Source organism: Rhodococcus sp. P1Y, assembly GCF_003641205.1.
Lineage (GTDB): Bacteria > Actinomycetota > Actinomycetes > Mycobacteriales > Mycobacteriaceae > Rhodococcoides.
The window spans coordinates 56,241-113,911 of the sequence record NZ_CP032762.1 but is presented as its reverse complement, the minus strand read 5'-3'; the positions used below and the strand labels follow the sequence as shown (position 1 = coordinate 113,911).

Sequence of the window (57,671 nt, the reverse complement as noted above, 5' to 3'; positions counted from 1 at the left end):
TGTCCATCACTGCTGGGGCCTGATTTCAGTTTCGAGCGGATGCTCCGTTAGACTCACCAACGCCGAAAGGCACGCCGCCTTAGCTCAGTCGGTAGAGCATTTCACTCGTAATGAAAAGGTCAAGAGTTCGATTCTCTTAGGCGGCTCCACCAGCAGGCCCTCTGTCTACAGAGGGCCTGCTGTGTATTGGTAGTAGTCTGACCGCGACGTCCATCGGTCGACTCCGGGAGTGCACATGACCTCACGCTTGCCCGACGTGTTCAGCCCGTCCGCCACCGAGTACGGCGAGCCCGTGAGGGTGGACGACCGCACGACAATCCTTCCGGTTTCGCGTCGTTCGGCTCGTGGCCGAGAAACCGCTGTGGGACTGTTCACCGTCACGGACGGCACGGCCACATGGACTCCAGCGGTCGATATGGGCCGCGTCAATCTGATCGGCGTGCTCACGGGATTCGTTGCAGCGACGTTGGGATGCGCAGCGGTGCTGAGGCGGCCGCCGTGGCCGAATGTCACCATCGAACGCTGAGGTTCACTCCACATCAATCTTGGAGATGTTCGGCGAATGCCCGTGCCGAGGCGAGGTCCTCGGCGTTCGGACGGCCTTTGCGGATGCCACCGACGAGCTTGAACGGACCGTAGGTGTCGAAGCCGCGCGACGAGAAGCCGGCGACGACCTCGAAACCCTTGCTCTCGAGTGCGTCGACGATCCGGGAGGAGTATCGGAAGAGCCGAGACTCGGGCAACCCGCTGGTCGCGAAGACGAATGCTCTGCGCCCGTTCTGCTGGGGCAAGGAGTCGATGAAGTCGAGCAGATCGGCGTGGAACTTGCCGAGGTAGATCCCGGATCCGAACCCGACGAGTTCGGCACCCTCCAGGTCTGCGTCGGCCGGCGACACGATGTCGGCGTCGAGGACTCCGGCCAAGGCGTCGGCGATCTTTCTGGTGTTTCCGTGCGCTACCGAAGTGCAGACAATGACTGATTTCCCCATGCATACGAGCTTAGCGACGCGTCATGCACATCCGAAACGCAAAACTACTCACAGGCATGTAATTCATCCAAACAGCCACCGAGCTGGGAAAACTGAGCTACGGCCGGCGGCTATCCACAGCCCATCCACAGGCACGGATCATTGGTCCTCGAGTTATCCCCAGATCTATCCACAGCCTGTTAGTGCATATGTTCGAATCAGGCGAACGCAGCCTCGAATGCATCGAGCGCGGTCTCGGGATCACCCGACGCCCAACCCTCCAGCCCGACGACACCGTCGTAACCGATCCGGCGCAGCGCCCGCGCAATCGCCGGATAGTTGATCTCCCCGGTCCCCGGCTCGCATCGGCCTGGCACGTCGGCTACCTGGATCTCGCCGACGTACGGGAGCGCCTCTTCCAGGAGGGCAATGAGATTCCCTTCGCCGATCTGTGCGTGATAGAGGTCGAGGTTCATCTTCAGATTCGGACTGTCGACGGCACGAACGAGTGCAAGTGTGTCCGACGCCGCAGCGAACGGCGTCCGAGGGTGGTCGACGGCGAGGTTCAGGTTCTCGAGTGTGAAGACGCGACCGGCCTTTTCGCCTAGTGCGGCGATCGAACGGAGGGTTTCGACCGCGGTCAGCCACATCGTCGGCGTCACCACGTCGACCGGACGCACCGGTAAGCCGTCGCCGTCGAGACCGGTGCCGTGGAGGTTCAGCCGAGGGCAGTCCAGCTTGTCGGCGACTACAAGCGACTCTGCGGCGGTCGAGAGCAACTGCTCGATGCCGTCGGGCTCGGTGAGATTGCCTTCCAGGTAGCCCGTCATGGACGAGAACGTTGCTCCGCTGGAGGCGAGGGCGTCGATATCTTTGGTGGCCCAGTTCCAGATCTCGACCTGGAATCCACGTTCCGAAATTCGCTTGACCCGATCGACGAAAGGGAGTTCCAGATAGAGCATTTCAGCGCTGGCGGCGAGAATCATGTCATGCCTCCAGTGCCACTGCGGCGCCGGTCTCGACGCTGCGGATGCAGGCGAGTGCGATCTCCAGTGCGGCGCGAGCGTCCTGACCGGTCACGACGGACCCAGTCCCGAACCTGATGGCGTCGACGAAGGCTGTGAATTCGCCGATGTAGGCCGAGCGCAGAAGTTCTGTGTCACTCCGCGCGGTATCGACGTGGAGCCCTGCCGCCCCGTACAGCGTCATGTTCGTGCTGCGTCCGTCGCCTGCAGTGACCATTCCTTCTGATCCGAAAACCTCGCCTCGGACGTCGTAGCCGTACAACGCACTGAAATTCGCCTCGGCCGTCGCGATGGCACCGTTGTCGAATTGCACTGTGACAACGGCGGTATCGAGGTGGCCACTGCCCTTCGCGTCCGGACGGACGAGCGCGTCGGCGACAGCAGTGACGCGCACGGCCTTGGCGCCTGGGTTGAGGAAGAGCAACGTATCGAAGTCGTGGATGAGGGTCTCGAAGAAGATCGTCCACGGCGGGATGCGCGACGGGTCGCCGCCGAACGGACCCGGATCGCGTGTCAACGACCGCAGAAGCTGTGGGGTGCCGATCTTTCCGTCGTCGATTGCCTTGCGCGCTGCAGCAAAGGCGGGAGCGAAGCGGCGATTGAACCCGACCTGCAGCACGACGCCTGCGGTCTCGGCGGCGGTGATTGCACGGTCCGCATCCTCGAGCGTCACGGCCATCGGCTTCTCGACGAAGACGTGCTTGCCTGCACCGGCGGATGCTACGACGAGGTCTGCGTGACTGCGAGCGGGTGCGGAGATGACGACGGCGTCGATGTCGGCGTCGCCCAGGGCGTCGTCGACGCTCGTGTAGGCCTTGGTGACGTCCAAGCTGTCGGCGAGTGCGCGAGCGGCACCGTCGACGGGATCGACGACGGCCTCGAGGACGGCACCGGGTACGCGTCGAGCAACGATTTCGGCGTGGTTCTTTCCGATTCGGCCTGCACCGATCAGGGCCACGCGAACCGCGGCGGCAGAGGATGTCATGTGATTCTCCAGTAGTGAATGTCCTGCTCAGAGCGGACTAGTACGTTCTAGTACGGAGAACGCTAGAGGGCTTCGAAGGATTGGTCAACTACCGTTTCCGTGAGAGGAAGGGAGCCACGTGGCCGACAGCACGCGCCCGACGATGGCCGACGTGGCCAGGATCGCCGGGGTTTCGCCTGCGCTCGTCTCGATCGTCATGCGCGGCGTCGAGGGTGCAAGCGTGGATACCCGCGCGCGCATCAAGGCGATCGCCGACGACATCGGGTACGTCCCGGACCGCCGCGCGCAGAAGTTGCGGCAGGCGAGTTCGCGGTTGATCGGCGTGACGTTCGACCTCGAACAACCGTTCCACAGCGACCTCGTCGAGCACATCTATTCGGCATCGGAGCGTCATGGATACGACGTCACGCTCAGTGCTGTGGCGCCGACGCGTGACGAAAGCCGCGCCGTTCAGGCGTTGTTGCGCGAGCGATGCGAAGCAGTGGTTCTGCTCGGATCGCACTTGAGCGCAACGGATCTGAAAGATATCGACGGACGAGCGCCTGTGGTGGAGTTGTTGAAGTCCACCGACGGCATCTCCTCGGTCCGCAGTGACGACGTCGCCGGTACCGAATTGGCCGTCGAACATCTGATCAAATTGGGACACAAGCAGATTGCGCACATCGACGGACGCCGCGCACCAGGAGCGGACGACAGGCGGCACGGTTTCTCCGCCGCTATGTGGCGGCACGGATTGGAGCCGGTGATCGTCGACGGAGGAATCACGGAAACCGAAGGTGCGGAGGGTATGCGGACACTTCTGGGATCCGAGGTGGTACCGACGGCGGTGGTCGCTTTCAACGATAATTCGGCGACGGGTGTGCTCGACCTTCTGCTGCGCCGAGGTATCGATGTTCCCGGTGAGATCTCGGTGGTGGGCTACGACGACTCGCGGCTGGCGCGCATCGCCCACATCAACTTGACATCGGTGTCGCAGGATGTCGAGGGTCTCGCGGACGCGGCGGTGGACAGTGTGCTCGGGCGCATCGGCGGCGGCGAACCTGTCGGCGTGGTGCTGGCCCCGAAGCTCGTCCGGCGGGGGACGGTGGCTCCGCCACCCGTGCGTGCGTAGTTACGTTCGGCGGTAATTACGCACGCACGGGTGAGGTCGCCGGTCGTGAGCGCGTAGTTACGTTCGGCGGTAATTACCCGCGCACGGGCGGCGGAGCCGCAAAGCATCTCATCCCCTTTTCTCACCCTCAACGCCCATCGCCGACGCCCCGGCCCTCTTAGGCTCGGAGGAAACGAGTTCCTTTACGGCCCGAGGGGAGCCTCGATGTTCTCTGCCCACAGATGCGCCGTGCTTGCAGCCGTGGTGCTGCTGGTCGCGTCGTGCGCGCAAGATGCGGACACGACTGCGGGGGCGAATTACGCAGACGACGGTGCGCCGGCCCCATACACCGAGCCGGTGAAGCTATCCAGCGAGAACGGCGTACTCGAAGTCCGACTGTCCGCACATCAGGGCACGGTCGCGCTCGACACTGCATCCGCGCTGGTGGATAACTTTCTTCTCTACGGCTACGAGATCATCCAGGGAACCGCGTCGGATGGCTCGACCAGCGGGCGCGACATCTATCCGGCGCCGACGCTAAGGGTCGACCCGGGGGAGCAGCTCGTCGTCCATTACGACAACGATCTGCAGGGCCTGACCATCGAGGACTTCTACGATCCGGCGTTCACACCGGCCGGTGCTGAGGTTCCGATCGTCCCGCCCGCGCTGGAACAAGCCCCACTCAACCTGCATACCCACGGGCTGCATGTGAGCCCGGACGGCAATGCCGACAACGTTCTCCTCGACATCCCAGCCGGCATGGGCAACCGATACGACTACGCGATTCCCGACGACATGCCGAACGGAATGTACTGGTATCACAGTCATTTGCACACACTCACTGCTCAACAGACCTACTTCGGTCTCGCCGGTCTGCTCGAAATCGGCCGCCCCGACGGTGACCTGCCCATCGTCACCGAGAACGACATCCCGATCAGGGACATGGCGTTGCAATACAACTTCGTGTTCGACAGGAAGGGTCAGGGAGCCCAGCTGAACGATCCCAACTGGCCGCAATACGTCAGCACGCTCGAGTCGCCTACCGGGGAACAACTCGCCGACGGTACCTACCGCCCCATCCTCGCGCCCGTCAATTTTGCCGAGACGACCGAGGGCGCGCAATACATGACCAATTGGTACACGGGCCCGCTGTCGCCGGACAACCATCGCGGCCAGAACCAGTTCATACCGGGCAATCTCCAGAGCTTCACGAGCGATACCGAGAATGTCCCCGCGGACCCGTCGCTGCCGGACAACCAACGCGACGTCCAGTTCACCGTCAACGGCGGATTTCAGCCCGAGCTGAAGGTGAAGCCGGGGCAGACCGAGATCTGGGTGCTGGCCAACGTCAGCGATTTCGCCTACATGCCTTTGCAACTCACCGAAACGGCCACGGGCAATCACCCGGTATTCTCCCTTGTCGGCCAGGACGGCAACCCGTTCGGAGAAGTGCAGCGTCCCGTCGACGGCGACGGCACCCGCCTGGTCATACCGCCGGGTTCACGCTATTCGATCGCGGTCACGATGCCGGAGCAAGGCGAGCTCATTCTCGAGATGCCACCACTCGAGGGTGCGAAACCTGTGGTCAACGATGGAATCCTCTATACGAACAACGGAACCGACAATCCGCCTGCGACGCTCGGGAAGGTGACGGTCGACCCGTCGATCATCAGTTACGCCGACGGCTTCTTCACGTTCCCCACCCAAAAGCTCTTGCAGGTGACGCCCGAGGAGGGCGATGGGGTCACCGTGCCGTTCGAACCCGGGCAGAAGCTCGACGCGTACACCTCGTTCGTCGATACGGCGTCGATGCCGGTGGACGTGACGCGCGAACTCGTCGTATCCGGAGGCTTCTCCAACGACAAGGCAAGCACCAGCGATCCGAAGGCGTTCACGTACGAGTTCGCGGCCAACACCTTTCCTAACATCCCACTGATCCAACCAAGACTGAACTCCGTCGAGGAATGGAAGATCACCAATCTCAACAACGACGAACACCCGATGCACATACACGTCAACGACTTTCAGGTCACCGAGATCGTCGATCCGGTTGCGGGCACGGTCACCGGAGTGCAGCCGTGGGGTCAGGACAACGTCAACGTTCCGGCGCCCGTCACCGACGATCAGGAGAACGCGCTGGAACCGGCGTCGGTCACCCTGCGGACGAAGTTCACCGAGTACACCGGCACGTTCGTCATTCACTGCCATCGACTCAACCACGAGGACAACGGATTGATGGCGTTGGTGAGCGTGATTCCCGAAGTGTCGAGCTACGCGGTGGGAATCCCCGGATCGCCAGGAGTGGACGCGCGAGTCCAGGTGTACGACGCCGCAGGCGATCGCCCGCTTGCGTCCGTGACTCCGTTCCCGGGGTTCGAGGGCACACCGTCGGTCGCCATGGGCGATGTCAACGGCGACATGGTGCTCGACCTGATCGCCGGGACCGGTCCCGGTACAGCGCCAGAAGTGGTCGCCTACAGTGCTGTCGGCACTACTCCGTTCGCTGCCGAACTCGCACGTTTCGCCCCACTGCCCGACGCCTTCGACGGTGGTGTCGTCGTCGCAGCGGCCAATATCGATGGTAATGCGTTGCGTGACAACATCATCGTCGGATCCGGCCCCGGTATGGAGTCGCAGGTGACGGTGTACTCGTCGACCCTGCCGACCGAAAATTCCGCCGCCCCGGAGATCTTCGACGCCTTCACCCCGTACCCCGGGTCCGACAGCGGCGTCACGCTCGCCACCGGAATGGTCGACGCCTCCTCCGGGCGAAAGACCATCGTCACCGCGCCAGGGCCTGGGGATGCGCCGTTGGTGAAGACGTTCCGATACGACCTGTTCGAACCGACTGCTGCGTCCGAGGGGCACACCCACGACGAAGGACCCCAGATCACCTCGGAGTTCTTGGCGTTCGACGAGACGTACACCGGGGGAGTCTCCCTGGCGACAGGATGGGTCGCCGGTGTGGAGGGTGGAGCGCAGTCGATCGTGGCCGGGATGACGGGGGGAGACGGAACCGTCAGGACCTTCTCGTCGGGCTCGCGTCTCGACGGCGGGCCGGAGATGTATCTGAACTCTCCGAACCATCACGGTGGGGCAGTGGAGTTCGCCCAGACCTCGTCGTTCGTCCCATTCGCGGGCAGCGGCGTCGCGGTGGCGACCACGGCGACGACGTCCGGTGCAGATCTGTTGGTCTCCGGCGCGGGAGGCGAGGTACGAAAGTTCAACATGATCCGTCCCGACCCGTCGGCGAGCACGCTGGTTCCGCTGCAGGTCGGCGGGCTGAACCCGTCAGGCAGAAACCCGTCGGGAAATGGTCAGGCTCTTCCACTCGGTGGCCGCTGACAGCGCTAGGAAGGACAAGCGATGAACCTGGGAACCATAGGTGAGGTGAAGCGGCCGACGTCGCTCGACCAGATCGAAGATTGGCGGGACGGGTACGCCTGGTTGGCGGGCGGCACGTGGCTGTTCTCCGAACCGCAGGTCGACCGCGATACGTTGATCGATCTGGACGGGTTGGCGTGGCCCGCGCTGACCGTGACGGACGAGGGTCTCGAGATTGCCGCAACATGCCGGATAGCCGAGTTGTTCGCGTTCGACGGGCCCACGGACTGGACCGCGACTGCGCTGTTCGGCGATTGCTGTCGCTCGTTGCTGGCATCGTTCAAGATCTGGAACGCAGCGACGGTCGGCGGCAACATCTGCATGTCTCTTCCTGCGGGCGCGATGATTTCGTTGACCGCTGCCCTCGACGGCGTGTACACGCTGATTCCCCGGGTCGGCCCCGCGCGAGCTGTCGCCGCGAGGGACTTCGTGACCGGTGATCATGCGAACGTCCTCGGGCCCGGTGAACTGCTCAGGTCCGTTCACCTGCCTGCCGAATCGCTGCGTAAGCGCTACGCGTGGCGACAGCAGTCGCTGGTCCATGCGGGCCGATCCGCAGCCTTGATCATCGGTACCTGCGCAACCGATGGTTCGGACTTCACGCTGACGGTTACCGCGGCGACGCCTCGGCCGGTGCAGTTCCAGTACGAGAAGATTCCCAGTGGCGAGCAGCTCCGAACGGATATCGCGCAGGAGACCGAAGCAGACGGCTTCTTCCAGGACGTCAACGGTTCTGCGCCGTACAAGAAACACCTGACTTACTACTTCGCCGAGCAGATCCGTATGGAGTTGGCATGAGTGAATTCGACGTCGACGGGAAACTCTTCTCGGCCGAACCGGAACCGGGACAATGCCTTCGGACCTTCCTGCGCGATCGAGAGATCTACGGGGTGAAGAAGGGGTGCGATTCCGGGGACTGCGGCGCATGCACAGTGTGGCTGGACGGGAAGCCGTTTCACTCGTGCCTCGTTCCGGCGTTCCGCGCCGAAGGCAAGAAGGTGACCACCGTGCAGGGACTCGCGGACGGGGACACGCTACACACGATGCAGCAGTCGTTCCATGACGCGCAGTCGTTTCAATGTGGTTTCTGCGCAGCGGGAATGATCATGACGGCTGCAGCGCTGACGGACGAGCAGAAGCAAGATCTGCCGCGTGCGCTGAAAGGAAATCTGTGTCGCTGCACGGGCTACAGATCCATCGCCGACGCCGTTCACGGTCTCACCGAGGTCGAGCAGGATGTTGCTGGAAAAGCCTGTGGGGCAAGCCTTGCCAACCCGTTCACCGAAGACATCGTCACCGGCCACGCGAAGTACACGATGGACGTCACCGTCCCGAACCTTCTTCACCTGAAGGTGCTCCGCTCACCGCACGCGCATGCGCGAATCACGAACATCGACAGAACTTCCGCGCTTGCCGTCCCCGGGGTGGTGGCGGTGTTCACCCACGAGGATGTCCCGCACCGGCTCTACAGCACCGCGCTGCACGAGGACCACCTGGTGGATCCCGACGACACCCTGATCCTTGACGACGTCATCCGGTTCGTCGGACAGCGTATCGCTGCCGTGGTCGCCGAGACAGAGGCTGCGGCCGAGGCGGGCTGCCGTGCGCTGAACGTGACTTATGACGAACTCCCTGCAGTCTTCGACCCGTTCTCGGCGATGGAACCCGGCGCACCCGTGCTGCACGACAAGGGATTCGAGGAGAACGGCAACATCTTTGTCGACATTCACGGGGAGGTCGGCAGTGTCGCCGACGGTTTCGCACGGGCCGATGCGGTGCACGAACGCACCTACTCGACCTCCCGCGTGCAGCATGCCCACCTCGAGACGCACGGCTCGATCGCCTGGCGCGGCGACGACGGCCGTTGGCATGTCCGCACGAGTACCCAGGCACCGTTCGTCGTGCAGGCCAAGCTCTGTTATCTGCTCGGCCTCAGAGCACGTGACGTGCATGTCTTCACCGAACGCGTCGGCGGCGGCTTCGGCGGCAAGCAGGAGATGATCTCCGAGGATCTCGTGCTGTGGGCGACCATGAAGCTCGGACGGCCGGTCAAATGGGAGTGGACGCGCGAGGAAGAGTTCATCGGCTCGACGACGCGGCATCAGATGACGACCAGGGTCAAGCTCGGCGCCACCCGCGACGGAACCCTGACCGCGCTCGAGGTGTACGTGGTGTCCAACACCGGCGCCTACGCCAACCATGCGAGCGAAACCCTTGCCGCTGCGCTCGGTAGTCCTCTCGCTGCATACCGGTGCTCCAACAAGAAGGCACTCGGTTTTGCGGTGTACACCAATGTGATTCCAGGAGGTGGCTTCCGGGGATACGGTGCCTCGCAGACCACGTTCGCCATCGAATGTGCGATGGACGAACTTGCGCACCTGCTCGGCATGAGCCCACTTGCGCTGCGTCGAAGGAACATGGTCGGACCGACGGATCTTGTCGAGTCGGTCTGGGACGGCCCGAGCGATGCGAGCTTCGGCAGTTACGGACTCGATCAGTGTCTCGATCACGTCGAGGCCTCGCTTGCCCAGGGCAATGGCGTCGAACCCCCGGAGGGCGACGACTGGCTCGTCGGGACCGGAATTGCCCTCGCCTTGCTCGAGTGTGGGCCCCCGACCGAGCATCGGTCGGGCGCAGAGATGACCCTTCTCGAAACCGGCACGTACCACCTCGCGGTGGGATCCTCGGAGATGGGCAACGGAATCACCAACGCGCACCGACAGATTGCCGCAGGCGTTCTCGGAACCAAGGCCTCCGGCGTCGACATCGTAAACGCGGACACCGACAGGACACTCTACGACACGGGGACGTTCGCGAGCACGGGCACCGTGGTCGCAGGGAAAGCAGTACACCTGACGGCGCTGGCCTTGAAAGACGACATCCTCTGCTTCGCAAGCGAATACAGCGGAAGTCCGCGCGAGGACTGCGAGCTGGAGGGCGACGCCGTCGTGTGCGGCGGCCGGCGGATTCCGCTGTCCGATCTGTACACCGCGCGAAAGGAATCCGGTCGGAAGCTGCACGCTACTCGCAAGGCGTATCTGACGCCTCGGACCATAGCGTCGAACGTGCATGGAGTCCGTCTGGCACTGCACAAGGTGACCGGTGAGATCAGGATTCTGCAGAGCGTGCACGGCGCCGACATCGGCCGACCCATCAATCCCCTGCAATGTCGCGGTCAAATCGACGGTGCGGTCGGGATGGCGTTCGGATGGGCGTTGACCGAGAACATGGTGCACGGCCCGACGGGCGCAGTGATCAATCCGAACTTTCGCAACTATCGGATCCCGGCGTTCGCGGATCTGCCTCCGACGGAGGTGTTCTTCGCCGACACCTACGACACGATCGGGCCGATGGGCGCGAAATCGCAGGGTGAGTGCGCGATCAACCCGGTGGCCCCTGCTGTGTCGAATGCACTCCTCGACGCGACCGGTATTCGGTTCGATTCGTTGCCGTTCACTCCGGACCGCATCTTCGACAAGCTGACGGCCCTGTAGTTCAGCCGGACCGCCGAGTCAGAATCGGCGTCGGAAGCGCATTCCGATTGGACGACCGTCTGGATCGACGAACAGTCGGTACGCCACGGCCGCGAGCCGCTGCTGCCACTGTGGAGGTACGTCGATCTCGTGGCGACGCAGTCTTCCAGTCGGCCTCGGCGAGGTAGACGGTGCGCGGTGCCACTCGTCCAGGCGCGTCGCGCTGCTGCTGACGGCGTCGAAGAACGAACCGGGATCCACGAGGTCCTCGTCGTCGCCCGGCGCGCGGCCCAGGTGTTCACGAGCAAGTTCGAGTCGAAGATCGCGGGCGAACACCCGCGCACCGTCACCGAGGCCCCCGGGGTCGGTGGGCGCCCGCAGGTCGCGCTCCTCGTCGACGATGGCTGCCGTCAGTTCCGAGTCGTGAGTCCACGACCGCCGATTGAAGTTGTCGGAGCCGACAGCTGCCCATACGTCGTCGACGATGCACACCTTCGAGTGCACATACACCGGAATTCCTCGGTCGTTCTCCAGATCGAGGACGAGGACTCGGTCGCTCCCCGCGTCCCGGATGACGTCCAGGGCCGCGGAGTGGCCGAGCAGCGCGGACGGAATGGTCAGCGAACTGTCGTCGTCGAGGTGCTTGGGGACGACGATGACCAGCCGTAGATCGGGAGAGCGACGCAACGCGGCCGCGAACACCCGGGCGACGTCCACCGACCACAGATATTGGTCCTCGACGTAGATCAGGCGACGCGCACGACGCAGCACCTTGGCGTACGCACGAGCTGCGCTGCGCTCGCCGCGGGTCGCGAATGGGTACGCGGGGCGACGGCGTGGGTACGTGCGGACGAGCTGTACAGCGCACGTGCCCGCAACGTCCGGCTCGTCGTGCTGGGCGGGGAGTACGGACGGCTCGCGCGTGACTCCGCGAAGGATGTCGGGGATCGCGTGCCACGGCAGCCGAGACAGTGCAGCCGGATCCTCCCAGCGCTCGCGGAAGACATTCTCGATGTCGCGGACGGTTGGACCCTCGAGCTGTACCTGCATGTCGTGCCAGGCGGGTATCTCGCCGTATTCGGGCGGGAACGGTCTGCTGACGGGGTCACCGAAATGGTCGGCGTCGTCGCGTCTGGCGCGGGCGAGGTCGATACCGCCGACGAACGCCACGTCGGACTTCGCGGGGTCCCGGTATCGGATGACGACGAACTTCTGATGGTGGCTGCCAAGCACGAGAACCCGCTGATCGAGGATGACCTCGCCGCCCGCTTCCTCCAGTCGAAGTGCCAGCTTCCGATTCTTCGGGCCGGTGAACCCCAATGTCTCGATGTGCGACCGCCAGACCATGCCCTTGACGATTCCGCCGCGGCCTGCAACGCCGGCAAGGGCGTCCTCGACCGTCACGTCGTCGGTCAGGAGCTGCTCGGGATCGCCGCGCCAATCGGTGAACATGACCAGATCGCCCTCGCCGGCCTCGTCGAGAGCGGCGGCAAGGGCCGCGAAGTACGGCTTGCCGTGCACGAGCGGGGTGACCCTGTTGCCTTCCGTCCACGCTTCGATCCGGGTATCCGGGTTTCCCCGTTCCTCCGAGCTCAGAAACCACGGATGCTCGGAATCGAACTTCTGGACCTGCTCGTTCAAGGCAGCGCTGCTGCGTCCGAGGCGCTCCGCCAGAGCGTCGATCGATCGCCGTAGCGGCTGGGGTATCACGATGAGGAATTGTGTCAGAACCGGCGCCGCGTCCCGCGCCCACCTGCCGAGATCGAAGTTGTGACGAGTATGTGGGCGAGAATTGTGCACAACCTCGATCTCGACGACGCCAACAAATTGCGACGGAGTCGCCTAGTTCAGCGTCGTGATGTGATCCCGGGAAAATGCGACGCGCTCGTCGAGTCGATCGGACTGCACCTTGTTCACCCACTCCGGATCGGCGAGCAGTGCACGACCTACTGCGACGATGTCGAATTCGTCGCGAGCGAATTGTTCGAGAAGCGGATTCAGATCGGTGGTGCCCGACGCGGCGTCGGGGCCCCATGCGCCGTCGAACACCTTGTCCAGACCGACCGATCCGACGGTGATCGTCGGGAGTCCAGTGATCTCCTTCGTCCAACCGGCAAGTCCGCGAACGGCGTCCGATCCGGCGAGGTCCGGAAACTCCGGTACCCAGTGGCGGCGGGTCGACGGGTGGAACACGTCGACTCCTGCATTCACCAACGGCGTCAGAACCTGCTCGAGTTCCTGCGGGGTCTGCGCGATCTTGGCGTCGTAGAAGCCGGCCTTCCACTGCGAGTAGCGGTAGACGATGGCGAAATCGTCACCCACTTCGGCGCGGATGGCCGCCACGACCTCGGCGGGAAAGCGGGTACGCGCTTCGAGTGAACCGCCGAAGCGATCTTCACGAACATTGGTTGTCTGCCAGAAGAATTCGTCGAGCAAGTAGCCGTGCGCACCGTGCAGTTCGACGCCGTCGAATCCGACGCTTTTCGCGTTGGCTGCCGCGTCGACCCAATACTGGATCAACTGATCGAGATCGGCGCTGGTGAATGCGCGACCGAGCGGCGTGCCGTCGAGACCGAGTCCCGACGGGCTGACGGTGGTGACGTCGGGGTTGAGGCGAGGCTCCTCGCCGCGCTGAACACCCAGATGCCAGAGCTGGGGAATGATCGACGAGCCCTCGGCATGCACAGCGTCGACGACTGCGCGCCAGCCGTCCAGGCTCTCGTCGCCGTAGATGAGGGGGACGCGGGTATCGGGACCGGCCGCGGGGTCGGGGATCAGCGTGCCCTCGGTGATGATCAGGCTCGTGCCGCCTGCCGCACGTTTGCGGTAGTACTCGGCAACGTTCTCTCGCGGCACGCCGCCAGGTGAGAATGCGCGGGTCATCGGAGCCATGGCAAAGCGATTGCGCAGTTTCAAGGACTTCACCTCGATCGGTGTGAAGAGCCCTGCGGTTTCCTGTGTCTTTGTCGCGGTGTCGGTCACCTCGTGCACCAACCGGCGGCCGAGGGACGTTATTCCTGCCTGCGCCTGCGGAATGCCTGCGTAAATTGCCGAATGATATACCTGGGTGATGAAGGTTACAGGCAAGGTTGCCGTTGTTACCGGTGGAGGCGGCGGGATCGGGGGCGCACTTGCGGAGCGTCTGGTGTCGGAGGGCGCGAGGGTCGTCGTGTCGGACTTGGACCCGGTGTCGGCGTCGAAGGTGGTGGACCGACTCGAACAGGGTTCGGCGGTGTCCCTCGGCGGTGACGCCTCCAAGACCGAGGACATCGCTGCACTGATCGCGCTCGCCGAGGACACGTTCGGACCGGTCGATCTGTACTTCGCGAATGCGGGGATCGGCGGAGCCCCAGGGCTCGAGGCCTCCGAGGCGGACTGGGATCTGTCGATCGACGTCAACCTGCGAGCGCACATCAGGGCGGCGCAGTTGCTCGTCCCGAAGTGGCTCGAACGCGGCGAAGGGTACTTCGTCAGTACCGCGTCTGCAGCCGGTCTTCTGACGCAAATCGGTTCTGCGACATACTCGGTCACCAAACATGCTGCCGTCGGGTTCGCTGAATGGTTGAACGTGACCTACGGGGACCGCGGCATCAGGGTCAGTTGCCTGTGCCCCATGGGCGTCAATACGAAATTGTTGTACGAGGGGCAGGAGTCCGGTAGTGCGCTCGGCGCCGCCGCGACGAAGGCGGTGTTGTCGGCCGGTGACGTGCTCGAGCCCGCGGACGTCGCCGAGATCGTTCTCGGCGCGATGGACGCCGAACAATTCTTGATCCTCCCGCATCCGAATGTGCTCGACATGTACCGCAACAAGGGTGCAGATTACGACAGGTGGCTGCGCGGCATGCGTCGCTACCAGAAAGCCCTTCTGGGCGAAAACAATTGAGGAGAAACGTGTCGTTCTTCGAAACCACCGACCGCGGCCTGCAGTATCAGACCGACCTGCTCGAGTTCATGGACTCGCATGTGTATCCCGCGGAGTCGGTGTACGACGAACAGATGCGCGAACTCGGCGATCCGCACGGGCAACCCCAGATCATCGAGGACCTGAAGAAGGAGGCCAGGTCTCGCGGTCTGTGGAACCTCTTCCACCCACATCCGGAGTGGGGCCCCGGTCTGACCAACCTCGAGTACGCGCCGCTCGCGGAGATCATGGGACGAAGCCTGCTCGCGCCCGAGGCATGCAACTGCAACGCGCCGGACACCGGCAACATGGAAGTCTTCACCCTCTTCGGTACCGACGAGCACAAAGAGAAGTACTTGAAGCCGTTGCTGGACGGCACGATTCGCTCGGCGTTCGCGATGACCGAGCCGGATGTTGCGAGCTCGGACGCCACCAACATCGCGATGAAGATGGAACGCGACGGTGACGACTACATCCTCAACGGGCGCAAGTGGTGGACATCGAACGCGCTGCACAAGAACTGCAAGGTGCTCATCGTCATGGGCAAGACCGAACCGGACGCTGCGAGTCACCGTCAACAGTCGATGCTCGTCGTTCCCATCGATGCGCCCGGAGTCACCATCGTGCGAAACCTGCCGGTCTTCGGATACATCGATCGTGAGGGTCATGCCGAGGTCTTGTTCGAGGATGTGCGGGTGCCGTCGAAGGACGTGCTGAAGGGGCCGGGCGAAGGCTTCGCGATCAGCCAGGCTCGCCTCGGGCCAGGACGTATCCACCACGCGATGCGCACCATCGGCGTTGCCGAACGAGCTCTCGAATTGCTTTGTCGGCGTGCAGTATCGAGAGTCACCTTCGGCAAGCCGATCGCCACGCGATCCAACATCGGGGACTGGATAGCAGAAGCGCGAATCGAGATCGAGAAGACGCGGCTGCTGACCCTCAAAGCCGCCTACCTGATGGACACCGTCGGGAACAAGGAAGCGCGCACGGAGATCGCGGCCATCAAGGTCGCAGCACCCGAGATGGCGTTGAAGATCATCGACCGAGCCATTCAGGTACACGGCGGAGGCGGCGTGAGCAACGACTTCCCACTCGCGATGATGTACGCCCACATCCGCACCCTCCGGCTCGCCGACGGACCGGACGAGGTCCACAAGATGTCGATCGCGCGGATGGAGCTGAAGAAGTACCTGTGAGACGGCTGACGTCGCATGTGAACGAAAATGCATAGGGGTCTACGTATTTCCGCTCACATGCGCCGACGGCGCCTACAGGTGAATCACCCCGCGCATGTTCTTTCCGTCGCGTAGATCCTGGTAGCCCTCGTTGACCTGCTCGAGTGAGTACGTGCTGGTGATCAGTTCGTCGAGCTTGAGCTGACCGGCGTCGTAGAGCCGCAGGAGCCGCACGATGTCGTACTGCGGGTTGGCCGAACCGAACAACGTTCCCTTGATGGTCTTCTGGTTCAGCGTCAGGTCGGTGCCCGACACATGGACCGTCAGGGCCTCGGGATCGGCGAGTCCGGTGATGACGACGGTGCCGCCCTTTCCGATGGCTGCGGTGGCAGCCTGCACGACCTCTTCGTCGACGGTACCGACAAGAATCAGCGCCTGATCTGCGCCCTGACCCCAAGTCAGCTCGGTGAGCTTCTCCTGAGCCGATGCGGCGTCCGCGAAAGCGTGTGTCGCACCGAATTTCAGCGCCTGATTGCGCTTGAACTCGAGAGGGTCGACGACGAGAACATGCTTGGCTCCGGCATGCACAGCGCCCTGGACGGCGTTGATGCCGAGGCCACCGATGCCGTAGATGATCACCGAGTCGCCCGCGCGCACACCGCCCGCGTAGACGGAAGTGCCCCATCCTGAGGGCACACCGCAGCCGACGAGAACCGCTGTCTCCAAGGGCAACCAGTCGTCGATCTTGACGACGGAGTGCTGCGAGATCGTCGCTCGTTCGGCGAAGGTGCCGAGCATGCACATCGCGCCGAATTCGGTGCCCTTGCTGTCGCGACGACGGAATGAACCGTCGGGCATGCATCCTTCGAGGATCGTTGCGCCCATGTCGCACAGGTTCTGCCGCCCCGTCGAACAGTAGCGGCAGGTGCCGCAGTTCGGAATGAACGAGCAGACCACATGATCACCGGGTTTGACCTTGGTGACGCCTGGTCCGACTTCCTCGATGATCCCGGAGCCTTCGTGCCCGCCGACGATCGGGAAACGAGGTGGCAGATCACCGTCGAGCAAATGAAGATCCGAATGGCACAGCCCGGCTGCCACATACTTGATGAGGACTTCGCCTGGTCCGGGTCCGTCGAGTTCGAGCTCGAGGATCTCGAAAGGCTTGTGTGCTTCGAACAGTACTGCTGCTTTCGTCTTCACAGGGAGATCTCCTCGCGGTAGATGAATACGACGTGCCGGCAGCCCGCACCCCGTATTGCTGCATCTGCATGCATGCCTAGATCGTGACGCGCATCACGTCCGCGAAGTGTTCAGAAACTGGACGTTCTAATAGATGCCGAGTTCTTTCATGCGCTTGTACAGCGTGGTGCGGCTGATGCCGAGGCACTCGGCGGTGGCTGCCTTGTTGCCTCCACAGCGTGCGAGTTCGTGGACGATAGCGTCGCGCATCGCGGCGTCGAGGGCCGTAAGCCGACTGGAGGCACCTTTCCCGCTGGGACGGACGAGGTCGCGTTCGGTGATGTCGCCGACGGACCGGCGGGCAGCTGCGTCCGTGACCTCGTCGCGGAGTTCGCCGATGTTGCCCGGCCAGTCGTAGTCGATCAGCGCCCGCATGGCGGCGGGTGTGAAGCGGGCGCGGGATCCGATTTCTGCCATCATGGCGCGGACCAGGTCGGGGATCTCGTGGCGACGAGACCGCAGCGGCCCGAGCTCGAGTGTCTGCGTACACAACGACAGTAGTTGGCGATGCTCGGGAGCGGGCGCGTCGTGAGTCGAACCGGAGAGCGCAAACCAGCCGTGGGCGGTCTTCAGAATCGAGTGCAACCGATGCGCGACGGCTGCGTCGGCGAGATGTACGTTCTTCACCACGACGTCGCGGCCGGCGGAGACCTCAGCCGCGATGTCGGTCAGCCATGTCGACGGCGCCGAGGTGACCAGGTCGGCAGCATCGAACCAGCGCGGACTGCGCGCGGCGGTCAGGCGCGTCAGCGTCGTCGACTTCCCTGTTCCTGGTTCACCGACGACGCACAGAGACTTCGAGACCGGCGTCGACGCCCGCTGCCGAAGGGGCTCGTCGCGCATGTCGACTTCGATGACGACGCCGGTCGCCGACACCGGCCGCTCCCATCGAACAGTCACCTGCACACCTGAATTGAGCGTGACGGAATCGATGATGCCGCTGCGACGAATCGAATCGTCGGTGAGCGAGCGGAGCGCGGCATGGTCGATACTGTCGACGAGGTGTGCGGCAGCGGTGTTCTCGAGCAGGAGTTCGTCGCCGATCGCGATCACCGGCGCCCCACGGCGTCGAGCAGAACTGTGTTGGAACGCCTGAAACAGCCGTTGCTCGCCGCTGCGAGTCTCCTCCAGCAATCTGCTCTGTATGTCCTGAGCTGAGTGGACGAGCATCGGCTCGAGAAGTGGATTGTCCTGGGATGCAGCGAAAGTGATATCCAGGACGCCTTCGATGTGCTTGGTGATCGGGTGGAAGAGCGGATAGCCGTAGCAGCCGAAGCCCTTCATCGACTCCATGTAGTGCTCGTCCCCGCGTACTGCGAGCGGTGCGCGGAGTTCGAAGGACGTCGAAATGGAATTGGTGCCCGACGCCTCCTCGGTGAAGGACCTGCCGACGACCGCGCCGACGCCGAAGACCTTGTCGCGAAGTTCGCGGGTACCGAACCGAAGGTCGACGAGACGAGCATCGCGATCGGCCAGCATCACGCAGTAACCGGACCCGTCGAGCACGCTTTCCATCCGGTCGAGAATCGGGTTGGCGGCGGCGAGGAGGCGACTGCGGCGGTCGACGTCACGCAGGCTCGATTGTTCGAGGGAATGCGCAGGTTCCAATCCGCTCGACGCAGAGCGTTGCCAGGACAAGGCGATCTGTTCACGGACCACGAAGCGCTCCTTGGCATCTACTCTTCTACCCGACTCTAACTACCAGGGGCGGACGTGCGTGGCTGCTTCGACAACTACGGTCCTCGATTCGCGGGTAGCGTTTTTCTCATGGCTTACAGATACCTCGGAAACAGCGGACTCAAGGTCTCGGAGATCACGTACGGCAACTGGCTCACCCACGGCTCGCAGGTCGAGAACGACGTCGCCACCAAGAGCGTGCACGCCGCACTCGATGCGGGCATCACCACGTTCGACACCGCCGACGTCTACGCCAATGGCGCCGCAGAGACGGTGCTGGGCGAGGCACTGAAGGGCGGACGTCGTGAATCGCTGGAAATTCTCACCAAGGTGTACTTCCCAGTCGGGCCGAAGGGTCCCAACGACACCGGACTGTCGCGCAAGCACATCTTCGAGGGAATCAACGCATCGTTGCAGCGCTTGAACACCGACTACGTCGACCTCTACCAGGCACATCGGTACGACGTCGAGACACCGCTGGAAGAGACCATCGCCGCGTTCGGCGACGTCGTCCGCCAGGGCAAGGCTCTGTACATCGGAGTGTCGGAGTGGACCGCCGATCAACTCAGGCGCGGCCAGTCTCTCGCTCGGGAGAACGGTTTCTCCATCGTTTCGAACCAGCCTCAATACTCGGCTCTGTGGCGCGTCATCGAAGCCGAGGTGATTCCGGCGTCGAAGGAGCTGGGAATCTCGCAGATTGTGTGGTCACCGATCGCGCAGGGCGTGCTCACCGGCAAGTATCTACCAGGTCAGCCGCTTCCCGAGGGTTCGCGCGCCACCGACGACAAGGGTGGCGACAAGATGATTCAGCGTTACCTGAACGACGAAACCCTCAGGCGGGTACAGGAACTCAAGCCCGTCGCCGAAGGGCTCGGGGTGACCTTGGCGCAGCTCGCGGTCGCCTGGGTGCTCGCGAACGACAACGTCGCGGCTGCACTCGTCGGCGCCTCGCGGCCCGAGCAGATCACCGAGAACATCAAGGCATCCGAGATCACCTTGGGCGCCGATGTGCTGAAGAAGATCGACGACGCCTTGGCTGGATCCATCGAAACCGACCCGGCCAAGACCCAGTCCCCGGAGACTCGCCTGGCTTAGGCGGCTTCGCCGCCCGTGCGTGCGTAGTGACCGCCCGACGTAATTATTCACTCACGAGCGGTGACCTGGTCGTGAGTGAATAATTCCCTTTCTGTGTCACTACGCACGCACGGGGCGGAACGCCACTAAGGTGGCCTGCATGGCGACGTCGATTCAGCGCTTACGCAGGTCAGCTCCGCTCCCGAATGTCCCGGCCAAGGTGGTGGTCGTTGGGGGAGGGTTCGGTGGGTTCCACGCCCTTCGCCGATTGCAGCGGCTTCTCGAGCCAGAGCGGGCGACGCTGACGCTCGTCGCCCCTACCGACTACATGCTCTACAGTCCGCTGCTGCCCGAGGTGGCGACGGGTGTGCTCGATCCACGCGACATCGCCGTCTCCATTCGACAGACGCTCAGGCGCACCCGGACGGTGATCGGGCATGTGGCGAGCGTCGACTTCGCGGAGCATCGACTTCGGGTCGAGGGCCGCGACGGGGAGTCGGAGATCGAATGGGACAAGCTGATCCTCGCGCCAGGTTCGGTGACGCGTCAGTTCGACATTCCCGGTGTGGCCGAGAATGCGCACGGACTCAAGACACTCAGCGAAGCGACGTTCATCCGCAACCACGTTCTCGCGCAGCTCGATGCGGCGGATTCGTTGCCGGATACTCCTGCTGGACGCAAAGAGCGCATCGAACGGCTCACTGTCGTCGCTGTCGGCGCGGGATACACCGGCACCGAATTCGTGGCGCAGATGCAGAACTGGATCAAAGGTATTGCGACACGGTGGGCAAGCATCGATCCGAACGATGTGCGGTGGCTCCTGGTCGACCTCGCACCTGCCGTACTTCCTGAGCTGGGGGAGGACCTCGGCAAGGAAGCGCTCGGCGTGTTGAAGGAGCGCGGCGTCGAGGTGCGCTTGGAAGTGACGGTGGAATCTGCGACGCCCACCTCGGTGACGTTGACCGATGGAACGGTCGTCCCGTCCCGAACGCTGGTGTGGGGCGCCGGGGTCGCGCCCAGCCCGCTGATCGCAAAGCTCGGATTGCCGACGGAAAAGGGACGATTGACCGTCGACGCGGACATGTCGGTGCCTGGAGTTCCGGATGTCTGGGCCATCGGCGACGCCGCGGCCGTACCCGACATTGCAGCGGACCCGTCGAAACCGACCCCTCCGACTGCCCAGCACGCGCAGCGTCAAGGCGTACGGGTCGCTCGCAACGTGGCGGCGAGCCTGGGCGTCGGGAAGTCCAAGGATTATGTGCACAAGGATCTGGGGTTGGTAGCAGATCTCGGCGGATTCGACGGTGTTGCAAAGCCTTTGGGGGTACCGTTGAAGGGGCCGATCGCCAAGTTCGTGGCCAGGGGATATCACCTGTATGCGCTGCCGACCGCCGGGGCCCGGGTGCGTGTGGCGACCGATTGGCTCTACAACTCGATCCTCCCGACCCGGGTGGTCAACCTCGACCAGGTGCGGTCCGAGGATGCGCTGATCGCGAAGGCCCAGGGGCAGTAGGACGGCTCCGCCGCCCTGTGCGTGAGTGATTACCTCCCGACGTGACTATGCACGCACGACCCGGCCGTGGGTCGTGCGTGCATAGTGACGGCCCGCAGTAACTACGCACGCACGGGCGGCGTAGCCGCTAGCTCAGGTGATGAACCTCCTGGAGGCCGTAGACCGGGGTGTCGATTCCTTCGTAGCGGGCCTTGATCTGCAGCGCGAGGTACAGCGAATAGTGCCGGGACTGATGAAGATTGCCGCCGTGGAACCACAGGTTCTCCTGCTGCGTCGGCTTCCACATGTTGCGTTGCTCGCCCTCCCACGGGCCGGGGTCCTTGGTGGTGTCGGAGCCCAGTCCCCAGACCTTGCCGACCTTGTCGGCCGTCGCCTGATCGATGAGGTCGGCGACCCACCCGTTCATCGAGCCGTAGCCGGTGGCGTAGACGATCAGGTCGGCGGGAAGTTCACTGCCATCTTCCAGCACCACCCCGCTCTTGCTGATCCGAGAGACCTGTCCCGCAACGAGTTTGATCTTCCCGTCCGCGACGAGTTCGGATGCACCGACGTCGATGTAGTAGCCCGATCCGCGACGCAGGTACTTCATGAACAGGCCTGATCCGTCGTCACCGAAATCGTGTTGGAATCCTGCCTTCTCCAGTCGGTCGTAGAAGTCCTTGTCCTGCTCCGCGATCTGTTGGTACACCGGGATCTGGAACTCGTGCATGATCCGGTACGGCAACGACGCGAACGTCAGATCGGCTTTGCCCGTCGTCATCCCAGCTTCCACTGCACGCTCGGAATACAAGTCGCCCAGCGCGATCTCGCACAGCGAATCGGACTTGACGATGTGTGTGGACGAACGCTGCAGCATCGTCACGTCCACCCCGGTTTCGTAGAGCGCCTTGCAGATGTCGTGCGCGGAGTTGTTGGAGCCGACGACGACGACCTTCTTGCCGACATAGGCGTCGGGACCCGGGTGCTCGCTCGAATGATGCTGCTCGCCTTCGAATTCGTCCATCCCGGGGAAGTTCGGCACGTTCTTCTTGCCGGACATTCCGGTGGCCATGACGAGCTGCTTCGGATGCAGGATCACTTTCTCGCCGTCGCGATCGAGGACGACGGTCCATTCCTTCGCCGCCTCGTCGTACGTCGCGGACTTGGCCGTGGTGCGGCTCCAATACGGAACCTCCATGACCTTGGTGTACATCTCGAGCCAGTCGCCGATCTTGTCCTTCGGCGCGAACACCGGCCAGTTCGCGGGGAACGGCAGGTAGGGGAGATGGTCGTACCAGACGGGGTCGTGCAAGCACAGACTCTTGTAGCGGCCTCGCCACTGGTCGCCCGGACGGTTGGCCCGATCGACGACGATGGCAGGAACGCCGAGTTGGCGGAACCGAGCGCCGAGAGCGATGCCGCCCTGGCCGCCGCCGACGATCAGCGCATAAGGCTGAACTGTGTAGCCGAGTTCCTTCTCCTCGATCTCCTTGTTCTCGGCCCAGTTCTTGGTGTCGGCATTCGATCCGTGCACCGCGCCCTTGATGCGCGAATGCCCCTGACGCTCCTCATGCCCTTTGAGTTCCTGCATCGTCGTCAGGAGGGTCCACGCTTCATCTCCTTTGAGACGCAGATGCCCCTTTCCGCGGCTCGTCGCGGTTTCGAACTCGATCCACGCCGAGGTGACGCCATCGGCCTCGTCGGGTGTTTCGGTGGTGTGGAAGTTCGACGGATCGGTGTCGTCCAGCCGCTCGGCCAGCATGCCCTTGATGCCGTCCCTGCCCTCGACGGTCTTGAGGTTCCACGTGAAGGTCACCAGGTCGCGCCAGAAGCTGTCAACGGCGAACTTCGCGGCAACGCGGTCCAGATCACGGGCTTTCAGGGCTGCCTCGAAGTCGCCCAACCAGGCGTCGACCCGTTGCTGCGGGGTCTGCGTGTGGACCGGCGGTTCGATGGTCTGAGTCATGCGTGGCTCCCTCGTCGTTCGTGTCGTGTGCTGTGACCCAGCACACTCCATTTACGGCGTTCGGTCGAGAGTTGCAGTGGGTTGCACGTGACCCGCATCACTGGCGAAGTTTGCGATCAACGACGCGAGTTCCTCGGGTTTGTCCTCCGAGACCCATGTGCGGGAACCAGTCACCACCGACAATCGGGTGTCGGAGAAGTCCTCGACCAGGCGTTCTGCATGCTCCAGGGGAAAAAATCTGTCGTCCGACGCCCATGCCACGAGAACCGGTTGACTCACCTCGCCGAACAATCGGGCTGCATCGAGGGTGTAGCGAGAGTCCACCGACTGGAGAAATCGCACCAAATCCCGCCGTACACCGCGGTCGAGCACGGGTGTGGAGTAGTGGTCGAGGAGATCATCGTCGATTCGTCGATGACTCAGACCGCCGTATCCGATGGGGGAGCGGACCAGAAGACGTCGAAACAAGGGAATTCGGATCAGTGTGCCGAGCAACTCGAACGCGGCCGGGACCTTCGCCAACCAGCACAGATACGCGAACATCTTCGGTGGAAAGTTCTCGTAGGCGTCGCAGGGTGTGAGGACCACGCGGGCGATTCGCTCGGGGTGAGAAGTGATCACCAACTGGGTCAGCATCCCGCCGCCGTCGTTGCCGACGAGTGTGACGTCGTGGAGATCGAGCCGCTCGATGACCTCGGCCACAGAATCGGCAAGGCCGGTCGGGGTGAGGTCTGCATCGTCGTTCATCGGCGACGAATGAGATCCGAACGGCCAATCGGCGGTGATACAGCGATACTCGTCGGCCAGCAGTGGCACGACCTTCCGCCACACGGCCGCGTTCGCCAGCATCCCGTGGACGAACACGATCGGTCGTCCCGCGCCGCGTTCGTACACGCGGATCCTGCCGCCTGTCACGTCGACCATTGCCGAATCACCCAATGACGGAACCAGATCCATGTGTCGAACCACCTTCGAGAGTTTGTCGGGTCTTCCCCTTGGCGGGGCTTGGTGCAAGCATGTCTTGCATGACGCCACGCGCGCTTCCGAAATCGTGCTGTCCGGCGACGCTCTGGTTGTGGGCAGGCCGTGCCGTGTATTCGGGTCCCTCGCTCGAGCTCGACTTCCACTCGGGTTCGGTGCTCTGTTTCGCCGCGGGCGTCGATGCACCGTTCCGGCTGCATGACGACCGTGGTGGTGTGTGGACTGTGCGCAGCGCTGCCGTGGCTCCTCGTACGGTTCATCGAGTCGAGTCGACGGGTGAACGAATGTTGTTCGCCTACAGTGATCCTGGCACTTCACGCGCCGACAGAATACTCGACACCATGGCGATGCGGATCGGCGGAATCGGGCTGACGCACACTGCCGAGGCTCGAATTCTCGATGCCGTGAACGTCGACGATCCCGACCCGCATGCACTCGCGGAGTTCATCAGCGGACCCGAGCCGCGGCTGCTCGACGACCGTATCCGCGAGGCGATGCAGATCGTGCGTACCAAGCCGGGAGCAGTCGTCGCGGCGTCGGATCTGGCCGCTGCGGTGAATCTCTCGACATCACGCTTTCTGCACCTCTTCTCCGCGGAAACGGGAACGAGCTTCAGGCGGTATCGGCTGTGGGCTCGGATGTTGCACGTGGGTGAGGCGGTTGCCGACGGTAGGGATCTGACCAGAGCGTCGGTCGAAGCCGGATTCGCCTCACCCTCGCACTTCAGCGATTCGTTCCACGCCATGTTCGGGCTGTCCGCCGCAGCGCTGCTGGCCACGGGAACGAACATCGTCGTGATCGATCGCGACCTGCGATAACCCGTCGAGCATCAGTGCCCTGCGCTGACACCGTCCTGAAGAAGCCTGCGCAACCCCAACGACTGGAATCCGACGACGTAGATCAGCGTCCACAGCACCAGCCAGTCGACGAAACCGAGAGCGTTGCCGCTCAGACCGGTGGCAATCTCGGGTTCGTGCAGGATGTGTTCGGCGCCGAAGCGGTAGTAGAGAACGAAGGTTCCCAACGCCAGCACGAACGTCAGTACTGCGCGCACTGCCGGCGCACATCGGTTACCGAAACCGTTGGCCCAGAAAATCATCCAGAATGCCCAGCACACACCGATCTGCGCCGGAAACTGATTCACGACGCCACCCAGCTCGTCGGTCGCGCCGGAACCCAACAGAAGCTTCGCGAGCGGGACCATGAGGAAATAGATGGCGGTACCGAGCAGGACGTTGCCGACCGTCGCCGCCAGTGCTGTCTTTCCGCCCCCGCCGAACAGCTTCCATGGCCAGTTGTCGAGTGTCTGCCCGGTCAGAATCACAGCGACGACCATCGAGTAGAACCAGCCGAGCACGGTGTCCACCGTCATCAACGGATTCGTCGCGCTCAACGACACCGACGGCAGTCCGAAGACGAAGTACAGGGCGAGAGTCGGGACGGAAACGAAGGCGATCTCGCACAGGCCGATGAGCGGTTGCTTCGCCGGAGCGGAGCCTGCGGAGTGACCACGTGACAGCAGTGCCGTCCACGGCCAGTGCTGCCAGTTCAACACCACCATCACCCAGGTCGCGAACCCGAACAGCACGAACAGAGCGCCGGCGAAGTATCCGAGTCCACCGTCGCGGGTTCCGGCGAAGTCGGGAAACAGCGAACCGACGCCGCTGCCGAGGAGCCAGGTCACCGCAACGGCGAACACCCCCGTCGATCCCAGAATCGCGAAGCCGCGCCATGGTTGGCCGAGCTTGTCGAATCCCGCGAATTCACAGTCGAATCCGATGAAGACGATGAACAGGATCGCCCAGAAGAGTGCAGCGTTGAACGGGAGGGGGTAGAAGTTCCACGGGCTGGTCGTCGGATCGGCGAGGAGGTACCAGCTCGCCAGCGAGACCGCCACGACCACGACGAGATTGGCGACCCCGAAGGCGAACCAACCGCCTCGTCGCGATACCTCTGGTGAAACGTCCTGTGCGGGTACAACAGTTGCGGTCATGATCTGCTCTCCTAGATGGTGTCTACGCGTGGAGTCGCCGCAACTATGAGCTGGATCACAAGGTCTGCGTCAGGGTTGCGGAGGGTTGCAGAAAGCGTTCAAGGCGTCTGGATCGGCCCTGCCTCTGATGCAACGCCCTGCAACCCTGTTGCATGTGCGTCAGGTCACATAGACATACGTGCATCGGCTACTGAACGAGGAGAAACGCGATGCGCGCAGCTGTGTACTACGGACCGAACAAGGTGGAGATCGCCGACGTGCCCGAGCCGTCGCCGGGGGAGGGCGAGGTCAAGGTCAAGGTCGGCTACAACGGTATCTGCGGCACCGACCTGCACGAGTACTACGCCGGACCGATTTTCATCCCCACCGAACCGCACCCGCTGACGAACCAGCAGTTGCCGCTCGTGCTCGGCCACGAGTTCTCGGGCACCATCACCGAGATCGGAAAAGGCGTGACGGGTATGAAGGTCGGTGACCGTGTCGCCATCGAACCGCTTTACCGATGTGGCCACTGCGGTCCTTGTCGGGCCGGAAACTACAACATCTGTCAGCAGATCGGCTTCCACGGACTGATGTCCGACGGAGGGATGGCCGAATACACCGTCGTGCCGACGAACATGATTCATCATCTTCCCGAGAACGTGTCGTTGGAGTTGGGCGCACTGGTCGAACCCATGTCCGTTGCTTTCCACGCTGCGACGCTCGGTGAACCGAAACCCGACGACACCGCAATGGTGTTCGGCGCAGGGCCGATCGGTATCGGCCTGTGGTTCGCGCTGCGAGGCAAGGGCCTGGACGACGTCTATGTCGTCGAGCCGTCGCCGACCCGTCGGGCATCGATCGAAGCGCTCGGCGCGAAAACTCTCGATCCGACGGCGCTCGACGTCCCTGCCTTCATCGCCGACACCACCGACGGCCGCGGCGCCGACGCCATCTACGATGCGGCGGGAGTGCAGCCCGCAGTCGAGACTGCACTCGGCTGCATCGGCGCGCGTAAGCCGCTGATCAGCGTTGCGATCTACGAAAAGCCTTTGATGACACCGCTGCAGAAGATTGTCATGAACGAGTCCCGCATCCAGGGATCGCTCTGCTACACCTCCGCCGACTACGACGCCGTCATCGACCTGATGAGTCAAGGCAAGTACGACACGACGGGATGGGTCGACAAGATCGCCCTCGAGTCGGTCATCGACGACGGATTCGAGGCTCTCCACGCGGGCACGAAGATGAAGGTGCTGGTAGATCCTGCCGCTGGACGCGACAGCGAGGGGCAGGCATGAGCGTCGTACTCGTCACCGGTGGTGGACAGGGGATCGGCCGCGGCATCGCGTTGAGGTTGGCCGCCGACGGCCACGACATCGCGCTCGTCGATGTGAACTCCGGCAAGATCGACGACGTCGCTGCCGAAGTTCGCGAGATAGGAAGCAAGGCAACGACGTTCGTCGCCGATGTCAGTGATCGCGATCAGGTGTTCGCGGCCGTCGACCACGCGCACGAGGCGCTGGGTGGGTTCGACGTCATGATCAACAACGCGGGAATCGCCCAGGTGGCACCCATCGACGACGTGCGTCCGGATGACGTGCGGAAGATCTGGGCCGTGAACGTCGACGGTGTGCTGTGGGGAATCCAAGCTGCTGCAGCGAAATTCAAGGCTCTCGGACAGAAGGGCAAAATCGTGAATGCGTCGTCCATCGCCGGTCACGATGGATTCGCGATGCTCGGCGTCTACAGCGCCACCAAATTCGCCGTCCGGGCATTGACGCAGGCTGCCGCCAAGGAATACGCGGCGCACGGCATCACCGTCAATGCTTATTGCCCCGGGGTGGTCGGCACCGACATGTGGGTGACGATCGACAAGCGATTCGCCGAGCTTACGGGCGCGGCGGAAGGCGAGACCTACGACAAGTTCGTCGGCGGAATCGCTCTCGGTCGTGCGCAGACGCCCGAGGATGTCGCGGCGTTCGTCTCGTACCTCTCGGGTCCCGATTCGGACTACATGACTGGTCAGGCGGGTCTCATCGATGGTGGCCTCGTCTACCGCTGAGCCGACTTTGCACGTTCGACGTGATCTGGAGCACAATTGTCAGTGATGACTCAGTCGACAGGACCTGAACCTGCGCTGGCGGCCGGCGAGGACCCGCGCCGCTATGCGCAGATTCTCACTGCCGTCTACGACGCCACGATGACGGGCGGCAAGGCGCCAGCCAGGCCACGCGAGGTGATCGGTGATTCCTGGCGACGCCTACAGACGCTGGGGATCGACCCCGAGCAGCGCAGTGCCAACTCGGTGCAGATCGACGTGTCCGATCTCGAGCTCAGCCGTCGGGAATCGGGGTTGTTCGACATTCTCGACGACCTCGCCCGCGGCCTGGAGTCGGTCGTGCAGGACGGGGACAACATCCTTGTCGTCGCCGACCGACACGGACGGGTGCTGTGGCGCAGCGGTTCGACGGCGGTGTTGGACCGCGCGGACGGCCTGGGTTTCGTCGAGGGCGCGAGCTGGGCGGAGGACTCCGTCGGCACCAATGCGATCGGTACCGCGCTCGTGTCCCGGCGTGCAGTGCAGATATTCTCCGCGGAACACTATGTGCGCAGCCATCATCCGTGGACGTGCGCGGGTGCTCCGATCAAGGATCCGCGGACCGGGCACGTCATCGGTGCGGTCGACGTGAGCGGCCCGGCGAGCACTGTGCATCCGACGACCCTGGCGCTGGTCGACGCCATTGCCCGTCTCGCGGAATCTCAACTACGCGAACATCATCGGCAGAATTTGGACCGCCTCAGATCCGTCGCCGCGCCCATGCTCGCCCGGTTGCAGTCGCCCGCGCTCGCGGTGGACTCGAACGGTTGGGTGGCCGCGGTCGAGTCGGTCGCGCTGCGCAATCGGATACTTCTGCCGGAAGACCTTGCGACGGGACGGTTCTGGCTGCCGACGCTCGGCGTCTGCGATTTCGAGCCTCTTCCCGGCGGTTGGCTGGTTCGGCCGACCGGGGCGCAGGACGACGGATCGCCCTCCGAGACCGGGGTGGCCACGACGGTCAGTATCGACCTTCGGCACCCCCAACAAACCCGCGTGCACATCCGCAGTGAGATCGGCGAATGGACGCACGAACCGACGCCGAGACATGCAGAGATCCTGTACCTGCTCGCGGTGCATCGCGAGGGTCGAACCGCAGCCCAGATGGCCGCGGACCTCTTCGGCGACCACGGACGATCGATCACTGTCCGCGCCGAGATGTCGCGGCTTCGCAAGCAGCTGTCCGGCATCGTGCTGACCCAGCCGTATCGGTTCGACGAATCCACGATCGTCGACCTGCAGCTCCCCGCGAACATGAGCAGGTTGCTGCCGCACTCGACGGCGCCTGCGATTGTCCGGCTCCGCCTGTGAGTGCGTAGTTACGGCGGAAGGTAATTATGCGCGCACGACCCCGGCTCTGGTCGTGAGTGCGTAATTACGGCGGAGGGTAACTACGCGCGCACGGGTGGCGAAGCCACATAGTCTTACGCCCATGGCAGCACGAATTTTCGGAGAGACGGTCCGCTTTCTCGCGGTCTCGGATCCCGGCCGGCTGAGACTGCGCGCTGCCGCGACCACGACGATCACCGTCGTACTCGCGATAGCGGTGTTGCTTCCCGGCTTCCGTCTGATCGGACAGCCGCTCACCGTCGCGCTGCTGGGAACTGTCGTCGCCATGCAGTCCTCGGCCGCGGTCAAGGACAAGACCCAACACGAACGAATCGTGACGACGCTGCTGCTGGTGTTCCCCGCGGTGGTCTCGGTGTCGCTGTCGGCGGTGCTGTCGCAGTTCGGCAAGGTCGCTGACGTCGGTTTCATCGTGGTGCTGTTCGCGGCGGTGTGGGTGCGGCGCTACGGCCCGCGTGGCACGGCACTGGGGATGGTTGCCTTCATCTGTTACTTCTTCGCGCTGTTCCTGCAGGCGCAGCCAGGGCAGATACCGATGCTGGCCGGGTCGATCGTTCTCGGTGTCGGGATCTCGCTGCTCGTCAGAACGGTGATTCTGCCGGACAGACCAGGACTCGAACTGAAACGGTTGGTACGGGCGCTGCGCGCCGCATCGATCGACGTGCTGCAGGTGGCGTCGAACAGAAGTGACCGCAATCTCGACCTCCTCCGCAAGAAGCTCGACACATTGGGCAGCACGGCGTTGATGATCGACGACTGGCTCGACCGCAACGACGCAGCTCAGCTTTTGAGCGTCACCAATGAAGACCTGTCCATGCGCATTTTCGACGCACAGATCGCCACCGAGCAACTCGTCAGTGCACTGTGGGCGCTCGATCCGGACAAGGCCTGGCCGAAGTCGCTCGGACAGGCCACTACCGCGCTCGGATCGTGTTTGCAGAACAACCCGTCGGAGGATCAACTGCGGGCTGCCCGACGCCTCGCCGCCGCCGCGGCGGACAAGTCCGATCCCTCGACTCAGGCCGGAATCGCCACCACTGTCGCGATGCGAGCAGTGCAGGCGCACATCGCCATTCATCACATCACCAGCAACGCCCTGCACACGGAGTCTGCGCCGAAGGAGGAGCCGAACAAGGCAGAGGACACCGAGGGGCTGAACCCGAGTACCAAGGCAGCGATTCAGGTCGCCGTGGCTACCAGTGCAGCAACGCTTCTCGGAGAGTTGATCTCGCCTGACCGCTGGTACTGGGCGGTGCTGACGGCATTTCTGGTCTTCACCGGGGCGTCGACGCGTGGCGAAATTCTCTCGCGTGCAGGCCATCGCGTCGTCGGGACCATCGCCGGGGTCTTTGCCGGCGTGCTGCTGTCGGCGCTCGTCGGAAACAACCAACCGCTGCAGCTGATCTTGTTGGTGGTGTGCGTGTTCTTCGCGTTCTACCTCGTCACCGTTGCCTATGCACTGCTGTCGTTCTTCGTCACGGTGATGCTCGCGATGCTCTACGGTCTGCTCGGCACCTTCAGCATCGAGGTGCTCGAACTACGGATCGTCGAAACCGCGGCGGGCGGTGTCGTCGGAATCGCCTCGGCCTACTTCATCTTCTCCACCGGTACCAGATCGACGATGGTCGGCAAGATCGACGACTACCTCGACCAGATGACGGCCATCATCGACACCGGGATCGGCGCCGTCGTCTCCCCGGGTGGAAGCACGAACCTCGTCACCGATATGCGGAAACTGGACAACGCTCTGAAAGACCTGGTGACAGCGGGTAAGCCACTGGAAATCGGTCCGACGACGAGGACTCGCCGTGGGGCGAAGCGGCTCGTGCGAATCATGACCGTCAGCAACCGGTCCGCGCATGCACTCGCCCGCGCAGGCGTCGGAGCATCGAGGGCCAACCCCGGTACCGGTCCGTCGGACGAGACCGCGAGAGCACTGATGCACGCCGCCGACGTCACCAAGGCAACGATCGCCGACGTCAAACGAGCCGTTGCCGGCGAACACGTCGAACCGCCGGAGAAGCTGACCGAGACCTCCGCGCCCGATGTCATGTTGGCGTCGACCACGACGCCAGGGCCGGTCCGCAGCGCCGTACGTTCGTTGAGCACTCTGAACCGAACAATGGGAGAGGCGCTGACACGGGTGTGAGCGCGTCGTGCATACTGCCTAGCGAAGTAACACGCTAGCCAGTCGCAGGGGGAAGCCGGTCGAAATCCGGCGCTGACCCGCAACGGTGGGCCACTTCGTTTCGGCGAGGTGGCGAGCCCGATTACCCAGCGGCTGTGTGTGCGACACCCATTCGTCGTGGTCTACGAATCGGCAGTCCAGCGCGTGGTCCACTCGTGGGCTGCGCACCCGACTCTCATTTCGTGGCTCTGAGCTCCAAGTGAGGTTCTCATGTCACGCTCCATCTCCTCCGTCGCCCGAATTGTCGCGGTTGGATCCGTCCTGGTCCTCGCCGCCTGTTCCCGGGGCGACGCCATCGAGGCAGGCACCGAAACAACGTCGTTCGACGAGCCTGTTTCCATCACCAACTGCGACGTCACCCAGCAGTTCGACGCCCCGCCCCAGCGCATCGTCTCGATGAACGACCACGTCACCGAAGTGCTCATCGAGATGGGCGTCGCGGATCGCATCGTTGGAATGGGCTACCGGAATGCGACGCCGACGCCTGAGACGGCCGACGAGTTCGCCCGGATCCCCGGCCTGGCCGACGAGTATCCGACCAAGGAGCAGATCCTCGACCTCGACCCGGACTTGGTCGTCGGCGGTATGCGCAGCGCGTTCAACGACAAGGAAGGCCGGGCGCGCCAGTCGTTCACCGACACCGGTATCCCCACGTTCTTGTTCTCCGAGTACTGCGGATCGGGGTTCCCGGACATCGGCATGCTCGAGACCGACTACACCCAACTCGGTGACGTCCTCGGTGTCGAAGATGCAGCGAAGGGGGTCATCGACGGCGTCGTGGCCGGTTTGGGCGAGGTGCAGGGCGACCTGGACGGAGTCACTCCGACACCGACGTTCTTCTACGACTCGGGTGAGGACGTGCCGACCACGATCGGTGGCGTCGGCGTCGGGCAGCTGATCGCCGACTACGCGGGAGCGGCCAACATCTTTCCCGAGGGTGAACGGCCCTACCTCGACACCACGTGGGAGATCATCGGCGAACGCGCACCGCAGGCCATCGTCGTCCTCGACTACGGCGACACGTCAGCGCAAGGCAAGATCGACTTCCTGAAGAGTCAGCCGATCATGGCGACGACACCTGCCGTGCAACGAGACAACTTCGTCGTCGTGCCGCTCGACGACTTCTTCGAGAGCCCCCGATTGGTGACGAGTGTCGACACCATCGCACGCCACCTGCATCCGGACCGGTTCGAGTCCTGATGACCGCCGTCGTCGACGCCAAGCCCGCTCGGGCGAAAACGCACGCACCGCAGCGCTCCAAGATCAGCTTCGGTCTGATCTTGCTCGGTCTCGTTGCCCTGCTGCTGATGTCCATCGCTGCAGCTGTCTCGTTCGGCTCGGTTCGTATCCCGGTCGGAGACGTGTGGGCCATCGTCATCCATCGCGTGACGCCGGGAGCCTTCGAATCCTGGTGGACCGAGGCGCGTTCGGCGATCGTCGTCGAATCGCGTTTGCCGAGATCACTGACCGCTGCAGTCGTCGGTGCGTCGCTTGCCCTTGCGGGCGGTGTGGCACAGGCGGTTACCCGAAATCCGTTGGCCGACCCCTACCTGCTCGGCGTGTCCTCGGGTGCCGGATTCGGTGTCGTACTAGTCATGACGCTGGGGGTCGGCGCCGGAGCGCTCGGGGCATTCACGATTCCAGCGGCCGCGTTCATCGGGGCAATGATTCCGCTGTTTCTGGCGTTGCTCATCGGCGGCCGATACCCGCAGTCGACGGCAATCGTCCTGGTCGGCGTTGCGCTGGGCAGTGTGTTCTCGGCGCTCATCACCTTCACGCTGCTCGTGTTCGCCGACGAGCACACCCTCAGCGGTGTACTGCATTGGCTCGCTGGAGGATTCGGCGATGCACGGTGGTCCACTCTCGGCTTCCCGGCGCTGGCGCTGCTCGTGATCGGCACAGGACTTCTGCTCAGTGCGCCGCGACTGGACCTGCTCAAAACCGGCGACGACGGCGCCGCAGCCCTTGGAATGAACGTCCGTCGATTCCGTGTCGTGCAACTGCTGGCAATTTCGATGCTGGCCGGCGCAGCCGTATCCGTGGGCGGCGGCATCGGTTTCGTCGGCCTGCTCGTGCCGCACCTGGCGGGGTATGTCGTCGGAACTCGCGCGATCCGGTTGTTGCCGGTCGCTGCGCTACTCGGTGCTATCGCGCTGGTCGGTGCGGACACGCTGGCTCGATCCGTCGCCCGAAGCACCGAAGTGCCCGTCGGGGTCGTGACGGCGTTGGTGGGGGCGCCGATCTTCGTGTTCATGCTGTACCGACAGTATGGGAAGGCAGCGCGATGAGCCTGTCGGTTCGAGGGGTGTCGGCATCTCTCGGTAAGCGAGAAGTGTTGTACGGAATAGATTTCGAAGTTCGGCCCGGCGACGTACTGGGTCTCGTCGGCCCGAACGGATCCGGGAAGACGACCGCACTTCGCTGCTGCTACCGGGCGCTGACACCGACGGCAGGCACTGTCTTCGTCGACGGCGTCGATGCCCATGCGACGGCGAGGTCGGAACTCGCACGGGCGGTAGGCGTCGGGACGCAGGAGCCGGAAGCTTCAGCGGGACTCACAGTGCGAGAATCCGTCGCTCTCGGGCGCGTGCCACATCGCGGCTGGTTCGATCGACCGACAACCGCCGACGGGGACATCGTCATGGACTGCCTCGCGCGCGTCGACCTGGATGATCTCGCCGATCGCGATGTCGGAGCCCTGTCCGGCGGTGAGCGTCAACGCGTCGCCATCGCGCGCGCACTGGCGCAACAGCCCCGGATACTCCTGCTCGACGAACCGACGAATCACCTCGATCTGCGACACCAACTGATCGTCATGAATGCTGTTCGGGACCTGGCCGCCGACGGGCTCGCTATCGTCGTCACCGTGCACGATCTGCGTCTCGCCGTCGAATACTGCACCTCACTGGCCGTTCTCGACGCCGGACGCGTCGTCGCGTCAGGAGCGACCGCCGACGTCCTCGACGACCGGCTGCTCGCGGACGTGTTCGGGATTCGGGCGACGGTACGAGCGAATCCACGGCCGAGCATCGACATTCACGGGCTGGCATGAGCGTCTACTCCGAAGCTGCCGATCGAGTGCCGGGACTGGCCGAGTACCTCGACGGCCCGTTCGATGTGGAGGCGTCGAACATGCTGGACACCGGTTGGTTGCGCGCCCGCGTCGAGGACACGGGCGCGCGTTGGGGTTGTTCCGATGCCCGCGTCAACGGGACGCTGTGGTGGTACTCGGCCAGCTCGACACTCTCGTTCCTCGCGGTTGCGACAGCGATGGTGACGGGTGAGGCTGCCGATCCAGCCCTCGACGGTGCCCGGTGCTTTCTCAGGCCCAACGGCTACCTCGGCGGGATTCTGTCCGAAAGCACCATCGCTGTTCCCGAGTTGCCTGCGGCTCTTGACCAGGTGTTTGCCGGCGTCATCGAGGCATTGTCCGAGGCGTCGGGTGCGCGGGTTCGAGCCCTGTGGGCGATCGCGTCCGACTCGATCGCCAATCGATGCCTCGACGTCGGCGCTGCCCTCGGCGACCGGCTGCGGGGAAGCTCGTTCGCCGAAGAACTCGTTGCCGACATGACATCACCGCTCCCCGCGCCTCGATTCGTCGACGTGGGTGGGCGACGCTTCACTCGCCGCTGCTCGTGCTGCCTGCTGTACGTCACGGAGGGCGCGGACAAGTGCACGAGCTGCCCTCGCCGGACGCCGTCGGAGCGCTTGCACGGCCTAGAGGTTGCAGCGAGGTACTAGGTGCATCTTCAGGTGAACGACTGTGCGATCGACGAGCGCAGCCAGCGGGTGAAACGCTCCACGCTCCAGCCGCGTTCGACGGTGAAGTAGCGGTAGGTCTGCGGGCTCGTCAGGTAACTCATGACATCGGCGAACTCGCTTACGTCCTCGCCGCGTATCAATCCACGGTGGACGAACCAGCCACTGCCGGTGTGTATGTCGTCCAACCGGCGCAGTTCGGTGCGCTCGAGCTCGGCGCCGATCGATCGGTCGGAGTCGGCAGCGAGTGTGGCTGCATGGTGTAGGTCTGCAATGCGCGCATTGGCCGTCACGACGAATTCGACGTAGCGGCCCAGTGCTCGATCGGTGTCGTCGTCGTGCATGATGGCCGCAAATTCCGGGCGTTCGAGGAGTGAGATGAAGTCCTCGTCTCCGGTGAACGCGCGGTGCAGGATTGCCGTCATCAGCGATGCTTTGCTACCGGCGAGGTGTACCGACTGAACGGATACGCCCGCACTGTCCGCAATGTGTTGCATCGTTGTCGGGGAGTACCCGTTCTCGACGAACAACGCCTGCCCGGCATCGAGGATCCTCGCTCTGGTCTCCGCCGCGCTCGCCGCTCGTTGCTGCGACTCATAGCGGCGTGTGGTCACAATTTCTCCTCGATCCACGAAGCTGGGACACAGTTCGAAATTGAGTATAGTCTCACTCTATCAAATCTGGACACAGCGAAGAGGGGGTCGAAAATGTGTCTCGAATAGTATTGTGCAGCCCTCCTTTACGTGGCCACGTCATGCCGATACTGGAAGTCGGCCGTCAGCTGGTTGCGTCTGGACACGAGGTGACCATGGTGACCGGGTCCGGATTCGCAGACCTCGTCGAGCACGCGGGAATGTCTTTCGTTCCGTTGACCGGTGCCGCTGACTTCGACGAACGCGATCCACAGACGTTCACACCGGATATCGACCGACTGTCGGGTCTGGCGTTGTCCCGGCACCAGGTGCTCGGTACCTTCGTGCAGCCCATACCCGACCAAGCTCGCGCACTGGCCACCGCGCTACAGGTCGCTGGGCACGTCGACGCCGTCCTCGTCGACGCCACCTTCGCAGGCGTCGTCCCGCTCCTGGGTCACCCCGCCGGTAGTCGTCCTCGTGTCGTCGGGTTGGGGACCCTGCCGCTCGCGCAAAGCAGCGTCGACGTTCCGCCGTACAACAGCGGGATTGCCATGAGCGCTGGACCTTTCGCCCGTGTGCGCAACCGTGTGGCCAACGCAGTGGTGCAGCGGATGCTGTTCAGGTCGGTGCAACACACGGCGGTTCGACTGGTCGGTGAGGTCGGCGGCGATCTCAGGCTCCCAGTGCTCGACTTGTCTCGGATGTTCGACGCCTTCGTTCAGCTGTGTCCCGAGGGGTTCGAATACGCCCGCCGAGACCTCTCCGACAATGTCGTCTTCGGCGGGCCGATCCTTCCGGCAGACGACGCTGTGCAGCCTCCGGGGTGGTGGGATGAGGTCGGGTCCTCTGGGCGTCCGATCATTCACGTCACGCAAGGCACACTGGACAACCACGACTTCACGCAATTGGTCGTACCCACGTTGGAAGCAATGAAATCGCTCGATGTCCACGTTGTCGTCTCGACCGGAGGCGCGCCCATCGACACGATCACCTCGCCTGTTCCCTCCAATGCCGTTGTTGCCGAACACATCGACTACCGGTGGTTGCTGCCTCGGACGTCGGTTCTGGTCACGAACGGCGGATACGGCACGGTGCAGCAAGCGCTCGCCCACGGTGTGCCCGTCGTGGTCGCCCCGGGCGGGGAGGACAAACCGGAGGTTGCAGCCCGAGTCGGCTACTTCCGGACTGGAGTCGATCTGGGCACTCGGCGGCCTACGCCGGGGCAGATACGGGATGCGATCCAGACCGCCACCACGGATTCGGTGATTCGGGACAACGTCCGAGCGTTCGCAGTCTCGGCGCGAAGCTACGACCCGATCGCCGTCGTCACCGAAGCCGCACAACTGATCCTCGGCACACCAGGCGAGGCCGACACCGACGAAATGGAGCGAACATCATGACCGACGCGCACGCTGTGATCGAACAGCACATCGAGGCTTTCAACAACCGCACACCCGACAAAGAACCCTGGGCATCCGACGCCGAACTGGTCGCTCCCGGTGGCACTTTCACCGGCCGCGACGGTGTGCTGGCGTTCCTGTCGGTCTTTCAGCAGGCGTTCTCGGACGGAAAGCTCATCGTGAACACGTCGGTGACCGACGGTGCGAACGCTTCCGTGGAGGGTGTCTTCGAAGGACTCCACGACGGGCCGCTAGAAAGTCCGTCCGGACCCGTCGAGGCAACGGGGAAGCGCATTTCCTTCCGCTGGAGTGCCACGTACGTCGTCAATGGGTCCGAACTCCTCTCCGAGCATCTCTACTTCGATCAGCTCGACTTCCTCACTCAGCTCGGGGTGCTTTCCGGGTAGGGCCTGGGACTGTTTCGCTGGGCGGGGGGAAGGAGATTCGCGCGACTTCCTCCGCATTGGCTGGGTCGGTCCATGGGTCGGGCGTGATCGAATGAACGGCGCCCTGTTCGGTGATCGGACCCAGATCCACCGTGCTGAAGGAGCTGTCGTCCGCCAGCTTCCTCGAGACGCGGTCGGCGCCGGTGATGTTCCACTCGGACCCATCGTCGGCAAAGGCCTTGTCGGCGCGGCGAATGGACGCTCGGACTGCGCGCAACAGATCCTCGTCATCGACCGTCGACAGTTCTCGGGTGTCCTCGGCCAGGACGCGCAACGGGTGGGTGTCGGCAGGTTTTCGGATGGCGCCGTATCGACGATCCGAATACATGCCGGACCGCATGTTGCCGACGGCGTAGAGCCTGCCGCCCAGCAGAGTGGTGAGCATGCTGCCCTCTGCGGCGTACCGATCGATGGTCAGCCCGCCGTCGTCCGAGAATGTGCAGCGGTGAATGTCCCATTCCGAAGTGAGCCAGCATCCCCCGTCGAACGCGTGCACGCGCCTGGACCACATGCCGTTGTCGAGTTCGAACGCTAGCGGCAACACGAACTCGGTGATGCGCGGGGGATTGGTGGACGTATCCACCCGGCGCAGAACAGGTTCGCGCTTGTCCGCGACCCACAGGATGTCGTCGGCAGCCGATAGTGCGCCTGCGCGAAAACTCGGTTCGTAGTCGGGTGCCTCATCGAGATCGAGTTCGACGAGCAGGCCCGTCGGGACGAAGTCACCGTCCTCGGTGTTGTCGGACGGCCACCAATCGACCTGTGTCACAGGCCCAGTGGATTCCGTCAATCGCTCTGTGCCCGACATCGAAGTCCAGCCGGTTTCGGTGCGCCGAACCTGCTTGTCCACACGGTGGATTCGAGTGACTCGGCCGACCGTGCGCGACGGCGTGTCGAGGGCGCCGTTCTCGAGGTCCGCACAGAAGAGCCCGGACACCGTGACCGGACCGTCGAAGCGGCGATCGGCCCACCACGTGCCGCTCCATCCGTCGCCGTAGACGAGGTGCAGCCAGTGCGGTTTCCCCGACGGAAGCGTTCTGGGTGCGCAGCCATGGGCTGGGCGCGCTATCGCGGAGCGGGTTTCGTCGCAGGCAGTCGGGGCCTCGTCCTCGGAATCGACCGAGAGGGTCACGTCGACGATGTCGCCGATCGCAGCCCTGGGGAACGACCCGTCGTCGATCACCCATCCTGCGACGAAGACGCGAAGGCTGCGGGAGGAGATGTTGTGCTGATTCATACTGTTCCCGACGCAGTAGGGGAACCGCGAGACGAAGCGTCGCGGGCGTCGGGTCACCGTGCCGATGAGCCTACGCGCAGATCGTCCCTGTGCTGGTCGCGGGGCTACCGGTTTTCGTAGTCGACTAGGGTGTCCTCATGACTTCGGGTCCTGATGCTCGCGCGCGCCTGCGTGGCGCGTTCGTGGGCTCGGCATCCGGAGCACTGAGCATTGCCGCTCACGGTGCCGGTGGAGGGGCCATGGTTCCCAGTGAATCGGCGCTCATTCTCCTGCTCGTCGTCAGTGCGGCGGTTGGTGGGGCTGTAACGCTGATGAGCACTCGTGTTCCGACGGCGGCCGTTCTGGTGCTCGGCCAGGTTCTGGGTCACTCCGTCCTGTCCATCGCGTCCGAGCATCACCACGGACTGTCGCTGACGCCGATGATGCTAGCGACGCACGCCTGCGCAAGCGTGGTGTGTGCTGTGCTCATCCGAGGTGCCGTACTCGGATACGGCCATGCACTGTCGGTGCTACGGCGAATTCTTCCTGTTCTCGGCGCGGTCCTGGTGGTTCCGGACTCCTCGCGAACTCCTGCAACGCGGTACCGGTCGAATGTCGTTCTCCGGCTGCTCGTTTGCTCGGGATCGGGAACTCGCGGCCCACCTCTTTTCGTCTGAATTCATTTTTTCTGCACGCGTCGCGATACAGCGACGCGTCTCTTCCATGTGCACGAAAACACATAGCCCACTACGTATTTTCGTTCACATGCGGGCGCAGCCCGCCTTCAGACGAATCGAGTACACCCATGTCCACTACTGGCACAGTTGTGTCCGAAACCGAGCCGACCGGCTCGGATTCATCCCCTCCCGCGCCGTCTCTGGTGATGAGGCTGCATTTCTACGCGGGAATTCTCATCGCGCCGTTCATCCTCATCGCCGCGCTCACCGGCGGCCTGTACGCCTTTGCGCCGACCATCGAGGACGCCGTCTATTCCGATCTGCTGCACACGGATTCGGTCGGGCCGACAGCATCGATCGCCGAACAGGTCGACGCCGCCACTCGAGCAGTTCCGAATCTGACCGTCAACGCCGTCCGTCCCTCCATCGCCCAGGGCGATACCACCCGGGTGATGTTCACTGACCCGTCACTGGGTGCATCCGAGCGACGGGCAGTGTTCGTCGACCCGGTCACTGCGCAATCCGTCGGCGAATCAGTCGTCTACGGCAGCAGCAACGCTCTGCCGTTGCGCACCTGGATCAGCGGCTTCCATCGTCATCTTCACCTCGGCGAGCCAGGCCGAATCTACAGCGAACTCGCTGCCTCCTGGCTGTGGATCGTCGCGCTCGGGGGCGTGGTCCTGTGGGTTCGACGCTGGCGCCGTGGCGGCCGGTTGTTGACGGTCGACCGATCGGTGACGGGCCGCGCTCGTACGCGCAACTGGCACGGCGGCGTCGGCATCTGGATTGCAGTCGGCCTCGTTTTTCTGTCGGCGACTGGACTGACCTGGTCGAAGTACGCGGGCGAGAACATCACCGATCTGCGCTCCCAGTTGAGTTGGACGACGCCCGCGGTGAGTAAGTCGATCTCCGGGGATGCTGCGCCGATGTCCGGTGACCACGCGGGTCACGGCATGTCCTCGATGGCCCCCACAGACGACGATGTCGTCGGTGCCAACATCGGGCGCCTCGATTCGGTGCTCGGAACTGCCCGCGCTCAGGGCATCGACGGCAAGGTCGAGGTCACGATTCCGGCAGAGAAGGACACAGCATTCGTGGTCGCTCAGACCCGGCAGCCGTGGGTCCTGTCGACCAGTTCGATCGCAATAGACGGCAGCACCAACGCAGTGGTCGACACCAACTGGTTCTCGGACTGGCCGGTCGCCGCCAAACTCGCCGCGTGGGGAATCGCGCTGCACATGGGCATTCTGTTCGGCCTGGCCAACCAGATCGTCCTTGCTCTGCTTGCCGTCGCGCTCGTGACGGTGATCGTGCGCGGGTATCGCATGTGGTGGCAACGCCGACCGAAAGCGGCGGCACCGCATCGTGGTGCACTTCGGCGTCAATCACCCGTGGCCCTGGCAGCTGTCGTGCTGACTGCGGTCGTTCTCGGGTGGTTCGTCCCGCTCCTCGGCATCAGCCTTCTCGCCTTCCTTCTCGTCGATGCGGCCCTCGGCTTGCGGCATCGCACAACCACTTCGGAGACAGTATGAAGATTCTCGGAACAGCGATTCTCGCACTCGCTATCCTCGCTGGATGTAGCACGGAAGAGCCACGCACCGAGGCTGATTCGGTGACCGTTCGCGAAGCGTGGATCAAGTCCGTCGACTCGGGCATGACCTCGGCGTTCGCCGAGATCCAGAACACCGGTGAGGAGCAGATCCGCGTCGTTGCAGCGTCGACCCCAGCGTCGTCGATGATGGAGTTGCACGAAATCGTCGCGAGCTCCGACGGTGCGATGGTGATGAAACCGAAGGAAGGTGGTTTCGCAGTCGGCGGCGACGAGACGAAAATACTGCAAGCCGGCGGTGATCACCTGATGCTGATGGACGTGACGACGCCCTTGTCCCCAGGGACCGACACCGACATCACGTTGACGTTCGAGGATGGTTCGTCGTCCACTTTCACCGCGCAGGTCCGCGAATTCGTGGGCGCGCAGGAAAACTACGGTGGCTGAGACACCACCACGCGCGGGTCTCAGTCGGCGACGTCTCCTCCGTCAGGGCGCAGTGGCGCTCGGCGGGGGAGGTGTCGCTGCCCTCGGCGCCGCGGGCGTGGCCTACGGATACTCTTCGAAGACAACCGAATCCGAGTTCGGAGGCGAGGTCGTCCCGTTCCACGGAAAACATCAGGCCGGAATCGCGACACCACCGCAAGCGCACGGCACGTTCGTCGCATTCGATCTACGCGACGGTGTCACGCGGGACCAACTCGTGTCCGTCCTGAAGATCTGGACGACGGACGCGGCACGGCTCACGCAGGGTGCGCCCGCCTTGGCCGATACCGAGCCCGAACTCGCTTCTGTCCCGGCATCACTCACCGTCACGGTGGGGCTGGGACCCCGTGCATTCGTTGTTGCCGGGGCGCCCTCCCCGGTAGCCCCGCTACCGTCCTTCGGCGTCGATCGGCTCGAAAGTCGCTGGAGCGATGGGGATCTGATCCTGCAAATCTGCGCCGACGATCCGGTGCCTGTCGCTCATGCACTGCGAGTGCTCGCGAAGAACGTTCGATCCGTCGCATCGATTCGGTGGGTTCAACGGGGGTTCCGCTCGTCGCGTGGTGCACAGCAGTCCGGCACCACGATGCGGAATCTCATGGGGCAGGTGGATGGAACCGTCAACCCAAGTCCTGCAACGGAGTTCGATGCACTCGTGTGGAATGCCGATGGCGGTACGTCCATGATCGTTCGCAGGATAGCCGTCGAACTCGACACCTGGGACGAACTGGACCGAGGAGGAAGAGAATTTGCCGTAGGTCGGAAGTTGGACTCCGGAGCACCGCTGACCGGTGAGCTCGAACACGACGACGCCGACTTCGATGCCACCGACTCGTTCGGGATTCCGGTCATCTCGCCGGCGTCGCACATCGCACGTGCTCGTCACACGCACGACGGTGAGCGGTTCTTCCGGCGCGCCTACAACTACGACGATCAGCCGGAATCCGGCTCGACCAGCAATTCGGGTCTGATTTTCGCGGCGTTCCAGCGGGACATCGACAACCAGTTCGTGCCCGTGCAGAAGAGACTCGACGAGCACGACGCGCTCAACGAATGGACGACGCCGATCGGGTCGGCGGTCTTCGCAATTCCCGCGGGGGTCAGCGAGGGCGGATTTCTGGGGGAGGAGCTGATCTAGCGGTGAGTGCGTAGTTACGGCGGGGCGTAATTACGCACTCACGGGCGGCGAAGCGCCCTCAGGGAACCCACCAGTTGCCCTGGCCGCGGATGAGGGTGAAACCGCCGGGGATGTCGGTCCAGGCCGAGACGTCTCCCGAGCCGGTGCGGATGGGACCGGCAGGCAGCGGACCGGGGAATGCGACGCCACCCTGCTGGGTGGTGTGGTTGAACCAGTTGATGGCGCAGTTGCACCAGTTGTTGAGCGAGAAGTCCGTGAGGCCGGGGAAGTACGGATCGACGCGGACGAAGATCGGCTGATTGACGATCGACTGTTCGAGCCGCCACTCGATGACCGCTGCAGGGTCGAATCCGATTGTCGGGGAGATAGAGCCCGCCGGGACGAAGCGCGCAGGACGTGCCTGTGCGGACGCCGTGCCGAGAAGTGCGGTCGCGAGGACGATGAGCAGCGTCGCCACCACTGCGGCCCTGGTACGGGTACGTCGTGTCGTCATGAAGGAGGGGCCTCTCGGTCGAACGATTCCGCGGTGATGTTACCCGAGCTCACGTCTGTGCACTTCTCGGTCGACGCCGGCCGAGAAGTCGAGCCCACCCTCTGCGGGTGATTTATTGCCGATGACGTGCGCTCGACGCGCTCGGCGAGCACTGTCTGTCGATATGAAATTCGGACAGATGGTTCTCGGTTTGGCGCCCTGGTTCCTGTTCTCGATTCTGGTCGCCCGCCTTGGCGACGACCAGGTTGCGTACGCCGCCCTGGTGTCCGCGATCGCAGCGGTGGCCATCGCTGCCTACCAGCGCGGCAGTGGCATCAAGCTTCTTGACATCGCGGGTGTGGTGACGTTCGTCGCGATCGCCGCGATCGGGTTCATCGGCGGCGACAGCGTCGACGAGTTCCTGACAAATTTCGCGCGCGGCGGCACGACGCTGCTCCTCGGAGTGGTGATGCTCGTCTCGGCATTCACCATTCCGTTCACCGAGCAGTACGCACGCGAGAGCGTCGACAAGGCCTACTGGGATTCGCCCAAGTTCCACGCGACGAACCGTCGTATCAGCTTGGCGTGGGGTCTCGCGCTGATCGTCATGGCCGGATCGCACTTCGTGGCGGGTGCTCTGGATCCGATCAGCGACGCCGAGGACAGCGGCGCGCGGACAGTGGATCTGGTGTGCAACTGGGTCATTCCGATCGTGCTCATCGTCCTGGCCGTGAAGTTCACCCAGAGGACCGCAGCGCAAGCCCACGCCGCAGCGACGGCACCGACGGGTCCGTAACCTCGATGTAGTGAGATCATCGTTGGTACTGTTCGGAGCCGCTGCGCTCGTGCTCGTCTCCGGTTGTTCGTCGCCCGCGCCGGAGAAAGCGCCCGCGCCCGAGGTGCCGGGGCAGGTGATCGTTGCCGACCGCTCGTACACACCGTCGAACATCACCATCTCGGCGGGCGAGACGGTGACGTGGGTGTTCGCCGATGGCGGCATGGCCCACGACGTCGTCGCCGACGATCGGGCGTTCCGCAGCCCGCTCATGACGGCGAACAGCTTCTCCCACACGTTCACCGAGCCCGGCACCTACAGCTACCACTGCACCCCGCACCCCGACATGATCGGCAGTGTGGTCGTCGTGCCGTGACCCGGAGCCTCAGGGCAGGGTTCGCACGAATTCGAACAACGCAGGCGTCACGGCAGGATTGGCACTCACGACGCCGTTGACCACGCCTAGCGTCACTCCGAGAGCCGCGCCGGGTATGCAGCCGACGAACAGGAACAGGACGCACCCGACGGCCGCGCCGATACCTGCGCCGATGCCCGCTGTGACAGATCCTCCGTTGCGCCAACCGATTTCGATTTGGGTGACCAGATTCTGGTAGGCCGCTGGGCTGTACACCGGATGGATCGCCGACGGTAGTCCCGGGACGAGGTTCAGCGATCTACCTCCGTCGCCGATGGCTGCGGCAACCGGAAACAGGGTGCCGTCGACCGAGTAGGCAAGAGGGATGTTCGCGAGAGTCGCACCAGCGTCGTCGACGACCGTGACGGCTGTCCCATCCGATCCGAGCTGGAAGGCGCCGGCGTCGAGAACCGTGGTGATCGTGCCGGGTGCGCCGGTGCTGATGGAATACCCGACGCCTGGCGGTGCCGCATGTGCTGTGCCGACCATCGTGCCGGTCAGCGCGAAAGTCGCCAGTGCGGCGACGGTGATCCGGGTCGTCCGTGAGGTGTCCATCGTGTCTCCTGTCCGCGGAAATTCGACGCTAGGCCGGTTGGTGCGCCCGGACTGCGGAACGGTGCCGATTCACCCTAAAAGGGTTGTGAACCTCAGGTTCACAAGCTACGGTTCTGTTGTGAACCAAAAGTTGTCAGACTTGGACCCTGGTGAGAAGACGACCGACGTCGGCGACGAGCGCGAGCGCAGGCACACTGCGTTGATCGCGCTCAGACAAGCATTGACCGAGGAAGAGAACGTGAACCGCGAGGCTGCAGCAGCAACCGAGTCCGCTGCGACGACCGCGATGTGGCTGGGGGCGAGTCTGGCCGACTTGGCCGCAGTCACCGGCAAGACCCGTCAGGCCGCCAGGAAACGGTGGCCGTCGCTGGGCGTCGTATATCGGCGACGCCTGTGGCTCGGCAATCACGTCGACGACATCAGGTGGGCCGTGCGAGTGGTCCTCGACAACGAAGCGGACATCCAGGTGGCCGATCGAGGAGTGTTCGAGGTGTTGCGATCCCTCGATGCTCGCATCGGAGCCGACTTCGCCGACACGGCCGCGCAAGGCGATCACGAACCAGCCGAGCGATGGCACCTGCTGGAGCAGTTGGTCGACGTCGTGCTCAGGGGTCTCGTCGAAGAGGCCGTGACGACCGGGGGGCAAGCCGAGTACGCCGTCTTCGGTGCGCGGGGTGTCGTCGGCTACTACGACCATGCGTCCGACAAACCCGAACCGAATGCGGCGCTCGCCTAGGCTGGTGACATGACGACGACCGCGGCGGCCCGCCTGGGTGCGCCGGCGGCAGTCGCCGCTGGCGTTGTTGCGGCAGGGGCGCTGCTCTTCGTCCGAGACCCCCGCACGTCGACGTACCTACCGTGCCCGCTGCATGCGATGACCGGTCTGTGGTGCCCCGGATGCGGCGCGACGAGAGCATTCGGTGACCTCGTTCGCGGCGATGTCGCGTCGGCGCTGTCTTCCAACGCGCTCGCGGTGGTCCTTCTGTGCGTCGGAGCGATCGTGTGGGCGATCTGGGCGCGCGCCCGGTTGCGTGGGCGAACGTTCCGGAAACCCGCGAGTGGGGTAGTCGTCGTCGGAATAGTGATCGTCCTCGTGTTCACCGTATTCAGAAACCTCCCTGTCGGAAGTTGGCTCGCGCCTAGTTGAGGAGTACTGCACATGTTGCTGGAAGTATTTTCGGTCGTCGTACTCGTGGGCGCGTTGATCGTGCTGATTCCGACCGCGCGCCGGGTCTTCAAGAAGGGCGACGACGAGTGAGTGGCGCTGCGCGCCCCGTGCGTGCGTAGTTACGTTCCTCTGTCATTACCCGCGCACGACCCTGGACCTGGGTCGTGCGTGCGTAGTTACGTCCCTCTGTCATTACCCGCGCACGGGCGGCGAAGCCTCAGCAACTAGTATCTATGTCGTGTCCAAGTCGTATTCAGCATCCGAGCAGGCCTACGCGACAGTCAAAGAACTGATCGTCACCGGTGAACTGCCAGGTGGCGAGCTGGTCAGCGAAGGTGACATCGCCGGCCGCATGAGCATCAGCCGCACCCCCGTCCGCGAGGCATTTCTGCGCTTGCAGGTCGAAGGCTGGATGCGGCTGTACCCCAAACGCGGCGCACTCGTCGTCGCGATCGCCCCTGGGGAGGCCGAGCATGTCGTGTCCGCACGGTGGCTCGTCGAAACCGGCAGCGTACGAACCGTCGTCGCCGACGAACGGGCCACACGGGAACTCGTCGTGCAGCTACGCGAGAACCTGGAGGGTCAGCGCAGCATTGCAGCGACCGGGACCCGTGCCGAATTCAGCGCCGCCGACGCAGACTTCCACCGCCTGATCGTCCGCGCAGGCGGCAACCCGCTGCTCGACGCCTTCTACGACGGTCTTCGAGAGCGTCAGCGGCGGATGACGACCCATTCGCTCGCACGGGATCCGGACCAGCTTGCACGCATCGTCGACGAGCATTCCGTCCTCGCGGATCTGATCGAGCAGGCCGATGTGGACGGGTTCGCCCACGCCGTCGACACCCACATGCGGCGCACACACGGACTGAACGGAGGCGCGAGATGACATTAACTCGGACGACCGAGACGAGGACGGGGACGTGGATGCTCGTCGCCGCCGGGCTCTTCGCGGTGGCGTGGGGTGGCAACGAGTTCACCCCACTGTTGGTCATGTATCGCCTGGAGCACGGGTTCTCGGCCTTCACCGTCGACACGTTTCTGTTTGCCTATGTCATCGGAATCGTTCCGGCACTGTTGATCTGCGGTCCGCTGTCCGATCGCATCGGTCGCAGGCCTGTCATGTTGCCCGCGACAGCCGTGGCCGCGGCCGGTTCGATTCTCATCGCATTCGGCGCCGACACCGCCGGGATCCTCTTCGGCGGACGAGTTCTCAGTGGAATCGCGCTCGGCATCGGCATGGCGGTCGGCGGAAGCTGGATCAAGGAATTGTCGGCCCTGGATCCCACCGCAGCTCCCGGTGCTGGAGCCCGACGCCAGGCCATGAGTCTCACCGCCGGCTTCGCGCTCGGAGCAGGGGTCGCAGGGATTCTCGCTCAATGGGCGCCGTGGCCGACGCATCTCGCGTACGCCGTGCATGTCGGCATCTGCGTCATCGCGGGAATCGGAATGATCTCGGTGCCCGAGACACGCCCCGCCGTCCCGAAAGCGCACCGTGCACGGCTGATCGACGACCTGAAGATCCCGGCTGCGACGCACCGGCGGTTCCTGGTGATTGTCGTTCCGCTCGCACCATGGGTGTTCGGCGCGGCGAGCGTCGCCTACGCAGTGCTGCCCTCGCTCATGGCCGACCGAAGTGGCGGACATCCGATTGCGTTGTCCGCGTTGATGTCCGTCCTCGCTCTCGGTGCCGGGTTCGCGATTCAGGCCGTCGGCCGGAAGATCGACACTCCGAACGCGGCGCGAGGTGCACTGGTGGCCCTGACGATCCTCGTTTTCGGAATGCTGCTGGCGGCGTGGGCGGCGTCCGCATTGACCATCGCCGCAGCATTGATCGCCGCGGCCGTTCTCGGGTGTGGTTACGGCATGGCCTTGGTGTCCGGACTTCAAGAAGTTCAGCGCATCGCGGGACCGAACGATCTCGCAGGCCTCACCGCAGTCTTCTACTCGCTCACCTACCTAGGTTTCGCAGTGCCTGCCATTCTGTCCGCGCTGACCGAAAGGTGGCCCGGGGTCCTCACCTACCCGACGATCTTCGTGTTCGGAGCGATCATGGCTGGAGTGTGCTGGGTGTTCGTTCGCACTCGTTCTACGTCTCATCTTCCTGCTGCTCCTATGGACGCGGAAGGGTCTAAGCTCACCTGACTATGGGGGTCCTCTTGCCTACGACGAGCAGGCGGGTCCCGCTGATGGTTCCCATCACCGGGACGTTGTCGTGGGATTGGCGCGAGAGCTATGTCGTGCTGTTGGCGCTGGTCGTTCCTGGCGTTGTGCTCCTCCACTTTCCGGGCCTCGCGCCGGTGCTGTTGATCGGCTTGGTGGCGGTGGGGTTGGCGCGGCGATTCCGCGGCATCGCTCGATGGTGGCACCTACTGCGTTCCGGCGAGGTAGTGACTATTGATTCCGTCGAGACGACGGCGGCGGGCAACGGAACTGTCCGGCTAGCGCACGCGACCGGTTGGCGTGTCGAGCGAGGCTGGTTCACCGGGGAGATCACCGACAGCGTGCTCACCTACCTGGTCGACGACCAACCGCGAACCCTGACGGTCCGCGGGCTGCCGTATACGTCAGGAATCGTTCTGGCTCATGCGGAACGTCTCGACGCCTTGTGTGTCAGCGCGTTCCCGTTCGACATCCGAATCGGTGAAAGCGACCGTTGGTCGGTGTCGGTGACGCCGATGTTCTGGGCCGGCGCGGCAGCAACGACAGCGCTGTACGCATCGCTCGTGGCAGGCGCCGTGATCTCCATGCGCCACAGCTGGTTCTAATCAGCAGCGCCCGAACCCGGGGAATCAGTCGAGGAGACCGTCCGCGCCAGATCTACTCCCGCGTTGTGCGCAAAATGGGCTCCAAGACGCACAATCAGGGGGTAAATCGCGCCCAGCAGCCCAGGCCCGGCAGCCCCAGCCTGGCCCGGCGGTCCAGCCTGGCAGCCCCAAGCGATAGCCCGACGCCCAGGCAACCAGAGCTCAGGGCAGCGCTGGCAACTGAGGTGATTCGAGCCACGCTTCCCACAGGCTACGAGGGCAGCCGAAACGTGTTGCCAGGTCGATGAAGTCGGCGGTGCAGACGGTGGAGTAGCGGTACTTCGACGTCCATTCCTGGATCAGTCCGAAGAATTGTTCGTCACCGATTGTGGTTCGCAGGGCATGCAGGGTCAATGCCCCGCGCTTGTACACGCGGTCGTCGAACATCTTGGCGGGCCCGGGATCGCCAAGGATAAGATCGCGGGGAAGTCCTCGCTGCATGGTGTGGACGCGTCGGGCTTTGTCGCGCGCGGAGGTTCCGTCGGAAGTCTCGGCCCAGATCCACTCCGAGTAACACGCGAAGCCTTCGTGTAGCCAGATGTCTTTCCACTTGCCCAGCGTGAGGCTGTTGCCGAACCACTGGTGCGCGAGCTCGTGGGCGACGAGGCGCTCGAAGTAGCGAGTGCCCGAGCAGTGGTTCGCGCCGAAGATCGACAGACCCTGTGCCTCGATGGGGATTTCGAGATCGTCGTCGGTGATCACCACGGTGTAGGCGGCGAACGGATAGGGCCCGTACAGTCGCTCGAACGTGCTCATCATCTCGGTCTGACGACCGAAGTCGTGGTCGAAGTTCGCCCGAAGTCGATGTGGGAGAACAGCCTTCATCAGCACCGGGCCGGGCGAGGTGGTGTGTTGGCTGTACGGGCCGATCTGGATGGTCGCGAGGTACGTTGCCATCGGCTCGGGCTGCTCGTACACCCAGGTGGTACGGCTGGCCCGAGTCTGCTTGCGTACCAGGGTGCCGTTGGCCACCGCGTAGTACGGCGAATCGGTGGTGATGGTGATGCCGTAACTGGCTTTCGACACCGGGTGGTCGTCGCACGGGAACCACGACGCCGCGCCGTTGGGCTGGCTCGCGACGATGGATCCTTCGGTCAGCTCGTCCCAACCGACCTCACCCCAGAAACCGTTGATGGGCTTGGGAGTTCCGGCGTACTGGATCACGACGACCAATGCGGCTCCGGACGCGATCTGCTTGGCCGGCGTGATCTTGAGCTTGCCCCGATGTTGGCTGAACTTCACCGATCGCGAACCGTTCACGGTCACCTTGGAGACCGTCAATGCAGGACCGAGATCGAACGCGAACTTGGACGTGGTCGCTGTCGTCACGGCCGTGATCTTCGCTTTGCCCGCGAGCCGGTTGCTCTCGACCTTGTACTCGAGATCCAGTTCGTATCGGGACACGCGGTAGCCGCGGTTGCCGTTCTGCGGCAGGTAGTCGTCGATCGGGGCGTCGTTCGCGTCGAGGTCGAACGTCGGTGTCACCAGCTTGGAACCAGCGAATTTCATAGGCTGTCCTGAGCGACGACGATGCGCGCGTACGGGTCGCCCTTCGCCCACGGCGCGATGGGGTTGCCCTGCCAGCGCGTGTGCCCGGGCACGGTGTCGCCGCGCATGACGAGGGATGCCGGACCGACCGTCGCGCTGTCGCCGATCCCCGCAGCGGGTAGCGCGACGCAATGTGGTCCCAGGGTTGCTCCTCGTCCGAGTGTGACGCTGTCCATGGACATGATCCGATCATGAAACAGGTGCGTCTGCACAACGCACCCTCGGTTGACGGTCGCGCCGTCGGCGAGTGTCACAAGATCGGCCTCCGGTAGCCAGTACGTCTCACACCAGACCCCACGACCGATATCAGCCCCGAGCCAGCGCAACCACATGTTCAGCACAGCAGTACCCTCTGCGGCGCGCGCGAACCATGGTGCAGCGACCGTCTCGACGAACGTGTCCGCCACTTCGTTCCGCCACACGAACGAGCTCCACAGCGGGTGTTCGACTTTGTCGATGCGTCCGACCCATGCCCACTTCGCCGCCGCCGACACCGTCGCAGCCACCGCCCCGGCGATCAGCAGCACCATGCCGCTCAGCAGCGCTGCGAGCCAGTACCCGACCGCGTCGGCGATCCACGTCATGCCGAAGAGCACTCCGAGACCGATGCCGAAGGTGACCATCACCGGGATCAGCCGGCAGGTTTCGACGAACGAGCGGGCGAGCTTGAGCTTCATCGAGGGATCGAACGTGCGCGAGGAGTCGGCTCGCCCTGCGGCCCGACGCAACCTCACCGGCGGGCTGCCGAGCCAGGAGGATCCCGACTTCGCCTTGTCCGGCGTCGCCGAGAGAACCGCGACGAGTCCATTTTTGGGGACGGTGCGTCCCGGGCCGGTCATTCCCGAGTTGCCGAGGAAGGCGCGCTTGCCCACCTTGGCATCACCGAGGTGCATCCAGCCGCCGCCGAGTTCGTAACTCGCCACCATGGTGTCGTCGGCGAGGAAGGCCCCGTCGGCGACGGTGGTGAATTTCGGAATCATCAACACGGTCGATGCTTCGACGTCTTTGCCGATCTTGGCGCCGAGCAATCGCAACCAGTGCGGAGTGAGCAGCGAGGCGTACAGCGGGAACAGGAACGTGCGCGCGGAGTCCATCAGGCGTTCGGTGGCCCACACCTGCCACCCGATTCGGCTGCGAACAGGGTGATATCCCTCGCTCAGGCCGATGCTCAGCAACCGCACCGCCACCAGCGTGATCATTGCGAACACTCCCAGTGAGACGAGCGTGGCCACCGGAAGCATGATGGCTGCTCGGCCGACGGCTCCGAGCAGTGTCGTCGCCGTGTGCAGCCACCATCCCATCAGTACGAGCGAAACACCGAGGGAGAAGATGGCCATTCCGGACAGCAAGAGCGAGGCCACGCCGTACGCCAATACCCAGTGGGTCGCACGTGGGGGAGCGTGCTGCGGCCACGGGTGCTCGGCCTTGCCGACCTTCTGAGCGGGCGAACCGGCCCACAGATGTCCGGCTTTCACGCGTCCGACGACGGCAGAGCCCGCACTCACGACGGCGTTCTTGCCGACGGACGTGCCGGGAAGCAACGTCGAGCGCGCGCCGACGGTAGCGCCTGCACCGATCTTGATGCCGCCGATGTAGACGATGTCGCCGTCGATCCAGTGGCCGCTCAGATCGACCTCGGGTTCGACCGAGCACCCGTCGCCGAGCTCGAGCATGCCTGTCACCGGCGGCAGCGTGTGCAGGTCGACGCCCTTGCCGATCTTGGCGCCCAGCGCGCGGGCGTAGTAGACCATCCACGGTGCGCCCGAGAGGTTCGACGCACCGCTGGCGTCGGTCAGGCGCGTCGCCGTCCACAACCGAATGTGCGCGCTTCCGCCGCGCTTGTAGGCGCCGGGCTGGAGCCCTGCCAGCAGCAGCCGGGACCCGACGACCGAGATCGCCATCCGGCCGACCGGACTGATGAACAAGATGAATGCGGGAAGAATCCACCACCATGACAGCGTCGGCGCCCATGGCACGTACGCGAACCAGCTCATGACGTTGAACAGGATCCCGACCCACGTGATCCATTGCAGTCCCGTCAACGTCGTCAACGGAATCGTCGCGGCGATCTGCGTCCACTGCGCTGTCCGAGAGGTTGGTTCGACCTCGCGCGGAACGATGTCGAGCGGAGGCTTCAGCTCGTCCAGATACCGCGCGAGCGAACCCAGCCGCGGGTGGTCGTACAGCTGAGCGACGGTGATTTCCGGGAATCGCTCGCGTAGGGCGGTCACCAGCTGTGCGGCGGACAGCGATCCGCCGCCGTTCTGGAAGAAGTCGGCGTTCTCGTCGGAGACCTGGGCACCGAGGATGTTGGTCCACAATTCGGCGACCCATCCGGCGGTCCCGGTCAGGTCCGAGGACTCGCCCATGCCGGGGAGTGGCCACGGAAGAGCGTTGCGGTCGACCTTGCCCGAGGTGCGCGTCGGCATCTCGTCGACGAGTGCGAGGCGTGGAACGAGCGCCGACGGCAACTGCTCGGCCAGAATCTTGCGGGCTGCGTCCAGATCGAAATTCGGGTCGGTACTAGCCAGGTAGCCGACGAGGACCGAGTTGCCCGCACCGGTCTTCCTGACGGCTGCGGCCGCGCCGCCGACGCCGGGCAACGACTGAAGCGCGTTGTCGATCTCACCGAGTTCGATGCGTCTGCCGCCGAGTTTGATCTGGTCGTCGGCGCGGCCTTGGAAGAGCAAGCCTTCGAGCTCGAGCTTGACGAGGTCGCCGCTGCGATAGGCGCGGTCCCATCCGAGCGTCGGCATCGGGGCGTACTTCTCGGCGTCCTTGGCCGGATCGAGATAGCGCGCAAGTCCGACTCCGCCGATGACCAGCTCACCGACCTCCCCGACGGCGACGGGATTGCCGCCTCCGTCCACCACGGCGAGATCCCACCCGTCGAGCGGGAGTCCGATACGCACCGGGCCCTTGCCGTCCATGATCGACGCGCACGCGACGACGGTTGCTTCCGTCGGACCGTAGGTGTTCCAGACCTCGCGGCCGTCGACGGCGAGGCGCTCGGCCAGCTCGGGTGGGCACGCTTCACCGCCGAAGATGAGCAGCCGGACGGCTTCGAGAGCTACGGCAGGCCACAGAGCGGCGAGCGTGGGAACCGTCGAGACGACGGAGATGTCGCGGGCGATCAACCACGGCCCGAGGTCGAAACCACTGCGAACGAGAGAGCGCGGAGCGGGCACCAGGCATGCGCCGTGACGCCACGCGAGCCACATCTCCTCGCACGACGCGTCGAACGCCACCGAAAGGCCTGCGAGTACCCGGTCACCCGGACCCAGCGGGTCGTCCTGCATGAACATCCGTGCCTCGGCGTCGACGAACGCCGCCGCATTGCGGTGGCTGACGGCCACACCCTTCGGGGTCCCGGTGGAGCCGGAGGTGAAGATGACCCACGCGTCTTCGTCGGGTGAAGGGATCGTGAGGGTGTCCGGGATCGGGGTGTCCTGCTTGTCGGCCGTACCCGCCGCGATTCCTCCTGCCGTGACGACGGCAGTGACCTTCGCTTCGCCGAACACCAGCTCGGCCCGTTCGTCCGGGTCGTCGGCATCGACGGGCACGTAGGCGGCACCCGCATTGAGGATCGACAAGATGGCGACGTAGAGCGAGAACGAACCCGAGGGCATTCTGATTCCGACGCGGTCGCCGCGCCTTACTCCAGCCCTGGCCAGCCACTGCGCGCCTTCGTCGATGTCCTCGAGGAGCTCGCGGTAGGTGACCGAGACGGTGCCGTCGTCGATCGCCGCGGCATCGGGGTACTGCGAGGTGGTCGAGCGCAGGATGTCGATGAGCGTTCGCTCCGATGGAGCGCGCCCTGCGCGCAAGAATTCGGCGGGGACGCCAGCCGAGGGCTGGACGCTAGCCGAATCCGATTGTGATTGCACAGACAACCGGTGTTCCTTCTTCTCGTGTTGTACCGAAACGAACGTCAGCGGTCGTTATCTCATGTTCGGTTGTCCAGAAGGTGAACGGACGTTTCGTTCGCGCAAAGCTGCATCTCGTACGGTCTCGGCACCGGGCACAGCTTAATCGAGTTGGAGGTTTCCTACCTCCCGGGTTGACAATCCAGTGGCACTTTTGCCATCCTCTGTGCAGGTCATGAGTACCAGCATCAAGCCCCGGCTTGCTGGTCGGCAACCCTCCTCCGCGGTGGGGTGCTCCGGGTGACGACCTGGCTGACGCCGGAAAACCGGTGCAGCAAGCGCGGACTCGACTTCTCACTGACGATTCTTCGGGTCCCTTGATCGACAAGGGGTTATTTGTCATGACTGCTGTTCTCGACAACTCGTGTGCTTCGTTCGCTACAGTCAGCGGCGCTGATCTGCAGGTTCCTCTGGTGAATGGAAGTACCTGCACGTACGCCAATTTCGACTACGCGGCCAGCGCGCCTGCGCTCGCCCACGTGACCGAGCGAATTGCCGATCTGTTGCCCTACTACTCGAGCGTTCACCGCGGCGCCGGGTACGCATCACGCGTGTCCACTGCGGCGTACGAAAAGGCACGCGTGACGGTGTCGAATTTCGTTGGAGCGCAATCGGATGCGGTTGTCATCTTCACCAGGAACACCACCGACTCGCTGAACCTTCTTGCCGGGTGCGTGCCGGGAGACACCGTGGTTCTCGATATCGAGCATCACGCGAACCTGCTGCCCTGGAACGACCGCCGCGTCGTCGTCGCGGCCGAGTCCATCGCCGAGACCCTGGTATCGATCGAAGCCGAACTCGCTGCCAAACCGGCTGCGCTGCTTGCGGTGACGGGCGCCTCCAATGTGACCGGCGAAGTACTTCCGATCGACGAGCTCGCTGCTCTCGCGCACCGATACGGCGCACGCATCCTCGTCGACGGTGCGCAATTGGTACCCCATCGACGGGTCGACATCGAGGCCCTGGGGGTGGACTACCTCGCGTTTTCCGGACACAAGTTGTACGCGCCGCACGGTGCCGGCGTGCTCGTCGGTAAGCGTGACTGGCTCGACGCCGCCGAGCCCTATCTCGCAGGCGGCGGGGCTGTTCGCCACGTCGGTCTCGATCACGCCGAGTGGGCGCCGGTTCCGGCACGTCACGAGGCGGGTACACCCAACGTGCTCGGCGTCGTCGCCTTGGCGGCAGCATGTGAAGCCCTCGAGCATTTCGAGGTGGCAGGTTCGGTCGACCACGAGCGTCGACTGTCCGATCGCCTGCGCGACGGGTTGACGGCGGTGCCTGGCGTCGACGTACTGACGGTGTGGAACGACTCCCCGGACAGTGTGGGGATAGTCACATTTTCCGTAGATGGATTCGGCCCCGGCGAGATCGCTGCGTACCTGTCGGCCGAGCACGGCATCGGAGTGCGGGATGGCAAGTTCTGCGCTCACCCGCTGCTCGCGCGACTGGGTCACGCGGACGGTGCCGTGCGCGCCAGCCTGGGGCTCGGCAGTTCCGACGCCGATGTGGATCGGCTGATCGGGGCCATCGAGACGCTCGTCGCCGACGGGCCCTCCTGGACGTACGAGGAGGAGAACGGTTGGTGGAATCCTATTCCCGACCCTCGCCCGTTCCCCGAGCTGGCAGGCGGTGCCGCAGGCGTGGGATCCCCATGCGCAACGCAAACGGTTAGCATCGCCTCATGAGGGCAATTGCTCTGTCGCAGAACCGACTCTGGCGCGATCGATACGTCGATCTGTGCCGGACGGCCTCTGGCTCGTGTAGGTGTTCGGACTTCAGTCATCCTCCCCAACACCTCGCTTGCACGACGGGACCAATTTCATGTCGAACAACTCACCTGTCCGCCTTGCCCTTGCAACTCCAGGCGCATGGACGGAAGTCACCGACGCTCGCCCTACCGAGTCGATAGTTCGCATCCACGCCTCGGATCTCCGCGAGGGTCAGCAGGCAAGAGCACGTGCCAGGGCCGAGGCCGTCGAGGCAGGCAAAGATGCCGACAGCGTTGCGGTGTTTCTCGATATCGAGATCCACGTCGCCGACGATGCACGGACCGCGCGTCGGGAATTCGCCGCGCTGGACCTCCCGGCGGTGCCGAGTTCCATCCGGTACGTCGGGACCCCCTCCGGTCTCGCGGGGCTCGTCGCCGACGTGAAGGCAGCGGAGGTGGCCGACGGGGTGACCCTCATCGCCGTCGGGCCCGAGCAGCGGAACCTCGACAAGATCGCACGCGGCGTCGTGCCCTGGCTGGAGGATCGCGGTGTCTTATTCTCCGCCGAGAAGCTTCTGGCCGCGACCGGCTCGCTGACGCCGACACGGGTGCTGGCCTCCTGAGCGCTCCCGCGTCTAGGTGACATCGATGGCGAGACCGGCGGTGATGCGCAGAAGCTCCGAGCACGTGGTCTTGAAGACCGTGTTCGGATGCCCTGCAGCAGCCCACAACTCGGGGTAGTCCGAGAGGGTCTCGTCGACGAACGTCGGTAGATTCGTCGGATGGCCGACCGGTGCGATACCGCCGATCGGCTGACCCGTCGAATGCTTGACCAGTTCCAGCGGTGCCCGCGTCAACGTGCCGCCCAGGCGCTGTCCGGTGGCGTCGAGATCTACCTGGTGTGCACCCGACACGAGGATAAGCACTGGATCGTCGTCGAGCAGGAAGACAAGAGA

General features: G+C 64.1%; 51 protein-coding genes, 1 tRNA gene and 2 riboswitches (2 of these 54 cut by a window edge). Of the genes, 35 read left to right on the top strand and 17 right to left on the bottom strand.

All coding sequences use genetic code 11. The features are described from left to right. The 3 genes from D8W71_RS00540 to D8W71_RS00530 form a co-directional block, all read left to right on the top strand. Positions 1-23, top strand: the 3' end of a protein-coding gene (locus D8W71_RS00540) for an SDR family oxidoreductase (protein ID WP_121110047.1). It extends 679 nt beyond the left edge of the window; only the last 23 of its 702 coding nucleotides appear in the window; the start codon falls outside the window, past its left edge; it ends in the stop codon at positions 21-23. 50 nt (positions 24-73) lie between these two features. Then, a tRNA-Thr gene (locus D8W71_RS00535) sits at positions 74-149 on the top strand. An 86-nt stretch (positions 150-235) separates the two neighbouring features. Beyond that, the gene (locus D8W71_RS00530) at positions 236-526 is read left to right on the top strand and encodes a hypothetical protein (protein ID WP_121110045.1); all 291 of its coding nucleotides are present in this window, start codon (positions 236-238) and stop codon (positions 524-526) included. A 13-nt stretch (positions 527-539) separates the two neighbouring features. Here the strand turns inward: D8W71_RS00530 and D8W71_RS00525 are convergent, their stop codons facing one another. From D8W71_RS00525 to D8W71_RS00515, 3 genes are all read right to left on the bottom strand, one after another. Further along, complete coding sequence (locus tag D8W71_RS00525) at positions 540-989, bottom strand: flavodoxin family protein (protein WP_121110043.1); 450 nt, start codon at positions 987-989, stop codon at positions 540-542. Positions 990-1,186: 197 nt separating this feature from the next. Further along, positions 1,187-1,954, bottom strand: a complete 768-nt coding sequence (locus D8W71_RS00520) for a TIM barrel protein (RefSeq protein WP_121110041.1) — start codon at positions 1,952-1,954, stop codon at positions 1,187-1,189. Position 1,955: 1 nt separating this feature from the next. Further along, positions 1,956-2,978: a Gfo/Idh/MocA family oxidoreductase gene (locus D8W71_RS00515; RefSeq protein WP_121110039.1), complete on the bottom strand. Its 1,023-nt coding sequence runs from the start codon at positions 2,976-2,978 to the stop codon at positions 1,956-1,958. A 142-nt stretch (positions 2,979-3,120) separates the two neighbouring features. Between D8W71_RS00515 and D8W71_RS00510 the strand changes: the two genes are divergently transcribed. From D8W71_RS00510 to D8W71_RS00495, 4 genes are all read left to right on the top strand, one after another. Beyond that, on the top strand, positions 3,121-4,089 hold the full coding sequence (locus D8W71_RS00510; RefSeq protein ID WP_121110037.1) for a LacI family DNA-binding transcriptional regulator: 969 nt from the start codon (positions 3,121-3,123) through the stop codon (positions 4,087-4,089). A gap of 204 nt (positions 4,090-4,293) precedes the next feature. Then, positions 4,294-7,413, top strand: coding sequence for a multicopper oxidase family protein (locus D8W71_RS00505; protein WP_121110035.1), 3,120 nt, complete (start codon positions 4,294-4,296; stop codon positions 7,411-7,413). Positions 7,414-7,434: 21 nt separating this feature from the next. Beyond that, positions 7,435-8,250 (top strand): FAD binding domain-containing protein, encoded by an 816-nt coding sequence (locus D8W71_RS00500; RefSeq protein WP_121110033.1) that lies wholly within the window; start codon positions 7,435-7,437, stop codon positions 8,248-8,250. Continuing rightward, complete coding sequence (locus D8W71_RS00495; protein ID WP_121110031.1) at positions 8,247-10,946, top strand: molybdopterin-dependent oxidoreductase; 2,700 nt, start codon at positions 8,247-8,249, stop codon at positions 10,944-10,946. Before D8W71_RS00500 ends, D8W71_RS00495 begins: the two co-directional genes overlap by 4 nt. 18 nt (positions 10,947-10,964) lie before the next feature. On the opposite strand, the gene D8W71_RS00490 is transcribed toward D8W71_RS00495, so the two are convergent. Together D8W71_RS00490 and D8W71_RS00485 are read right to left on the bottom strand one after the other, a co-directional pair. Further along, positions 10,965-12,635 (bottom strand): phospholipase D family protein, encoded by a 1,671-nt coding sequence (locus tag D8W71_RS00490; RefSeq protein ID WP_121118336.1) that lies wholly within the window; start codon positions 12,633-12,635, stop codon positions 10,965-10,967. A 132-nt stretch (positions 12,636-12,767) separates the two neighbouring features. Continuing rightward, positions 12,768-13,907: an NADH:flavin oxidoreductase gene (locus D8W71_RS00485; protein ID WP_121118334.1), complete on the bottom strand. Its 1,140-nt coding sequence runs from the start codon at positions 13,905-13,907 to the stop codon at positions 12,768-12,770. Between the two features lie 88 nt (positions 13,908-13,995). On the opposite strand from D8W71_RS00485, the gene D8W71_RS00480 reads away from it, so the two are divergent. After that, a complete protein-coding gene (locus D8W71_RS00480) occupies positions 13,996-14,808 on the top strand; it encodes an SDR family oxidoreductase (protein WP_121110029.1) in 813 nt (270 codons plus the stop codon). A gap of 68 nt (positions 14,809-14,876) precedes the next feature. Beyond that, positions 14,877-16,022, top strand: a complete 1,146-nt coding sequence (locus D8W71_RS00475; protein ID WP_442972033.1) for an acyl-CoA dehydrogenase family protein — start codon at positions 14,877-14,879, stop codon at positions 16,020-16,022. A 72-nt stretch (positions 16,023-16,094) separates the two neighbouring features. Here the strand turns inward: D8W71_RS00475 and D8W71_RS00470 are convergent, their stop codons facing one another. Both D8W71_RS00470 and D8W71_RS00465 read right to left on the bottom strand, forming a co-directional pair. Beyond that, complete coding sequence (locus D8W71_RS00470; RefSeq protein WP_121110026.1) at positions 16,095-17,204, bottom strand: NDMA-dependent alcohol dehydrogenase; 1,110 nt, start codon at positions 17,202-17,204, stop codon at positions 16,095-16,097. 126 nt (positions 17,205-17,330) lie between these two features. Then, on the bottom strand, positions 17,331-18,902 hold the full coding sequence (locus tag D8W71_RS00465; protein WP_121110024.1) for a sigma-54-dependent Fis family transcriptional regulator: 1,572 nt from the start codon (positions 18,900-18,902) through the stop codon (positions 17,331-17,333). Positions 18,903-19,010: 108 nt separating this feature from the next. On the opposite strand from D8W71_RS00465, the gene D8W71_RS00460 reads away from it, so the two are divergent. Together D8W71_RS00460 and D8W71_RS00455 are read left to right on the top strand one after the other, a co-directional pair. After that, positions 19,011-20,015, top strand: coding sequence for an aldo/keto reductase family protein (locus tag D8W71_RS00460; protein WP_121110022.1), 1,005 nt, complete (start codon positions 19,011-19,013; stop codon positions 20,013-20,015). Between the two features lie 139 nt (positions 20,016-20,154). Further along, complete coding sequence (locus D8W71_RS00455) at positions 20,155-21,507, top strand: NAD(P)/FAD-dependent oxidoreductase (protein WP_121110020.1); 1,353 nt, start codon at positions 20,155-20,157, stop codon at positions 21,505-21,507. Between the two features lie 127 nt (positions 21,508-21,634). On the opposite strand, the gene D8W71_RS00450 is transcribed toward D8W71_RS00455, so the two are convergent. Together D8W71_RS00450 and D8W71_RS00445 are read right to left on the bottom strand one after the other, a co-directional pair. Beyond that, positions 21,635-23,452: an NAD(P)-binding domain-containing protein gene (locus tag D8W71_RS00450; protein ID WP_121110018.1), complete on the bottom strand. Its 1,818-nt coding sequence runs from the start codon at positions 23,450-23,452 to the stop codon at positions 21,635-21,637. 51 nt (positions 23,453-23,503) lie between these two features. Further along, a complete protein-coding gene (locus D8W71_RS00445; RefSeq protein ID WP_236077653.1) occupies positions 23,504-24,409 on the bottom strand; it encodes an alpha/beta fold hydrolase in 906 nt (301 codons plus the stop codon). Positions 24,410-24,477: 68 nt separating this feature from the next. Here D8W71_RS00445 and D8W71_RS00440 point away from each other — a divergent pair, with 68 nt between their 5' ends. After that, complete coding sequence (locus D8W71_RS00440; protein ID WP_236077652.1) at positions 24,478-25,251, top strand: AraC family transcriptional regulator; 774 nt, start codon at positions 24,478-24,480, stop codon at positions 25,249-25,251. Between the two features lie 11 nt (positions 25,252-25,262). Here the strand turns inward: D8W71_RS00440 and D8W71_RS00435 are convergent, their stop codons facing one another. Further along, on the bottom strand, positions 25,263-26,426 hold the full coding sequence (locus tag D8W71_RS00435; protein WP_121110016.1) for a hypothetical protein: 1,164 nt from the start codon (positions 26,424-26,426) through the stop codon (positions 25,263-25,265). A 209-nt stretch (positions 26,427-26,635) separates the two neighbouring features. On the opposite strand from D8W71_RS00435, the gene D8W71_RS00430 reads away from it, so the two are divergent. The 8 genes from D8W71_RS00430 to D8W71_RS00395 all read left to right on the top strand — a co-directional run bounded on the left by D8W71_RS00430 (position 26,636) and on the right by D8W71_RS00395 (position 35,779). Beyond that, complete coding sequence (locus D8W71_RS00430) at positions 26,636-27,706, top strand: 2,3-butanediol dehydrogenase (RefSeq protein WP_121110014.1); 1,071 nt, start codon at positions 26,636-26,638, stop codon at positions 27,704-27,706. After that, positions 27,703-28,470: an acetoin reductase gene (locus tag D8W71_RS00425; protein WP_121110012.1), complete on the top strand. Its 768-nt coding sequence runs from the start codon at positions 27,703-27,705 to the stop codon at positions 28,468-28,470. The genes D8W71_RS00430 and D8W71_RS00425 overlap by 4 nt, the downstream gene beginning before the upstream one ends. 45 nt (positions 28,471-28,515) lie before the next feature. Further along, entirely contained in the window at positions 28,516-29,814 is a 1,299-nt protein-coding gene (locus D8W71_RS00420) for a GAF domain-containing protein (RefSeq protein WP_121110010.1), read from the top strand. Between the two features lie 121 nt (positions 29,815-29,935). Continuing rightward, positions 29,936-31,999: an FUSC family protein gene (locus tag D8W71_RS00415; RefSeq protein ID WP_121110008.1), complete on the top strand. Its 2,064-nt coding sequence runs from the start codon at positions 29,936-29,938 to the stop codon at positions 31,997-31,999. Next, a riboswitch (cobalamin riboswitch) is annotated at positions 31,997-32,150 on the top strand. Its footprint overlaps the gene before it by 3 nt. A 98-nt stretch (positions 32,151-32,248) precedes the next feature. After that, complete coding sequence (locus D8W71_RS00410) at positions 32,249-33,238, top strand: ABC transporter substrate-binding protein (RefSeq protein ID WP_121110006.1); 990 nt, start codon at positions 32,249-32,251, stop codon at positions 33,236-33,238. A gap of 107 nt (positions 33,239-33,345) precedes the next feature. Further along, a complete protein-coding gene (locus D8W71_RS00405) occupies positions 33,346-34,326 on the top strand; it encodes a FecCD family ABC transporter permease (RefSeq protein ID WP_442972032.1) in 981 nt (326 codons plus the stop codon). Continuing rightward, positions 34,323-35,090 carry an ABC transporter ATP-binding protein gene (locus D8W71_RS00400; protein WP_121110003.1) on the top strand — a complete coding sequence of 256 codons (768 nt, stop codon included), beginning with the start codon at positions 34,323-34,325 and terminating at the stop codon, positions 35,088-35,090. The genes D8W71_RS00405 and D8W71_RS00400 overlap by 4 nt, the downstream gene beginning before the upstream one ends. Then, complete coding sequence (locus D8W71_RS00395) at positions 35,087-35,779, top strand: (2Fe-2S)-binding protein (RefSeq protein ID WP_121110001.1); 693 nt, start codon at positions 35,087-35,089, stop codon at positions 35,777-35,779. Before D8W71_RS00400 ends, D8W71_RS00395 begins: the two co-directional genes overlap by 4 nt. An 8-nt stretch (positions 35,780-35,787) precedes the next feature. Here the strand turns inward: D8W71_RS00395 and D8W71_RS00390 are convergent, their stop codons facing one another. Continuing rightward, positions 35,788-36,411, bottom strand: a complete 624-nt coding sequence (locus D8W71_RS00390) for a TetR/AcrR family transcriptional regulator (RefSeq protein ID WP_121118330.1) — start codon at positions 36,409-36,411, stop codon at positions 35,788-35,790. Positions 36,412-36,551: 140 nt separating this feature from the next. On the opposite strand from D8W71_RS00390, the gene D8W71_RS00385 reads away from it, so the two are divergent. Together D8W71_RS00385 and D8W71_RS00380 are read left to right on the top strand one after the other, a co-directional pair. Beyond that, positions 36,552-37,832 (top strand): nucleotide disphospho-sugar-binding domain-containing protein, encoded by a 1,281-nt coding sequence (locus D8W71_RS00385; RefSeq protein ID WP_121109999.1) that lies wholly within the window; start codon positions 36,552-36,554, stop codon positions 37,830-37,832. Then, positions 37,829-38,239 (top strand): ester cyclase, encoded by a 411-nt coding sequence (locus D8W71_RS00380; RefSeq protein ID WP_121109997.1) that lies wholly within the window; start codon positions 37,829-37,831, stop codon positions 38,237-38,239. The genes D8W71_RS00385 and D8W71_RS00380 overlap by 4 nt, the downstream gene beginning before the upstream one ends. Here D8W71_RS00380 and D8W71_RS00375 read toward each other — a convergent pair. Then, on the bottom strand, positions 38,211-39,515 hold the full coding sequence (locus D8W71_RS00375; RefSeq protein WP_121109995.1) for a hypothetical protein: 1,305 nt from the start codon (positions 39,513-39,515) through the stop codon (positions 38,211-38,213). The genes D8W71_RS00380 and D8W71_RS00375 overlap by 29 nt on opposite strands. A gap of 137 nt (positions 39,516-39,652) precedes the next feature. Here D8W71_RS00375 and D8W71_RS00370 point away from each other — a divergent pair, with 137 nt between their 5' ends. The 4 genes from D8W71_RS00370 (at position 39,653) to D8W71_RS00355 (ending at position 43,344) form a co-directional block, all read left to right on the top strand. Continuing rightward, a complete protein-coding gene (locus D8W71_RS00370; RefSeq protein WP_236077651.1) occupies positions 39,653-40,171 on the top strand; it encodes a hypothetical protein in 519 nt (172 codons plus the stop codon). Between the two features lie 128 nt (positions 40,172-40,299). Continuing rightward, positions 40,300-41,703, top strand: coding sequence for a PepSY-associated TM helix domain-containing protein (locus D8W71_RS00365; RefSeq protein WP_236077650.1), 1,404 nt, complete (start codon positions 40,300-40,302; stop codon positions 41,701-41,703). Next, the gene (locus tag D8W71_RS00360) at positions 41,700-42,167 is read left to right on the top strand and encodes a copper chaperone PCu(A)C (protein WP_121109993.1); all 468 of its coding nucleotides are present in this window, start codon (positions 41,700-41,702) and stop codon (positions 42,165-42,167) included. The genes D8W71_RS00365 and D8W71_RS00360 overlap by 4 nt, the downstream gene beginning before the upstream one ends. Continuing rightward, positions 42,160-43,344, top strand: coding sequence for a Dyp-type peroxidase (locus D8W71_RS00355; protein WP_121109991.1), 1,185 nt, complete (start codon positions 42,160-42,162; stop codon positions 43,342-43,344). Before D8W71_RS00360 ends, D8W71_RS00355 begins: the two co-directional genes overlap by 8 nt. A 58-nt stretch (positions 43,345-43,402) precedes the next feature. On the opposite strand, the gene D8W71_RS00350 is transcribed toward D8W71_RS00355, so the two are convergent. Then, positions 43,403-43,837: a hypothetical protein gene (locus tag D8W71_RS00350; protein ID WP_121109989.1), complete on the bottom strand. Its 435-nt coding sequence runs from the start codon at positions 43,835-43,837 to the stop codon at positions 43,403-43,405. 163 nt (positions 43,838-44,000) lie between these two features. On the opposite strand from D8W71_RS00350, the gene D8W71_RS00345 reads away from it, so the two are divergent. Together D8W71_RS00345 and D8W71_RS00340 are read left to right on the top strand one after the other, a co-directional pair. Continuing rightward, positions 44,001-44,612: a hypothetical protein gene (locus tag D8W71_RS00345; protein WP_121109987.1), complete on the top strand. Its 612-nt coding sequence runs from the start codon at positions 44,001-44,003 to the stop codon at positions 44,610-44,612. Between the two features lie 10 nt (positions 44,613-44,622). Continuing rightward, entirely contained in the window at positions 44,623-44,967 is a 345-nt protein-coding gene (locus D8W71_RS00340; RefSeq protein WP_236077649.1) for a plastocyanin/azurin family copper-binding protein, read from the top strand. 9 nt (positions 44,968-44,976) lie between these two features. On the opposite strand, the gene D8W71_RS00335 is transcribed toward D8W71_RS00340, so the two are convergent. Beyond that, the gene (locus D8W71_RS00335) at positions 44,977-45,561 is read right to left on the bottom strand and encodes a hypothetical protein (protein WP_121109985.1); all 585 of its coding nucleotides are present in this window, start codon (positions 45,559-45,561) and stop codon (positions 44,977-44,979) included. A gap of 118 nt (positions 45,562-45,679) precedes the next feature. On the opposite strand from D8W71_RS00335, the gene D8W71_RS00330 reads away from it, so the two are divergent. From D8W71_RS00330 to D8W71_RS00310, 5 genes are all read left to right on the top strand, one after another. After that, positions 45,680-46,297: a hypothetical protein gene (locus tag D8W71_RS00330; RefSeq protein ID WP_121118322.1), complete on the top strand. Its 618-nt coding sequence runs from the start codon at positions 45,680-45,682 to the stop codon at positions 46,295-46,297. A 9-nt stretch (positions 46,298-46,306) separates the two neighbouring features. Then, a complete protein-coding gene (locus D8W71_RS00325) occupies positions 46,307-46,708 on the top strand; it encodes a DUF2752 domain-containing protein (RefSeq protein ID WP_121109983.1) in 402 nt (133 codons plus the stop codon). Between the two features lie 259 nt (positions 46,709-46,967). Beyond that, positions 46,968-47,615: a GntR family transcriptional regulator gene (locus tag D8W71_RS00320; RefSeq protein WP_121109981.1), complete on the top strand. Its 648-nt coding sequence runs from the start codon at positions 46,968-46,970 to the stop codon at positions 47,613-47,615. Further along, positions 47,612-48,871, top strand: a complete 1,260-nt coding sequence (locus tag D8W71_RS00315) for an MFS transporter (protein ID WP_121109978.1) — start codon at positions 47,612-47,614, stop codon at positions 48,869-48,871. The genes D8W71_RS00320 and D8W71_RS00315 overlap by 4 nt, the downstream gene beginning before the upstream one ends. A gap of 14 nt (positions 48,872-48,885) precedes the next feature. Then, positions 48,886-49,494, top strand: coding sequence for a hypothetical protein (locus tag D8W71_RS00310; protein ID WP_236077648.1), 609 nt, complete (start codon positions 48,886-48,888; stop codon positions 49,492-49,494). Positions 49,495-49,695: 201 nt separating this feature from the next. Here the strand turns inward: D8W71_RS00310 and D8W71_RS00305 are convergent, their stop codons facing one another. Then, on the bottom strand, positions 49,696-51,042 hold the full coding sequence (locus tag D8W71_RS00305) for a M1 family metallopeptidase (protein ID WP_121109974.1): 1,347 nt from the start codon (positions 51,040-51,042) through the stop codon (positions 49,696-49,698). Further along, the gene (locus D8W71_RS00300) at positions 51,039-54,974 is read right to left on the bottom strand and encodes a Pls/PosA family non-ribosomal peptide synthetase (RefSeq protein WP_121109972.1); all 3,936 of its coding nucleotides are present in this window, start codon (positions 54,972-54,974) and stop codon (positions 51,039-51,041) included. The genes D8W71_RS00305 and D8W71_RS00300 overlap by 4 nt, the downstream gene beginning before the upstream one ends. Positions 54,975-55,178: 204 nt before the next feature. Continuing rightward, a riboswitch (SAM riboswitch) is annotated at positions 55,179-55,294 on the top strand. A gap of 54 nt (positions 55,295-55,348) precedes the next feature. Here D8W71_RS00300 and D8W71_RS00295 point away from each other — a divergent pair. Together D8W71_RS00295 and D8W71_RS00290 are read left to right on the top strand one after the other, a co-directional pair. After that, positions 55,349-56,692, top strand: a complete 1,344-nt coding sequence (locus D8W71_RS00295; RefSeq protein ID WP_121109970.1) for an aminotransferase class V-fold PLP-dependent enzyme — start codon at positions 55,349-55,351, stop codon at positions 56,690-56,692. A 136-nt stretch (positions 56,693-56,828) separates the two neighbouring features. After that, positions 56,829-57,338 carry a hypothetical protein gene (locus D8W71_RS00290; RefSeq protein ID WP_121109968.1) on the top strand — a complete coding sequence of 170 codons (510 nt, stop codon included), beginning with the start codon at positions 56,829-56,831 and terminating at the stop codon, positions 57,336-57,338. Positions 57,339-57,350: 12 nt separating this feature from the next. On the opposite strand, the gene D8W71_RS00285 is transcribed toward D8W71_RS00290, so the two are convergent. Then, positions 57,351-57,671 carry the 3' portion of a YbaK/EbsC family protein gene (locus tag D8W71_RS00285; protein WP_121109966.1) on the bottom strand. 153 nt of this gene lie beyond the right edge of the window, so the window shows 321 of its 474 coding nt (coding positions 154-474); its start codon lies off the right edge, out of view — the gene reads right to left on this strand; it ends in the stop codon at positions 57,351-57,353.

Excerpts from the sequence above, each read along its gene's own strand:
- D8W71_RS00525 (WP_121110043.1), bottom strand. The coding sequence starts at position 989 with ATGGGGAAATCAGTCATTGTCTGCACTTCGGTAGCGCACGGAAACACC.
- D8W71_RS00395 (WP_121110001.1), top strand. The coding sequence starts at position 35,087 with ATGAGCGTCTACTCCGAAGCTGCCGATCGAGTGCCGGGACTGGCCGAG.
- D8W71_RS00380 (WP_121109997.1), top strand. The coding sequence starts at position 37,829 with ATGACCGACGCGCACGCTGTGATCGAACAGCACATCGAGGCTTTCAAC.
- D8W71_RS00445 (WP_236077653.1), bottom strand. The coding sequence starts at position 24,409 with ATGGATCTGGTTCCGTCATTGGGTGATTCGGCAATGGTCGACGTGACA.
- D8W71_RS00435 (WP_121110016.1), bottom strand. The coding sequence starts at position 26,426 with ATGACCGCAACTGTTGTACCCGCACAGGACGTTTCACCAGAGGTATCG.
- D8W71_RS00500 (WP_121110033.1), top strand. The coding sequence starts at position 7,435 with ATGAACCTGGGAACCATAGGTGAGGTGAAGCGGCCGACGTCGCTCGAC.
- D8W71_RS00290 (WP_121109968.1), top strand. The coding sequence starts at position 56,829 with ATGTCGAACAACTCACCTGTCCGCCTTGCCCTTGCAACTCCAGGCGCA.
- D8W71_RS00365 (WP_236077650.1), top strand. The coding sequence starts at position 40,300 with ATGTCCACTACTGGCACAGTTGTGTCCGAAACCGAGCCGACCGGCTCG.
- D8W71_RS00370 (WP_236077651.1), top strand. The coding sequence starts at position 39,653 with ATGACTTCGGGTCCTGATGCTCGCGCGCGCCTGCGTGGCGCGTTCGTG.
- D8W71_RS00360 (WP_121109993.1), top strand. The coding sequence starts at position 41,700 with ATGAAGATTCTCGGAACAGCGATTCTCGCACTCGCTATCCTCGCTGGA.
- D8W71_RS00415 (WP_121110008.1), top strand. The coding sequence starts at position 29,936 with ATGGCAGCACGAATTTTCGGAGAGACGGTCCGCTTTCTCGCGGTCTCG.
- D8W71_RS00405 (WP_442972032.1), top strand. The coding sequence starts at position 33,346 with ATGTCCATCGCTGCAGCTGTCTCGTTCGGCTCGGTTCGTATCCCGGTC.
- D8W71_RS00400 (WP_121110003.1), top strand. The coding sequence starts at position 34,323 with ATGAGCCTGTCGGTTCGAGGGGTGTCGGCATCTCTCGGTAAGCGAGAA.
- D8W71_RS00530 (WP_121110045.1), top strand. The coding sequence starts at position 236 with ATGACCTCACGCTTGCCCGACGTGTTCAGCCCGTCCGCCACCGAGTAC.
- D8W71_RS00460 (WP_121110022.1), top strand. The coding sequence starts at position 19,011 with ATGGCTTACAGATACCTCGGAAACAGCGGACTCAAGGTCTCGGAGATC.
- D8W71_RS00455 (WP_121110020.1), top strand. The coding sequence starts at position 20,155 with ATGGCGACGTCGATTCAGCGCTTACGCAGGTCAGCTCCGCTCCCGAAT.
- D8W71_RS00315 (WP_121109978.1), top strand. The coding sequence starts at position 47,612 with ATGACATTAACTCGGACGACCGAGACGAGGACGGGGACGTGGATGCTC.
- D8W71_RS00510 (WP_121110037.1), top strand. The coding sequence starts at position 3,121 with ATGGCCGACGTGGCCAGGATCGCCGGGGTTTCGCCTGCGCTCGTCTCG.
- D8W71_RS00505 (WP_121110035.1), top strand. The coding sequence starts at position 4,294 with ATGTTCTCTGCCCACAGATGCGCCGTGCTTGCAGCCGTGGTGCTGCTG.
- D8W71_RS00325 (WP_121109983.1), top strand. The coding sequence starts at position 46,307 with ATGACGACGACCGCGGCGGCCCGCCTGGGTGCGCCGGCGGCAGTCGCC.
- D8W71_RS00385 (WP_121109999.1), top strand. The coding sequence starts at position 36,552 with ATGCCGATACTGGAAGTCGGCCGTCAGCTGGTTGCGTCTGGACACGAG.
- D8W71_RS00440 (WP_236077652.1), top strand. The coding sequence starts at position 24,478 with ATGACGCCACGCGCGCTTCCGAAATCGTGCTGTCCGGCGACGCTCTGG.
- D8W71_RS00495 (WP_121110031.1), top strand. The coding sequence starts at position 8,247 with ATGAGTGAATTCGACGTCGACGGGAAACTCTTCTCGGCCGAACCGGAA.
- D8W71_RS00520 (WP_121110041.1), bottom strand. The coding sequence starts at position 1,954 with ATGATTCTCGCCGCCAGCGCTGAAATGCTCTATCTGGAACTCCCTTTC.
- D8W71_RS00375 (WP_121109995.1), bottom strand. The coding sequence starts at position 39,515 with ATGAATCAGCACAACATCTCCTCCCGCAGCCTTCGCGTCTTCGTCGCA.
- D8W71_RS00350 (WP_121109989.1), bottom strand. The coding sequence starts at position 43,837 with ATGACGACACGACGTACCCGTACCAGGGCCGCAGTGGTGGCGACGCTG.
- D8W71_RS00335 (WP_121109985.1), bottom strand. The coding sequence starts at position 45,561 with ATGGACACCTCACGGACGACCCGGATCACCGTCGCCGCACTGGCGACT.
- D8W71_RS00425 (WP_121110012.1), top strand. The coding sequence starts at position 27,703 with ATGAGCGTCGTACTCGTCACCGGTGGTGGACAGGGGATCGGCCGCGGC.
- D8W71_RS00450 (WP_121110018.1), bottom strand. The coding sequence starts at position 23,452 with ATGACTCAGACCATCGAACCGCCGGTCCACACGCAGACCCCGCAGCAA.
- D8W71_RS00410 (WP_121110006.1), top strand. The coding sequence starts at position 32,249 with ATGTCACGCTCCATCTCCTCCGTCGCCCGAATTGTCGCGGTTGGATCC.
- D8W71_RS00515 (WP_121110039.1), bottom strand. The coding sequence starts at position 2,978 with ATGACATCCTCTGCCGCCGCGGTTCGCGTGGCCCTGATCGGTGCAGGC.
- D8W71_RS00295 (WP_121109970.1), top strand. The coding sequence starts at position 55,349 with ATGACTGCTGTTCTCGACAACTCGTGTGCTTCGTTCGCTACAGTCAGC.
- D8W71_RS00345 (WP_121109987.1), top strand. The coding sequence starts at position 44,001 with ATGAAATTCGGACAGATGGTTCTCGGTTTGGCGCCCTGGTTCCTGTTC.
- D8W71_RS00420 (WP_121110010.1), top strand. The coding sequence starts at position 28,516 with ATGACTCAGTCGACAGGACCTGAACCTGCGCTGGCGGCCGGCGAGGAC.
- D8W71_RS00475 (WP_442972033.1), top strand. The coding sequence starts at position 14,877 with ATGGACTCGCATGTGTATCCCGCGGAGTCGGTGTACGACGAACAGATG.
- D8W71_RS00430 (WP_121110014.1), top strand. The coding sequence starts at position 26,636 with ATGCGCGCAGCTGTGTACTACGGACCGAACAAGGTGGAGATCGCCGAC.
- D8W71_RS00480 (WP_121110029.1), top strand. The coding sequence starts at position 13,996 with ATGAAGGTTACAGGCAAGGTTGCCGTTGTTACCGGTGGAGGCGGCGGG.
- D8W71_RS00305 (WP_121109974.1), bottom strand. The coding sequence starts at position 51,042 with ATGAAATTCGCTGGTTCCAAGCTGGTGACACCGACGTTCGACCTCGAC.